The 55,950-nt window shown below is 69.4% G+C and carries 55 protein-coding genes, 4 tRNA genes and 1 riboswitch (2 of these 60 running past the window's edge); of the genes, 32 read left to right on the top strand and 27 right to left on the bottom strand.

The genetic code is table 11. The annotated features are described in order from the left end of the window. The 7 genes from LSF15_RS04785 to LSF15_RS04755 form a co-directional block, all read left to right on the top strand. Window positions 1–1,077 carry the 3' portion of a DNA polymerase IV gene (locus LSF15_RS04785; RefSeq protein WP_232497371.1) on the top strand. 213 nt of this gene lie to the left of the window's left edge, so the window shows 1,077 of its 1,290 coding nt (coding positions 214–1,290); the start codon falls outside the window, past its left edge; it ends in the stop codon at window positions 1,075–1,077. Window positions 1,078–1,107: 30 nt separating this feature from the next. Continuing rightward, complete coding sequence (locus LSF15_RS04780; protein WP_232497370.1) at window positions 1,108–1,464, top strand: hypothetical protein; 357 nt, start codon at window positions 1,108–1,110, stop codon at window positions 1,462–1,464. A 54-nt stretch (window positions 1,465–1,518) separates the two neighbouring features. After that, window positions 1,519–1,628: riboswitch (TPP riboswitch) on the top strand. Between the two features lie 40 nt (window positions 1,629–1,668). Beyond that, window positions 1,669–2,298 (top strand): ECF transporter S component, encoded by a 630-nt coding sequence (locus tag LSF15_RS04775; protein WP_232497369.1) that lies wholly within the window; start codon window positions 1,669–1,671, stop codon window positions 2,296–2,298. Between the two features lies 1 nt (window position 2,299). Next, complete coding sequence (locus LSF15_RS04770) at window positions 2,300–3,826, top strand: ABC transporter ATP-binding protein (RefSeq protein ID WP_232497368.1); 1,527 nt, start codon at window positions 2,300–2,302, stop codon at window positions 3,824–3,826. After that, window positions 3,823–4,602: an energy-coupling factor transporter transmembrane component T family protein gene (locus LSF15_RS04765; RefSeq protein WP_232497367.1), complete on the top strand. Its 780-nt coding sequence runs from the start codon at window positions 3,823–3,825 to the stop codon at window positions 4,600–4,602. Before LSF15_RS04770 ends, LSF15_RS04765 begins: the two co-directional genes overlap by 4 nt. Further along, window positions 4,589–5,152: a nucleoside/nucleotide kinase family protein gene (locus LSF15_RS04760; RefSeq protein WP_232497366.1), complete on the top strand. Its 564-nt coding sequence runs from the start codon at window positions 4,589–4,591 to the stop codon at window positions 5,150–5,152. The genes LSF15_RS04765 and LSF15_RS04760 overlap by 14 nt, the downstream gene beginning before the upstream one ends. A 75-nt stretch (window positions 5,153–5,227) precedes the next feature. Then, window positions 5,228–5,488: a hypothetical protein gene (locus LSF15_RS04755; RefSeq protein WP_232497365.1), complete on the top strand. Its 261-nt coding sequence runs from the start codon at window positions 5,228–5,230 to the stop codon at window positions 5,486–5,488. Between the two features lie 60 nt (window positions 5,489–5,548). On the opposite strand, the gene LSF15_RS04750 is transcribed toward LSF15_RS04755, so the two are convergent. The 6 genes from LSF15_RS04750 to LSF15_RS04725 form a co-directional block, all read right to left on the bottom strand. Next, window positions 5,549–6,811, bottom strand: coding sequence for a serine hydrolase family protein (locus LSF15_RS04750; protein ID WP_232497364.1), 1,263 nt, complete (start codon window positions 6,809–6,811; stop codon window positions 5,549–5,551). A gap of 24 nt (window positions 6,812–6,835) precedes the next feature. After that, a complete protein-coding gene (locus LSF15_RS04745) occupies window positions 6,836–7,183 on the bottom strand; it encodes a metallopeptidase family protein (protein ID WP_232497363.1) in 348 nt (115 codons plus the stop codon). An 87-nt stretch (window positions 7,184–7,270) separates the two neighbouring features. Beyond that, window positions 7,271–7,346, bottom strand: a tRNA-His gene (locus tag LSF15_RS04740). A 43-nt stretch (window positions 7,347–7,389) separates the two neighbouring features. Next, complete coding sequence (gene orn / locus LSF15_RS04735) at window positions 7,390–8,010, bottom strand: oligoribonuclease (protein ID WP_232497362.1); 621 nt, start codon at window positions 8,008–8,010, stop codon at window positions 7,390–7,392. Between the two features lie 57 nt (window positions 8,011–8,067). After that, window positions 8,068–8,140, bottom strand: a tRNA-Arg gene (locus LSF15_RS04730). A gap of 71 nt (window positions 8,141–8,211) precedes the next feature. Continuing rightward, entirely contained in the window at window positions 8,212–9,432 is a 1,221-nt protein-coding gene (locus LSF15_RS04725; RefSeq protein ID WP_232497361.1) for a cation:proton antiporter, read from the bottom strand. A gap of 132 nt (window positions 9,433–9,564) precedes the next feature. Here LSF15_RS04725 and nadE point away from each other — a divergent pair, with 132 nt between their 5' ends. After that, the gene (gene nadE / locus LSF15_RS04720; protein ID WP_232497360.1) at window positions 9,565–10,386 is read left to right on the top strand and encodes an NAD(+) synthase; all 822 of its coding nucleotides are present in this window, start codon (window positions 9,565–9,567) and stop codon (window positions 10,384–10,386) included. 6 nt (window positions 10,387–10,392) lie between these two features. On the opposite strand, the gene LSF15_RS04715 is transcribed toward nadE, so the two are convergent. The 3 genes from LSF15_RS04715 to LSF15_RS04705 form a co-directional block, all read right to left on the bottom strand. After that, window positions 10,393–11,037, bottom strand: a complete 645-nt coding sequence (locus LSF15_RS04715; protein ID WP_232497359.1) for a hypothetical protein — start codon at window positions 11,035–11,037, stop codon at window positions 10,393–10,395. Between the two features lie 85 nt (window positions 11,038–11,122). Beyond that, entirely contained in the window at window positions 11,123–11,374 is a 252-nt protein-coding gene (locus tag LSF15_RS04710; RefSeq protein ID WP_232497358.1) for a hypothetical protein, read from the bottom strand. 129 nt (window positions 11,375–11,503) lie between these two features. Next, window positions 11,504–12,511 (bottom strand): aldo/keto reductase, encoded by a 1,008-nt coding sequence (locus tag LSF15_RS04705; protein ID WP_232497357.1) that lies wholly within the window; start codon window positions 12,509–12,511, stop codon window positions 11,504–11,506. A gap of 235 nt (window positions 12,512–12,746) precedes the next feature. On the opposite strand from LSF15_RS04705, the gene LSF15_RS04700 reads away from it, so the two are divergent. The 3 genes from LSF15_RS04700 to LSF15_RS04690 all read left to right on the top strand — a co-directional run bounded on the left by LSF15_RS04700 (window position 12,747) and on the right by LSF15_RS04690 (window position 15,714). Beyond that, the gene (locus LSF15_RS04700) at window positions 12,747–13,322 is read left to right on the top strand and encodes a single-stranded DNA-binding protein (RefSeq protein ID WP_232497356.1); all 576 of its coding nucleotides are present in this window, start codon (window positions 12,747–12,749) and stop codon (window positions 13,320–13,322) included. Window positions 13,323–13,553: 231 nt separating this feature from the next. Beyond that, window positions 13,554–15,236 carry an energy-dependent translational throttle protein EttA gene (ettA, locus tag LSF15_RS04695; protein WP_232497355.1) on the top strand — a complete coding sequence of 561 codons (1,683 nt, stop codon included), beginning with the start codon at window positions 13,554–13,556 and terminating at the stop codon, window positions 15,234–15,236. Between the two features lies 1 nt (window position 15,237). Continuing rightward, complete coding sequence (locus tag LSF15_RS04690; protein WP_232497354.1) at window positions 15,238–15,714, top strand: acyl-CoA thioesterase; 477 nt, start codon at window positions 15,238–15,240, stop codon at window positions 15,712–15,714. Window positions 15,715–15,717: 3 nt separating this feature from the next. Here LSF15_RS04690 and LSF15_RS04685 read toward each other — a convergent pair whose 3' ends face one another. The 3 genes from LSF15_RS04685 to LSF15_RS04675 form a co-directional block, all read right to left on the bottom strand. Next, window positions 15,718–16,239 carry a hypothetical protein gene (locus LSF15_RS04685; RefSeq protein ID WP_232497353.1) on the bottom strand — a complete coding sequence of 174 codons (522 nt, stop codon included), beginning with the start codon at window positions 16,237–16,239 and terminating at the stop codon, window positions 15,718–15,720. Beyond that, on the bottom strand, window positions 16,239–16,733 hold the full coding sequence (locus LSF15_RS04680; protein WP_232497352.1) for a Rieske (2Fe-2S) protein: 495 nt from the start codon (window positions 16,731–16,733) through the stop codon (window positions 16,239–16,241). The genes LSF15_RS04685 and LSF15_RS04680 overlap by 1 nt, the downstream gene beginning before the upstream one ends. Window positions 16,734–16,834: 101 nt before the next feature. Beyond that, complete coding sequence (locus LSF15_RS04675) at window positions 16,835–17,716, bottom strand: acyl-CoA thioesterase (RefSeq protein WP_232497351.1); 882 nt, start codon at window positions 17,714–17,716, stop codon at window positions 16,835–16,837. 91 nt (window positions 17,717–17,807) lie between these two features. Between LSF15_RS04675 and LSF15_RS04670 the strand changes: the two genes are divergently transcribed. Continuing rightward, window positions 17,808–18,485: a DUF8185 domain-containing protein gene (locus tag LSF15_RS04670; protein ID WP_232497350.1), complete on the top strand. Its 678-nt coding sequence runs from the start codon at window positions 17,808–17,810 to the stop codon at window positions 18,483–18,485. A gap of 112 nt (window positions 18,486–18,597) precedes the next feature. Here LSF15_RS04670 and LSF15_RS04665 read toward each other — a convergent pair whose 3' ends face one another. The 9 genes from LSF15_RS04665 to pepN (LSF15_RS04625) form a co-directional block, all read right to left on the bottom strand. Next, on the bottom strand, window positions 18,598–20,292 hold the full coding sequence (locus LSF15_RS04665) for an FAD-binding dehydrogenase (protein ID WP_232497349.1): 1,695 nt from the start codon (window positions 20,290–20,292) through the stop codon (window positions 18,598–18,600). A 57-nt stretch (window positions 20,293–20,349) separates the two neighbouring features. Further along, window positions 20,350–20,829, bottom strand: a complete 480-nt coding sequence (locus tag LSF15_RS04660) for a globin (RefSeq protein WP_269756157.1) — start codon at window positions 20,827–20,829, stop codon at window positions 20,350–20,352. After that, on the bottom strand, window positions 20,826–21,935 hold the full coding sequence (locus LSF15_RS04655) for a mechanosensitive ion channel family protein (protein WP_232497348.1): 1,110 nt from the start codon (window positions 21,933–21,935) through the stop codon (window positions 20,826–20,828). The genes LSF15_RS04660 and LSF15_RS04655 overlap by 4 nt, the downstream gene beginning before the upstream one ends. 11 nt (window positions 21,936–21,946) lie before the next feature. After that, window positions 21,947–24,505, bottom strand: a complete 2,559-nt coding sequence (gene pepN, locus LSF15_RS04650; protein ID WP_232497347.1) for an aminopeptidase N — start codon at window positions 24,503–24,505, stop codon at window positions 21,947–21,949. Window positions 24,506–24,541: 36 nt separating this feature from the next. Beyond that, window positions 24,542–25,246, bottom strand: a complete 705-nt coding sequence (locus LSF15_RS04645) for a response regulator (protein WP_232497346.1) — start codon at window positions 25,244–25,246, stop codon at window positions 24,542–24,544. Beyond that, window positions 25,243–26,526, bottom strand: coding sequence for a sensor histidine kinase (locus LSF15_RS04640; RefSeq protein WP_232497345.1), 1,284 nt, complete (start codon window positions 26,524–26,526; stop codon window positions 25,243–25,245). The genes LSF15_RS04645 and LSF15_RS04640 overlap by 4 nt, the downstream gene beginning before the upstream one ends. A gap of 10 nt (window positions 26,527–26,536) precedes the next feature. Then, the gene (locus tag LSF15_RS04635) at window positions 26,537–27,388 is read right to left on the bottom strand and encodes an ABC transporter permease (RefSeq protein WP_232497344.1); all 852 of its coding nucleotides are present in this window, start codon (window positions 27,386–27,388) and stop codon (window positions 26,537–26,539) included. After that, the gene (locus LSF15_RS04630; RefSeq protein ID WP_232497343.1) at window positions 27,385–28,296 is read right to left on the bottom strand and encodes an ABC transporter ATP-binding protein; all 912 of its coding nucleotides are present in this window, start codon (window positions 28,294–28,296) and stop codon (window positions 27,385–27,387) included. Before LSF15_RS04630 ends, LSF15_RS04635 begins: the two co-directional genes overlap by 4 nt. Before the next feature lie 187 nt (window positions 28,297–28,483). Beyond that, entirely contained in the window at window positions 28,484–31,048 is a 2,565-nt protein-coding gene (gene pepN / locus LSF15_RS04625) for an aminopeptidase N (protein WP_232497342.1), read from the bottom strand. A gap of 107 nt (window positions 31,049–31,155) precedes the next feature. Between pepN (LSF15_RS04625) and LSF15_RS04620 the strand changes: the two genes are divergently transcribed. From LSF15_RS04620 to LSF15_RS04585, 8 genes are all read left to right on the top strand, one after another. After that, window positions 31,156–32,142 carry a DUF2332 domain-containing protein gene (locus LSF15_RS04620; protein ID WP_232497341.1) on the top strand — a complete coding sequence of 329 codons (987 nt, stop codon included), beginning with the start codon at window positions 31,156–31,158 and terminating at the stop codon, window positions 32,140–32,142. Window positions 32,143–32,151: 9 nt separating this feature from the next. Further along, entirely contained in the window at window positions 32,152–32,649 is a 498-nt protein-coding gene (locus LSF15_RS04615) for a ribose-5-phosphate isomerase (RefSeq protein ID WP_232497340.1), read from the top strand. 8 nt (window positions 32,650–32,657) lie between these two features. Next, complete coding sequence (locus LSF15_RS04610; protein ID WP_232497339.1) at window positions 32,658–33,662, top strand: Fpg/Nei family DNA glycosylase; 1,005 nt, start codon at window positions 32,658–32,660, stop codon at window positions 33,660–33,662. Between the two features lie 58 nt (window positions 33,663–33,720). Next, window positions 33,721–34,365 (top strand): FMN-binding negative transcriptional regulator, encoded by a 645-nt coding sequence (locus LSF15_RS04605; protein WP_232497338.1) that lies wholly within the window; start codon window positions 33,721–33,723, stop codon window positions 34,363–34,365. Further along, complete coding sequence (locus LSF15_RS04600; protein WP_232497337.1) at window positions 34,362–35,912, top strand: amidohydrolase; 1,551 nt, start codon at window positions 34,362–34,364, stop codon at window positions 35,910–35,912. The genes LSF15_RS04605 and LSF15_RS04600 overlap by 4 nt, the downstream gene beginning before the upstream one ends. A 166-nt stretch (window positions 35,913–36,078) precedes the next feature. Further along, window positions 36,079–37,611 (top strand): multicopper oxidase family protein, encoded by a 1,533-nt coding sequence (locus LSF15_RS04595; RefSeq protein WP_232497336.1) that lies wholly within the window; start codon window positions 36,079–36,081, stop codon window positions 37,609–37,611. Continuing rightward, window positions 37,601–39,013 carry a sensor histidine kinase gene (locus tag LSF15_RS04590; RefSeq protein WP_232497335.1) on the top strand — a complete coding sequence of 471 codons (1,413 nt, stop codon included), beginning with the start codon at window positions 37,601–37,603 and terminating at the stop codon, window positions 39,011–39,013. The genes LSF15_RS04595 and LSF15_RS04590 overlap by 11 nt, the downstream gene beginning before the upstream one ends. A gap of 96 nt (window positions 39,014–39,109) precedes the next feature. Continuing rightward, the gene (locus tag LSF15_RS04585; RefSeq protein ID WP_232497334.1) at window positions 39,110–39,772 is read left to right on the top strand and encodes a response regulator transcription factor; all 663 of its coding nucleotides are present in this window, start codon (window positions 39,110–39,112) and stop codon (window positions 39,770–39,772) included. A 72-nt stretch (window positions 39,773–39,844) separates the two neighbouring features. Here LSF15_RS04585 and LSF15_RS04580 read toward each other — a convergent pair whose 3' ends face one another. Both LSF15_RS04580 and LSF15_RS04575 read right to left on the bottom strand, forming a co-directional pair. Next, window positions 39,845–40,333 carry a Dps family protein gene (locus LSF15_RS04580; protein WP_232497333.1) on the bottom strand — a complete coding sequence of 163 codons (489 nt, stop codon included), beginning with the start codon at window positions 40,331–40,333 and terminating at the stop codon, window positions 39,845–39,847. 270 nt (window positions 40,334–40,603) lie between these two features. After that, entirely contained in the window at window positions 40,604–41,479 is an 876-nt protein-coding gene (locus tag LSF15_RS04575; RefSeq protein ID WP_232497332.1) for an SDR family oxidoreductase, read from the bottom strand. Between LSF15_RS04575 and LSF15_RS04570 the strand changes: the two genes are divergently transcribed. Further along, window positions 41,478–41,897 (top strand): hypothetical protein, encoded by a 420-nt coding sequence (locus LSF15_RS04570; protein ID WP_232497331.1) that lies wholly within the window; start codon window positions 41,478–41,480, stop codon window positions 41,895–41,897. The genes LSF15_RS04575 and LSF15_RS04570 overlap by 2 nt on opposite strands. A gap of 197 nt (window positions 41,898–42,094) precedes the next feature. Here the strand turns inward: LSF15_RS04570 and LSF15_RS04565 are convergent. Both LSF15_RS04565 and LSF15_RS04560 read right to left on the bottom strand, forming a co-directional pair. Continuing rightward, a tRNA-Gly gene (locus LSF15_RS04565) sits at window positions 42,095–42,168 on the bottom strand. A gap of 93 nt (window positions 42,169–42,261) precedes the next feature. Next, window positions 42,262–45,987, bottom strand: a complete 3,726-nt coding sequence (locus LSF15_RS04560; RefSeq protein WP_232497330.1) for an SCO7613 C-terminal domain-containing membrane protein — start codon at window positions 45,985–45,987, stop codon at window positions 42,262–42,264. 171 nt (window positions 45,988–46,158) lie between these two features. On the opposite strand from LSF15_RS04560, the gene LSF15_RS04555 reads away from it, so the two are divergent. The 6 genes from LSF15_RS04555 to clpX all read left to right on the top strand — a co-directional run bounded on the left by LSF15_RS04555 (window position 46,159) and on the right by clpX (window position 51,174). Beyond that, window positions 46,159–46,232: transfer RNA gene (locus LSF15_RS04555), tRNA-Pro, on the top strand. 50 nt (window positions 46,233–46,282) lie between these two features. Continuing rightward, window positions 46,283–47,740, top strand: coding sequence for a trigger factor (gene tig, locus LSF15_RS04550; RefSeq protein WP_232497329.1), 1,458 nt, complete (start codon window positions 46,283–46,285; stop codon window positions 47,738–47,740). Window positions 47,741–47,835: 95 nt separating this feature from the next. Beyond that, window positions 47,836–48,318 (top strand): tetratricopeptide repeat protein, encoded by a 483-nt coding sequence (locus LSF15_RS04545; RefSeq protein WP_232497328.1) that lies wholly within the window; start codon window positions 47,836–47,838, stop codon window positions 48,316–48,318. Window positions 48,319–48,351: 33 nt separating this feature from the next. Next, window positions 48,352–48,978: an ATP-dependent Clp protease proteolytic subunit gene (locus tag LSF15_RS04540; RefSeq protein WP_308188428.1), complete on the top strand. Its 627-nt coding sequence runs from the start codon at window positions 48,352–48,354 to the stop codon at window positions 48,976–48,978. Window positions 48,979–49,005: 27 nt separating this feature from the next. After that, window positions 49,006–49,674 (top strand): ATP-dependent Clp protease proteolytic subunit, encoded by a 669-nt coding sequence (locus tag LSF15_RS04535; protein ID WP_232497326.1) that lies wholly within the window; start codon window positions 49,006–49,008, stop codon window positions 49,672–49,674. A 222-nt stretch (window positions 49,675–49,896) separates the two neighbouring features. Continuing rightward, a complete protein-coding gene (gene clpX / locus LSF15_RS04530) occupies window positions 49,897–51,174 on the top strand; it encodes an ATP-dependent Clp protease ATP-binding subunit ClpX (protein ID WP_232497325.1) in 1,278 nt (425 codons plus the stop codon). A gap of 90 nt (window positions 51,175–51,264) precedes the next feature. Here the strand turns inward: clpX and sepH are convergent, their stop codons facing one another. Continuing rightward, window positions 51,265–52,368, bottom strand: coding sequence for a septation protein SepH (gene sepH / locus LSF15_RS04525; protein WP_232497324.1), 1,104 nt, complete (start codon window positions 52,366–52,368; stop codon window positions 51,265–51,267). A gap of 193 nt (window positions 52,369–52,561) precedes the next feature. Here sepH and LSF15_RS04520 point away from each other — a divergent pair, with 193 nt between their 5' ends. After that, window positions 52,562–52,855, top strand: a complete 294-nt coding sequence (locus LSF15_RS04520; RefSeq protein WP_231046818.1) for a DUF4193 domain-containing protein — start codon at window positions 52,562–52,564, stop codon at window positions 52,853–52,855. Here the strand turns inward: LSF15_RS04520 and LSF15_RS04515 are convergent. Beyond that, the gene (locus LSF15_RS04515; RefSeq protein ID WP_232497323.1) at window positions 52,852–53,316 is read right to left on the bottom strand and encodes a DUF3093 domain-containing protein; all 465 of its coding nucleotides are present in this window, start codon (window positions 53,314–53,316) and stop codon (window positions 52,852–52,854) included. The genes LSF15_RS04520 and LSF15_RS04515 overlap by 4 nt on opposite strands. A gap of 38 nt (window positions 53,317–53,354) precedes the next feature. On the opposite strand from LSF15_RS04515, the gene dut reads away from it, so the two are divergent. The 4 genes from dut to acnA form a co-directional block, all read left to right on the top strand. Next, window positions 53,355–53,813, top strand: coding sequence for a dUTP diphosphatase (dut, locus tag LSF15_RS04510; protein WP_232497322.1), 459 nt, complete (start codon window positions 53,355–53,357; stop codon window positions 53,811–53,813). Beyond that, window positions 53,810–54,433, top strand: coding sequence for a DUF3710 domain-containing protein (locus tag LSF15_RS04505; RefSeq protein WP_232497321.1), 624 nt, complete (start codon window positions 53,810–53,812; stop codon window positions 54,431–54,433). The genes dut and LSF15_RS04505 overlap by 4 nt, the downstream gene beginning before the upstream one ends. Before the next feature lie 2 nt (window positions 54,434–54,435). Then, window positions 54,436–55,224: a DUF3159 domain-containing protein gene (locus LSF15_RS04500; RefSeq protein ID WP_232497320.1), complete on the top strand. Its 789-nt coding sequence runs from the start codon at window positions 54,436–54,438 to the stop codon at window positions 55,222–55,224. A 156-nt stretch (window positions 55,225–55,380) separates the two neighbouring features. Then, on the top strand, window positions 55,381–55,950 hold the beginning of the coding sequence (acnA, locus tag LSF15_RS04495; protein ID WP_308188420.1) for an aconitate hydratase AcnA. The gene runs 2,241 nt beyond the window's last position; only the first 570 of its 2,811 coding nucleotides appear in the window; it begins with the start codon at window positions 55,381–55,383; the stop codon falls past the right edge of the window.

Here is a 55,950-nt window from a genome sequence, read left to right as displayed (position 1 = left end):
AACTCCGCGATGCCGATGTCGGTCGCATTGCAGCGATGCCCGAACGCGGTCGTGCTGAGCGGTGACTACGCGAGCTACTCGGTGTACTCGAAGCGCGTCATGGCGATCTTCGAGGAGATCACGCCGCTCGTCGAGCCGCTCTCGATCGACGAGGCCTTCCTCGACGTGTCGGGGGCGCGTCGGCTGCACGGCAGCCCGGCCGAGATCGCCTGGTCGATCCGCAGGCGCGTCTTCGACGAGACCGGCCTCACGTGCTCGATCGGCGTCGCGGCGACCAAGTACGTCGCCAAGGTGGCATCGAGTCGCGCGAAGCCCGACGGCATGCTGGTCGTGCCTGCCGCCGACACCATCGCCTTCCTGCACCCGCTGCCGGTGTCGGCGCTCTGGGGCGTGGGTCGAGTCACCGAAGAATCGCTCGCGCGGTTCGGGCTGCGCACTGTGGGCGACGTCGCGGGCATGCCGCCCGCTGCGCTCGAACGCGCGGTCGGCCCGGCGCTCGCGGCGAAGCTCGGCAGTCTCGCGAATGGCATCGACCCGCGCCACGTGCACACGACGCGCACCGAGAAGAGCATCGGCCATGAGACGACGTTCAGCCACGACCTCACCGACCAGGCCGACCTGCGCCGTGAACTGCTGCGGCTCTCCGACAACGTCGCGGTGCGGCTGCGCAAGGCGGGCATGGTCGGTCGCACCGTCGTGCTGAAGCTGCGCTACGGCGACTTCCGCACCGTCACCCGCTCGCGCACACTCGCCGAACCGACCGACGTCGCCCGACGCATCTACGACGAGGTATCAGATGCACTCCGCGAGCTGATCGGCGATGGCGAGCGCGTGAGGCTCCTCGGCGTGCGTGCCGAGCACCTGCGCGTGTCGACGACCGGGGCGATGCTCTGGGATCCCGATGAAGACTGGCGCGACGCCGAGCGCACCATCGACGAGGTCACGGCGAAGTTCGGCAAGGGCGCCGTCACGCCGGCGACGCTCGTCCGCCCGGTCGGCGACCGACGTGCCGATACGCCGCGTCCGAGCACCCGCGACGACGACGCAGCCGAGGCCGCCGCCGGGTGGGGGTGGTAACCCGACCCCACGGCGGGTAGCGTTGCGCGCATGGCTGATCTCGTTCTCGAACTCGCTCAGACGGTCGCCGGCGTCGGCGTCAAGACCTCCTATGGGGAGCCGGTCGACATCGACGGCACCAAGGTCGTGCCCGTCGCACTCGGCTACTACGGGTTCGGGGGTGGCAGCGGCACCGGAGACGGCGTCGGCAGCAAGGAGATCCATGGGCAGGGCAGCGGCAGCGGGGGTGGCGGTGGCGGTGTTTCCATTCCGCTCGGCGCATATGTCGGGCGCGGTGGCGATGTACGGTTCGAGCCGAACATCATCGGCATGATTCTCGTGGCCACGCCGCTCGTGTGGGTCACGGGCAAGGCGTTGCGCTGGGTCATCCGCGCGCTCAAGCACTGACGACGGCCGTTTCGTCGCAACGGGCGGCGACCACCTCAGCGTCGGCGTATACTCGACGCTGAACACGGGAGTCCGGTGAGCCGGGCTGAGAGGAAGGTTCTCAACCTTCGACCGTCGAACCTGATCTGGGTCATGCCAGCGCAGGGAGGCCAATCACATCTCATATTCCCGTGCCTCTTTCCACGAGTAGAAAGGGCACGACACGTGCACGCAACCATCTCCGCATCCGGTTCCGCCACGACGAACGGAGCGCCGCGCTTGCGCTGGCGCGTCGTCGACATCGTCGTCGCGAGTGTCATCGGCGTCGCCGTCGGCGTCGTCTTCTGGGCGTGGGGCGTCGCCTGGGCGCCGATCTCGGCGCCGATCGAGGCGCTCCTCCCCGGACTGCAGGCCGCGCCGGCCGCGGTCTGGCTCATCGCCGGCGTCCTCGGCGGGCTCATCATCCGCAAACCCGGCGCCGCGCTGTACACCGAACTCGTCGCGGCGGTCGTCTCGGCGCTCATCGGCAGCCAATGGGGTGGACTGCTGACCATCGAGGCCGGTCTGGTGCAGGGCCTCGGAGCCGAACTCGTCTTCGCGCTCTTCCTGTACCGGTACTGGCGGTTCCCGGTCGCGTTGCTCGCGGGCGCCGTGGCAGGCCTCGGCATGGCCATCAACGACCTGATCCTCTGGTACGCCGGCGCGGCACCGGCTTTCGCGACGATCTACACCGTGTCGGCGGTCGTCGGCGGTGCGCTCATCGCGGGGGGTCTGTCCTGGCTCGCGGTGCGCGGACTCGCGCGTGCGGGCGCCCTCGGCCGATTCGCCGCCGGGCGCGAGCTGCAGGCGGTCTGACATGACGGGCGGCGCGATCGCCGCCTCCGTGCCCGCATCGATCGAGGCGCGGGGCTGGGGGTGGCGGCACGGCGGCAGGAGCGTGCCCGCCGTCTCCGGCCTCGACCTGCGCGTCGATCCGGGCGAACGCGTGCTCCTGCTCGGCGCGTCGGGCGCGGGCAAGTCGACACTGCTGCACGGGCTCGCGGGCGTCCTGGGTGGCGACGACGAGGGTGAGTCGCTCGGCGAGCTCACCGTCGACGGACGCCCGGCGTCGGCTGCGCGGGGCCGTTCGGGCCTCGTGCTGCAGGACCCCGATTCGCAGATCGTGATGGCCAGGCTCGGCGACGATGTCGCGTTCGGCCTCGAGAATCTCGGCGTTCCGACCGACGAGATCTGGGGCCGTGTCGGGGCTGCGCTCGAAGCGGTGGGGTTGCGCCTGCCACTCGACCATTCGACGTCGGCGCTCTCGGGCGGTCAGCGGCAGCGTCTCGCGCTCGCGGGTGTGCTCGCGATGCGCCCCGGTCTGATTCTGCTCGACGAGCCGACGGCGAACCTCGACCCCGAAGGGGTGCACGAGGTGCGCGACGCGGTAGCGCGAGTCGCCGATGACACCGGCGCGACGCTCGTCGTCATCGAGCACCGGGTTTCGGTGTGGATGCCGGTCGTCGACCGGGTCGTCGTGCTCGGTCACGGCGGCGTGCTCGCCGACGGCAGCCCCGACGCGGTGCTGGTCGGGCAGGCGGCGCCGCTCCGGGCGGCCGGCGTGTGGTTGCCATCGGATGTCCCGTGGCGTGCCCGTCGCTCGACGGCGCGCGATGTCGAGCCGCTCATGGCCGCGCATCGGCTCGATGTCGCCCGCGTGCCCCGAGTGCCAGTGCAGCGCGGCCTCGACCTGCGCATCGATACGGGCCGCATCACCGCCATCACCGGACCGAACGGCGCCGGAAAGTCGACCCTCGCGCTCACGATGGCGGGGCTGCTGCGACCCGACGGCGGTCGACTGGAGCCCGGGGCGCCGATGGCCGGCGCGCGTGGAGACGAGCCCTGGCGATGGCGCTCCAGAGACCTGCTCACTCGCATCGGCACCGTGTTCCAGCATCCCGAGCATCAGTTCCTCACGGGCTCGGTGCTCGCAGAGCTCGAAGTCGGGCCGCGCGCGCTCAAGATGTCAGCGGGCGAGCGGCGCGAGCGCATCGCACCGTTGCTCGCCGCTCTGCGACTCGAAGCGCTCACCTCGGCGAATCCGTTCACGCTCTCGGGGGGCGAGAAACGCCGACTCTCGGTGGCCACGGTGCTCGCCACGCGCCCTCGCATGCTCGTCCTCGATGAACCCACGTTCGGGCAGGACGCCAACACGTGGCGCGAACTCGCTCGACTCATCGCCGACCTGCGCGACGACGGTGTCGGCATCATCGCCGTGACGCACGATGAGACCTTCGTCGACGCGGTCGCCGACAACCGATTCGCGCTGGGGGTCGTCGGCGACGCGGCGATGACGGATGCCGCAGCGCGAGGCCGCTCGCAGGCCGGGGGAGCGTCGGCATGAGCATCGCCACCGTGCGCCCCGACCTGCCCCTCGCGACGATCAACCCCGTCGCGAAGGTCGCCGCGACGATACCGCTCTCGATCGGGCTGGTGCTGACCCTCGACCCCGTCTCGGCGGGCGTCGCGATCCTCTGCGAGCTCATCGTGTTCACCGCGGTCGGACTCGGGCCACTGCTGTGGTCGCCGCGAACCCTGCCCGTCTGGATCGCCGCGCCGCTCACCGGCATCAGCATGGTGCTCTACGGCGCACCGTCGGGCACGACCTACTGGCAGTTCGGCCTCATCGAGGTGAGCGATGGCTCGATCGCGATCGGGCTGGCCACGATGACGCGCGTAATCGCGATCGCCCTGCCCGCGGTCGTGCTCTTCCTCACCATCGATCCCACCGACTTCGCCGACGGCCTCGCGCAGACGCTCAGGCTCCCCGCGCGATTCGTACTCGGCGCCCTCGCGGCGCTGCGGCTCGTCGGGTCGTCGATCGACGACTGGCGCACGCTCGCGCTGGCCCGCCGGGCACGCGGGGTCGCCGACCGTGGCGTCATCCGCCGGAGCCTCGGCCAGGCCTTCGCCCTGCTCGTGCTGGCCATCCGCCGTGGTGGCATCCTGGCCACGGCGATGGAGTCCCGCGGATTCGGAGCGCCCGGAGCGCGCACCTGGGCTCGGAGGGCGACCTTCGGTGCACCCGAGTGGCGGGTCATCGCGGTCGGGTGCCTCGTCGCGGTCGTATCCGTGTCGGCGGCGATCCTCGCCGGAAGCTGGAACCTTGTCTGGTCGTGACGGTGTCGTGACGCCGGTCGTCGCGGCGATCGTCGCCGCCGTTCGAGGACGCCGAACACCGATCGTGCTCATCGACGGGCCGAGCGGATCAGGCAAGTCGACCCTCGCCGACTCGGTCGTCGAGGCCTGGCCCGGCAACGCGCCGACCGTCGTGCGCCTCGATGACGTATACCCGGGCTGGTCGGGGCTCGACGTTGCGGGCGAGCAGCTCGCTCGCACACTCGTGCCACCGCTCCTGCGCGGCGGGGTCGGCCGTTGGCGGCGTTGGGACTGGGCGGCAGATCGCCCCGGCGCACTCGAGGTGAGCCGGCCCGGCCACGCGCTCGTGATCGAGGGCTGCGGCGCCTTCACCGCGGGGCGCGCGGCATCGCAGGCCGTGCGGGTGTGGGTCGAGGCATCCGATCGTGTTCGCAAGCAGCGCGCGCTCGACCGCGACGGGGGGCGGTTCGACCCGTACTGGGAGATGTGGGACGCGCAGTGGCGTCGGCATCTCCGCCGCACGGCGCCCGCACCGCAGGTCGCCATCCGGGTGCGCACCGTCGCCACCTGACCCGAGCGTGGCACCGACCGTCGCGTCGCTCGCGTGTCCCTGCCGACGGCGTGCTGCGAGGACTACGGTAGTGACATGAGTGGAGATACGGCAGGCGCCCAATACGTCGCAGAGTTCATCGACGGCCCGCTCGAGGGGGAGTTCGAGCACCGCATCCTCATCTCCGGCAAGCCGGAGTCCCGGGTCGGCATGGTCGCCGCGGTCGACGGGCTGGAGTCGCTCTTCTGGTACGACGCGATCGACGAGCATCACGTCAATGGGCAGCTCCGCGTGCGGTTCCGATTCGACGCGGGCGATTCCGACCCGGTCGAGTTCGACGAGGACAACAACGACTGAAGCTCCCGACTCGCGTGCCCGGCGAGCCGCGCGCATCGTGTTGTGCCGCGACGCCGGGCGTCAGCTCGACTGGTCGGCGACGAAGGCGCTGATGAGTGCGACCGGGTTCGCGAGGCGCCACAGCGGGCCAGGGTCGCCGATTCCGCTCGAGAGTTCGAGTTCCGAGGCGAGGTCGCCGTCGGCGGTCGAAACCACCACGCTGCCGACCACCCGTCCGGCGGGCGCCGTCGTGAACCGCTCGACGGTGACCGATGCCTCGCCCGGATCGCTGCCCCACGCGGCATCCGTTCGATCGGCCGTCGCGATCAACTCCGCCGAGTCGCCCCATGCCGACTCGACCAGGCCGTAACTCGTGCCGGCGGTGATGACGCTGATCGGCTGAGCTGCAGCCGACACCGACTCCTTCGTCTGCACGACGGCGGCGTCGAGCGTGTCGTAGTCGGGAATGAGCGTCATCGCGCCGATCACGCGGCGGGGCTCTTCACCCTCGACGCCGGTCACCGTCGTCGAGTAGATGAAGCTGACGCCGGCTTGGTCGGTGTAGCTGCGCGCGATCGCTCGGACGCCCTCGTCGCCGAGCCGGTCGACGACGTCGGGCACGTCGCGGGCGCCGAGCGTGGCGGAATCGGGTGCTTCGTAGATCTCGGCGAGTTCGGGATCGTCCAGCACGAGCGCCGCGAGGCGGGTGAGCTCTTCGGCGGTGCCGACGTTGTCACCCGAGAGGCCCGTCGCGTCGGCGACGCGCGTCGCGGTGAACCCCTGTTCGGCGAGCCAGTCGTTCGCGGCCGTCACGTAGGCGTCGATGCTGCCGAATGCCCAGCGGACGAGCGTGTCGGCGTGATTGTTGCTCGACGCCAGCAGCACGGCCCGCACCACATCGCGCTCGGACCAGGTGTCTCCGGGAGAGACCTGCAGCGTACGCGAACCCTCAGCTTGATAGCGCAGGTAGTCGGTGTAGTCGGCCGGGCCGATTCGCAGCCCCGGGCCGTCGCCGTCGGCGGGAAGTGGCAGCGACTCGAGCGTCGCAAGCACGGTGACGAGCTTCACCGCACCGCCGATCGGCAGGGGCTCGGTGTCGCCCGCGACCGCGAGCACCTCTGCGTCGCCCTCATCGGAGACGAGCGCGAGCGCGCTTGCCCCGGTCTCGGGCAGCGCGATCGGCGCTGCGGCGCCTGCATCGGATGACCCACCCTCGGATGTCGCGAGGCGCACCGACGGCTCGGGGAGCGGACCGAGGAGCATCGCCGGCCCGTACACCCCGACCGCGAGGATCGCGACTGCCCCGAGGGTGATGCCGACGAAGCGGCCGGGGCGGAAATTCATGGATTCAGGGTAACCCGGCCTGGCTCAGGCCCAGCCCAACTCGTGCAGACGGTCGTCGTCGATGCCGTAGAAGTGCGCGATCTCGTGCACCAGAGTCACATGGATCTCGTCGCGGAGTTCGTCCTCGTCGTCGCAGATGGCGAGTAGCGGCTCGCGGTACAGGATGATGCGATCCGGCATCTCGCCGAAGCCGTACCGGTCGCGTTCGGTGAGCGCCCACCCCTCATAGAGGCCGAGCGTGTCGAGCGAGCCGTCTTCGGGTCGATCCTCGACGACGAACACGAGGTTCTCGAGACCGTCGACCATGTCGTCGGGCAACCGGTCGAGTTCATCGACGACGAGGGCTTCGAAGGCTTCGGCATCGAGTTCCACGAGTTGCTCCCACGGGTCGGGGCTTGAACCCGCGAGCTTCCCTGGATGCGGTACCACAACCAGGCTGTACCACAACCAGGCGCTCCTTGGGGTGAGTAACGGGGCTTGAACCCGCGACCTCCTGGACCACAACCAGGCGCTCTACCGACTGAGCTATACCCACCATGTGCTGACCGCTGACGCGATATGGCAACTAGAAGAGACTACTACACCTTGGTGGCGAACTCGTCCACGACCGACGCCGCGAGGGTCTGCAGCTCTTGGCTCGACGGCCCGGGATCGGCGACGAACACCGCGCGCCGGTAGTAGTGCAGTTCCCTGATCGATTCGAGGATGTCGGCGAGCGCGCGGTGCCCGCCGTTCTTCGCGGGCGCGTTGAAGTATGCGCGGGGATACCAGCGTTTCGCGAGCTCTTTGATCGACGAGACGTCGACGTTGCGGTAGTGCAGGTGCGCGTCGAGGCGTGGCATGTACTTGGTGAGGAATGCGCGGTCGGTGCCGATGGAGTTGCCCGCGAGCGGCGCCTTCTGCTCTGCGGGCACGTGCTTCAGCACATATTCGAGCACCTGGTACTCGGCATCGGCGACGCTGACGCCGTTGGGGATCTCTTCGATGAGGCCGGACTCGGTGTGCATCGCGCGCACGAACTCGCCCATCGACTGGAGCGCGCTCGCGTCGGGCTTGATGACGATGTTGAGCCCCGCGTCGACGGGGGTCAGGTCGTAGTCGGTGATGACGACCGCGATCTCGACGAGTTCGTCGACCTCGAGGTCGAGCCCGGTCATCTCGCAGTCGATCCAGACCAGTCGGTCACTCGAGGAAGCCATGCGGCGAGTCTAGCGGGGCGCGCCGACACGGGACGCGGTGCGCATGAGGGCCGAAGGTCCCCCCGGAGAGATTCGAACTCCCGACCAAGTGGGTAGAAACCACCTGCTCTGTCCACTGAGCTACGGGGGGTGACATCGGATCGTGCTTCAGCCAGCATAGCCACCGAGCGGTGATCGACCGCGTTCGCTCGGGGGTTGTGCTCAGCCTTCGGTGGGCATGCCCACGTCATCCGTGCGCGTGCGGCGACGCGATCTTCTGCGGCCGCCCCTGATGGCGAGGGCGATGAGCGGGAACAGCAGCACCGAGAGCATTCCCGCACCGACGAGTGCAGCGGCCGTTCCGGTGTCGAGCTCGTCGCGCTCGACGCCGATGGCCGTCACCGCGACGATGATCGGCAGGCCGGTCGCCCCGAAGAGCGCGGTCGCGACGCGGTCAGGACGGCTCGCCCCGTTCGGCACGACGAGCAGCGACGGCAGTCCGCGAACGACAAGGAGCAACACGAGGAACACGGGCAGCATCGCGATCGTGCGGCCGTCGGCGAACAGTGCCTCGAGGTCGAACTCGACACCGGTGTTGATGAAGAACACGGGCACCAGGAATCCGTATCCGACTGCTTCGAGCTTCGATTCGACGGCTTCGGCGTCGGCCTTCGGTGCGCCCGACATCAGCAGGCGGTAGATCACCCCCGCGGTGAATGCGCCGAGGAGCATGTCGAGATCGAGCAGCATGCTGAGGGCGACCAGAGCGAGCAGCACGAACAAGACCAGTCGCACCGCGAACTGACCGCTGGTGTGGAGCGTGGTCGTGATGACGTGATGCAAGCGCTCGCCGAGACCTCTCGCTGCGAACCAGATCGCCACGCCCGCGAGCAGTGCGAAGAGCAGCAGCACGAGCGCGGCGACGAGCGGTGAACGGCCGCTCAGGAAGAGCGAGATCGCCAGGAGCGGCCCGAATTCCCCGACCGCGCCGAGCGCGATCACCGAGATGCCGAACGGTGTCTTCAGGTCGCCCGAGTCGCGCAGCACCGGAAGGATCGTGCCGAGCGCCGTGGAGGTGAGCGCGATGCCGATGAACGCTGCCGACGGCAGGTCGACGGCGATGAGTGCGGCGATGCCGAAGCCCGCGGCGAGCGAGATGATCCAGCCGATCGCGGCCCGGCTGATCGGTCGACCGCGAATCGTACGGAAGTCGATCTCGTTGCCCGCGAGGAAGAACAGCATCGCCAGCCCGAACTCCGACAGGAGGTCGAGGAATGCGTCGGGCGTGACCCACCCGAGCACCGCCGGACCGAGCAGCAGTCCGAGCACGATCTCGAACACGACGAGCGGAATCGCCAGCCAACGCCCGATGCCGCGAACGAGCAGCGGTGCGACTGCGGCGATCGCCGGCACGAGCACCATCGTGCTGAGCGAGACTTCCATGCGTCCCTCCCCGACGGGTGCGACCGCACCCCAGTCGCGATGCTAGTGCGAGTCGGGCCGCGCCGCTCGGGTCGCCGCGGATGCGGCTGGGCGCGTTTCCTCCGTGAAACACGCCGACGGTATCGTCGGGGCATGCGAGACGTGCAGGCGCGAATCATCGCCGAACTCAATGTCACCCCAGCCATCGACCCGGCCGAGCAGGTGCGCTCACGGATCGACTTCCTCAAGGACTACCTTCGCGCGTCCGGCGCGAACGGGCTCGTGCTGGGCATCAGCGGCGGGCAGGACTCCTCGCTCGCCGGGCGTCTCTGCCGGCTCGCGGTCGAAGAGTTCATCGCCGAGGGAGGCGCTGCGACATTCGTCGCGGTGCGGCTTCCCTACGGGGTTCAGCGCGACGAGGACGATGCGCAGATCGCCCTCGACTTCATCGACCCTCAGGAGACGGTCGTCTTCAACATCAGAGGCGGTGTCGACGGGCTCTCGTCGGACTTCGCCGAAGCGACGGATGTCTCGATCAGCGACTTCGGCAAGGGGAACGTGAAGGCGCGCATGCGGATGGTCGCCCAATACGCGCTCGCGGGCGAAAGGGGGCTCCTCGTGGTCGGCACCGACCACGCCGCCGAGGCGGTGACGGGATTCTTCACGAAGTTCGGCGACGGGGGAACCGACCTCCTGCCCTTGACCGGCCTCACGAAACGGCAGGGCCGCGCGTTGCTCGAACACCTCGGAGCGCCCGACCGGCTCTCCCTCAAGGTGCCGACCGCGGATCTGCTCGACACAGACCCGGGCCAGTCCGACGAGGCCAATCTCGGGCTGCGTTATCGCGACATCGACGCGTTCCTCGAGGGCGAGGACATCGATCCGGCGATCGCCGAGAAGATCGAGGCGCGGTTCCTGCAGACGCGCCACAAGCGCACGGTACCCGTCTCGATGTTCGACGACTGGTGGCGCTGATCGGCCTCAGCGGTCGGTGGGCACCGTCTGGGTCGGCCCGGTCGTGGCGTCGGCCGTGCGATCACTGAGCGGCACCGTCTCGCTGTAGCGCTCATGATGCTGTGCCGCGACCCACGCGTCCTGCTGGTCGACGGTCTCGAGTTCGGGCTGCTCGACGCGCTGCGTGCGCCAGCGATCCAGGTCGTTCTGGAACTGCTTGCGGGTGCGCCCCGGGTGGCGCTGCCATTCGAGCAGACGGTCGCGGAACTCGACCACGGCGGGATCGAGTTGGTAGCCGAACGTCGCGGAGGCCCGCTTGAGTTCGTGCAGTTGGTGAGCCGCCCAGTTCGCCGCGACGTCGGAGCCGCGGATCGGCAGCAGTCGCACTTGGATGTCGGCCTGTCCGACGACCCGGTCGGCGAGCACCTGTTCCTGCGGAGTGAGCGAATTCCACACCGACGCCTCGGTCGCGGCGTCGACGAGGGCGGCGATCGCCGCAGTCTTCGCCTCGCGGTCGCGTTGGGCGACGACCCGTTTGATCGAGCCACTCGAGATCCAGGCCGCGAGCAGGCCGGCGGCGAGCACCGCGAGGAACAGGAGGGCGGCCGTGAAGACCGCCGGCTGGGCATCGCTCGACGTGATCCAGGAGACGAGGTCGTTCCACCACTGCATGGCCGCAGGCTATCGCGCGGTCGGGACCGCCCTGCGCCTCGGCCACGGCGCGCCAAGAATTCACGGGTCGCCGAACGGCTGCCTCTCAGCGGAAGAGCTCAGCGGCCTCGCGCGGCGACCAGAACTCGCCGAGTTCGATCGAACGGATGCCGCCCGGCAGGACTCGGCGAGCTCGATACCGCACGCGGTCGTCGCCCCCGTGCCGCTCGATGTGACCGACGACCGCGCCACTCGCTCGCGAGACTCGCCACAGATCGGGCGCCGCGGGCGAGATCGTGAGGCCGGGTACGACGGCGGGGAAGGGTACGCGGGTTCGTGCGAGAACTGCCGTGCTCATGTCGTGCCTCTCATCGTGCAGCCGGCCCTGCGGTGTGTCTGCGACGATACGCAGACCCACCGTCATCCAGACCGCTCGATCAGCGGCGCTCAGCCCGGCGCCCCCCCTGCGCACCGGGTTCTCGGGAACTCAGCCGAGCGCGGTGCCGTTCGCGGCGAACGGCTCGATGCGCTCGATCTCGGCCTCGGTGAGCGGAGCCGCGTCGAGTGCGGCGACGTTCTGCTCGAGCTGGGTCACGCTCGACGCGCCGATGAGGGCGCTCGTGACGAGCGGCTGCCTGAGCACCCAGGAGAGCGCGAGCTGGGCGAGCGACTGCCCGCGCTCCTTCGCGATGGCATCGAGCGCGCGGGCGCGCTCGAGGTACTCGGCGCTGATGCGGTCGGGGGAGAGGAACCGGCTCGTCGCCGCGCGGGACCCGGACGGGACATCCCCCGTGAGGTATCGATCGGTCAGCAGGCCCTGCGCGAGCGGTGAGAACACGATGCTGGCCGCACCGACCTCCTCGAGCGCCGGGAAGAAGCCGTCCTCGATGTGGCGGTCGAACATCGAGTACCGCGGCTGGTGGATGAGCAACGGCACGCCTTCGGCCTCGAGGGCCGCCGCAGCGGCGCGGGTCTCGTCGGGCCCGTAGTTCGAGATGCCGACGTAGAGCGCCTTGCCCTGGCGAACGGCGGTGGCGAGCGCGCCCATGGTCTCCTCGATCGGCGTCTCGGGGTCGGGGCGGTGCGAATAGAAGATGTCGACGTAGTCGAGCCCGAGCCGACGCAGGCTCTGGTCGAGCGATGCGAGCAGGTACTTGCGCGACCCGAACTCGCCGTACGGGCCCGGCCACATGTCGTACCCGGCCTTCGACGAGACGATGAGCTCGTCACGGTATCGAGCGAGGTCGGTCGCGAGCATCCGGCCGAAGTTCTCCTCAGCGCTGCCTGCCGGCGGGCCGTAGTTGTTCGCGAGGTCGAAGTGCGTGATGCCGAGGTCGAACGCGCGGCGCACGATCGCGCGCTGCGTGTCGTAGGCGCGGTCGTGACCGAAGTTGTGCCACAGGCCGAGCGAGAGCGAGGGGAGCTTCAGTCCACTGCGGCCGACCCGGTTGTACTGCATGCGGTCGTATCGTTCGGGGTGCGCGACGAAGGTCATCGGGCCACTCTACGGTGACCGAAGCGAACGTTCCGCCGGCCGCGTGCGACGCGGCCACTCGTCCTCGACAGGGTCGCCACCCACCCGGTTCTCCACGGGTGCGCGAATGCACCGACGGATGTCACGCCACGGGCACGAGGCTCGAGACACGCGGTTCCGGGGCGTCGTCCGGCACGAGGTCGCCCCGGAACCGCGAGCCGTCGATTCGCGGCGGCGCCCGACCGAGGAGTGCACAATGACCGACACCATCACCCTGACCGGCGTCGTGGGCAGCGACCCGCGACACCACGTCACCAACCAGGGGCTCGCGATCACCTCGTTCCGGTTCGCGTCGCGGCACCGGTACTTCGATCGCACGAAGGGCTCCTGGGAGGACGGCGAGACCAACTGGTACACCGTCTCGGCGTTCCGGCAGCTCGCCGTCAACACCAGTCTCTCGGTGCGCAAGGGGGAGCGGCTCGTCGTTCGCGGTCGACTTCGCCAGCGCGAGTGGGACAACGGCACCAAGTCCGGCACCACCGTCGAGATCGAGGCCGACTCGATCGGACACGACCTCTCGTGGTGCGTCACGACGTACGGCCGGCTCGAGAAGGCACGCGCCGCAGGCACCGCTCCCGAGGGCGGGGAACTCGATGACGCCGCCGCCGTCGAGTCGTCGATCGGGTTCGGCGCCGGCGACGACTCCAGCGACGCCGGCGGCTGGCCCGCGACCGCCCTCAGCGCCACCGATGACGACGACGACCTCGGTGCGTTCGGCGACACCGATGAGCGCACGGGAGAGGTGTTCGCCACCGCAGGAGCGGTCGACTGAGCCGCCTGCGCGGTCACCCGGGCCGTCGACGGCACGCAGAGAGTCGGCTCGGGTGGCCGCGGCGGCAGCTGAGGAGAACGATGGCGCGACCGATCGGCGCGACGGCCGCGCTCGTCGGAGACGTCCTCGCCCTCGTCCTGTCAGGTTGCTCGATGCCGTCTCAGTCGGCCGGCCCCTCGGCGCCGGTGGCTGTCTCGTGGGTCGGACGCGACCCATAGACTGGTAGGCGATATGGCTGACTACATTTACTCGATGGTTCGCGCCCGCAAAGCGGTCGGCGACAAGGTCATTCTCGACGACGTGACGATGGCGTTCCTGCCCGGGGCGAAGATCGGCGTGCTCGGCCCCAACGGCGCCGGCAAGTCGACGATCCTGAAGATCATGGCCGGGCTCGACCAGCCGTCGAATGGCGAGGCGAAGCTCACGCCCGGCTACTCGGTGGGCATCCTGATGCAGGAACCCGTGCTCGACGAGACCAAGTCGGTGCTCGAGAACGTGCAAGAGGGCGTCGGCCCGATCAAGGCGAAGCTCGACCGCTTCAACGAGATCTCTCACGCGATGGCCGAGCCCGACGCCGACTTCGATGCACTGCTCGCCGAGATGGGCGTGCTGCAGGAGGCGATCGACGCCGCGGATGCCTGGGACCTCGACTCGCAGCTCGAGCAGGCGATGGACGCACTGCGCTGCCCGCCCGGCGACGAGCGGGTCTCCGTGCTCTCCGGCGGTGAGAAGCGCCGCGTCGCGCTCTGCAAGCTCCTCCTGCAGAAGCCCGACCTGCTGCTGCTCGACGAGCCCACCAACCACCTCGACGCCGAGAGTGTGCTCTGGCTCGAACAGCACCTCGCCAAGTACCCCGGTGCCGTGCTCGCCGTCACCCACGACCGGTACTTCCTCGACCACGTCGCCGAGTGGATCTGCGAGGTCGACCGCGGCCGCCTCTACCCCTACGAGGGCAACTACTCGACCTACCTCGAGAAGAAGCAGGAGCGACTGACCGTCCAGGGCAAGAAGGACGCGAAGCTCGCCAAGCGCCTCGCGAGCGAACTCGACTGGGTGCGCTCGAACGCCAAGGGCCGGCAGGCGAAGTCGAAGGCGCGCCTCGCCCGCTACGAAGAGATGGCAGCCGAGGCCGATCGCACGAGAAAGCTCGACTTCGAGGAGATCCAGATCCCGCCGGGCCCGCGCCTGGGCGACATCGTGCTCGAAGTCAAGAACCTGCAGAAGGGCTTCGGCGACCGCACGCTCATCGAGGGCCTCAGCTTCACGCTCCCTCGCAACGGCATCGTCGGCATCATCGGACCCAACGGCGTCGGCAAGACGACGCTCTTCAAGACGATCGTCGGTCTCGAACCCATCGATGGCGGCCAGGTCAAGGTCGGCGATACCGTCGAGATCTCCTACGTCGACCAGTCGCGCGGCGGAATCGACCCGAAGAAGACGCTGTGGGAGGTGGTCTCCGACGGACTCGACTACATCCAGGTCGGCAAGACCGAGGTACCCAGCCGCGCGTACGTCTCGACCTTCGGCTTCAAGGGCCCCGACCAGCAGAAGCCCGCAGGCGTGCTCTCGGGCGGTGAGCGCAACCGCCTGAACCTCGCGCTCACGCTCAAGCAGGGCGGCAACCTGCTGCTCCTCGACGAGCCGACCAACGACCTCGACGTCGAGACGCTGTCGAGCCTCGAGAATGCGCTGCTCGAGTTCCCCGGCTGTGCCGTGGTCATCACCCACGACCGGTGGTTCCTCGACCGCATCGCCACGCACATCCTCGCCTATGAGGGCACCGACGAGAACCCGTCGTACTGGCACTGGTTCGAGGGCAACTTCGAGTCGTACGAGGCGAACAAGATCGAGCGCCTCGGGCCCGAGGCGGCGAAGCCGCACCGTTCCGCCTACCGCAAGCTGACGCGAGACTGAGATGCGACTTCACGTGCCCACCCCGTTGCGGTGGAGCGACCTCGACGCCTACGGGCACGTGAACAACGCCCGCATGCTCAGCCTTCTCGAGGAGGCGCGCATCCAGGCGTTCTGGGTGAGCGACGACACGTCCGAGCACGCCGTCGGCGCGTCGACGGCGGTGCTCGACGCGAGCCCCGGTGCGAACACGATCACGCTCATCGCGCGTCAAGAGGTCGAGTATCTCGCGCCGATCCCGTACCAGCGTCAGCCGCTCGACATCGAACTGTGGATCGGGCACATCGGCGGCGCGAGTCTCGACGTCTGCTACGAGGTCTTCTCGCCGACCGACGTCGAAGCCCGCGTGCTGTACACGCGCGCGGTCACGACGATCGTCATCGTCGACGCCGCGACCGAACGTCCGCGACGTATCAGCGAGGCCGAGCGCGCCGCGTGGGAGCCCTACCTCGAAGACCCGCTCACGTTCCGCCGCCGCTGAAGCTCAATCCTCGAGCGGAACGTCGCTGAACGATCCTTCCCAGACCGCACGGCTCCCGGCTTCGGCGATCTGCACGAGCGTCCACGTCGATCCCGCGAGCACGCCGAGTGCGGCGAGCGTGAGCACGACACCGACGACGATGCGGATACCCCGGCCCGGGCGTGCGGGCTCGTGCTCGCCCGAGCGACGCGCCGAGATCAGTTCGACGACCGCCCACGCGGCGATGACCGCGGCGAGCACGAGCAGCGCGACCAGCCACGGCACGATGTCCTCGCCGATGTCGGTGTGCTCCTCGATGAGCGGGGTCTTCGGAACCCGGTCCTCGAGCCACTTGCCGGCCTCGATCGTGACGAGGCCGAGGGGCAGCAGCACCGCGGCGCCGATGAGCGCGGGCAGCCAGAGCACGCGACGCGCTGCGGGCCATGCGGCGATGACGACGAGCAGGAGCGCAAGCAGGGGCACGAGCACGATCACGGCGTGCACGAGCAGGACGTGCAGGGGAAGTCCCGCGAATTCGTAGTCCATCAGGAGGCCGCGATGATGCGGTCACCCGACACGGCGACCGCGATCTCGGGGAGCGGGTTGATCGCGGGCCCGGTGATCACCTCTCCGGTGGCGGCGTCGTAGATCGATCCGTGGCAGGGGCAGTGGAACTCGTCGCCGGCCGCGGCGACCATGCACCCCTGATGAGTGCAGACGGCACTGAATGCGACGACTTGGCCGGCCGTCGGCTGGGAGACGAGCGCGGCCTCGCCGTTGATCGTGGCATCGATGCTGCCCCCGACCGGGACGTCGGCAAGGGCGGCGACGTCGTCTCCGGCCGCCGGCGCGTCGGGTGCGGCACTCGGATCGGTCGGAGCTTCGTCGGTCACCTCGGGAGACGGGGTCGACGGACTCGACGGGCTCGCCCCGTCAGAGCCGTCGGCCGCGCACCCGGCGAGTACCAGTGCGCCGCCGAACGCGCCGAGGGACCCGACGGTCAGTACTGCGCGTCTCGTGAGATCGGTGGGATCGGTCATCGCCTGAGCTCCTTCACCTCGCGTCGCCCGCGCACGATGCGCGTCTGATCCACCATCATGGGCCAAGCGGGCGCGTTGTGACGGGATTGCACAGCAAGAATTCAGCCGACTGCGTCAGTGAGGGGAACGCGAACCATGCCCTCCTGGGCGACGCTGGCGACCAGCACCCCACCCTGCGTGTAGATGCGGCCCAGCGTGAGACCTCGCCCACCACTCGCCGACGGCGATTCCTGGACGAAGAGCAACCACTCGTCGACCCGCGCGTCGCGGTGCCACCACATCGCGTGATCGAGGCTCGCCACTTTCAGTCCGGGCGACGACCACGCGATGCCGTGGGCGCGCAGCACGGGCTCGAGAATCGAGTAGTCGCTCGCGTAGGCGAGCGCCGCACGGTGCTGGTTGGGGTCGTCGGGGAGACGGCCGAACGCCCGCATCCACACGGCCTGGCGCGGTGCACGCTCGCCGTCGACCGTGAGGTAGATGGGCGAGGGGATGTGCCGCACGTCGAACGCCCGCTGGCTGGACCAGTACCGCGCGACATCGTGATCGAACTCGCCGAGCACATCGGCGGTCGAGGGCAGGCTCTCAGGGTCGGGCAGGTCGTCGGGCATGTCGACCTGGTGTTCGAGGCCCTCGTCATGAGTCTGGAACGACGCGATGAGCGAGAGGATCGGCTCGCCGTTCTGGTAGGCCTGTGTACGGCGGGTGGTGAATGAGCGGCCGTCATGCAGGCGATCGACCGAGAAGGTGATCGGGTGCTGCACATCGCCGGGTCTCAGGAAGTAGCCGTGCATCGAGTGGATGGTGCGATCGGTCGGCACGGTGTGCATGGCCGCTACGAGCGACTGCGCGAGCACCTGCCCGCCGAACACCCGCCCGAGCGGCATCCATTGCGAGGGCCCGGTGAAGATGTCCTCACGGGTGCGGGCGCCGGTATCGGTGAGATTCAACGTGCTCAGCAGGCCGTCGATGGGACCGTTCATCGTTCCTCCGTGTCGGTGAGCGACTGCGCCCGTCGCGTCTCGGCGCGACGCGCCCGGGGCGACGGCGCGCCCTTGGTAGTTTAGACAGCAGATGGCTCAACAACTCACGCTCGCCGACAGCCTTTCGCTCGGCGACCTGCACACCTACTTGCAACGCGCCGGCCGCGTCGAAGACGGCTCGGTGCGCCTCGTCGCCGGTTCGGGCATCCTCGCCGTCTACACGGCGATCCTCTATCCTCGCGGCATCCTCGACGAGAGCCCGACCGTGCTCGGGCTGCGCACCTTCGCCCTCGCCGATGACGCCGAGTTCGACTCGGTCGTTCCGATGCGCTCGCTCGTCGAACGCATCGTGCGCGCCCGCTCCGAGGTCGGCGACGACGAGTCGCGTGCGGTGAGCATGTCGCGCCCGCCCGAGGTGAACACGGTGACGTGGGCGGGAATCTCGCCGCCCAGGGGCGGTTGGCGAGCGCTCGGCGAGACGGATGCCGCGAGACTCGAGGCCGCCGCTCGTGCAGGCATCGACGAGGTGGCCACCGCGATCCCCGATGGCACGGGTGAGCAACTCGTGCAGCGCGTGCGCTCCGAGGTGTGGGGTCGCGGCGTCGAAGGGCTCGAGTACGTGCCCGCCGGTGCCGCGTTCGCGACCTTCAGCCTCGGCTTCCTCGGCGACGATCCGGTGGGGCTGTTCGAGACCGGGCCGTGGACGAGGCTCACGACCCGTCGCGGTCACGTGCTCGTGCGACGCAAGCCCTGGACGCTGAAGGCGTGATCGGGGCCCGCTGATCGAGGAGGCACCAGCGCCGTATCGAGTTCCGTCCGATGTCTCGATACGCTCTGCTCCTCGACCGACGGGCTTTCGAGGCGCTCGCTCTTCAGCCGCCTCAGCCCCGGGCGATCGCCCGGCCGGCGGCGCGACCGGTGAAGAGGCATCCGCCGAGGAAGGTTCCCTCGAGCGCGCGGTAGCCGTGCACGCCGCCACCGCCGAAGCCGGCGGCCTCGCCGACGGCGAAGAGCCCCGGGAGGGGCTCGCCGCCGGCGCCGAGCGCGCGCGAGTCGAGGTCGGTCTGGATGCCGCCGAGGCTCTTGCGCGTGAGGATGTGCAGCTTCACGGCGATGAGCGGACCCGCCGCGGGGTCGAGGATCCTGTGCGGGGTCGCGACGCGGATGAGCTTGTCGCCGCGGTACTTGCGAGCCCCGCGCACCGCGGTCAGCTGCAGGTCCTTCGAGAACTCGTTGTCGACCTCGCGGTCGCGCGCGACGACCTCGCGCCGGATGTTGTCGGCGTCGATCCCGACCTCGGGCGAGAGCGCTCGCATGCCGTCGAGCAATTCGTCGAGCGTGTCGGCGACGACGAAGTCGACCCCGTGCTGCTTGAACGCCTCGACCGGTGCGGGCGCCCCCGAGCCGATGCGCTGCGCGAGCAGCCTCAGGTCCTTTCCCGTGAGGTCGGGGTTCTGCTCGCTGCCCGAGAGCGCGAACTCCTTCTCGATGATCTTCTGGGTGAGCACGAACCACGAGTGATCGTGGCCGGTCGACACGATGTGCTCGAGCGTGCCCAGGGTGTCGAACCCCGGGAAGAGCGGCACGGGGAGCCGCTTGCCCTCGGCGTCGAACCAGAGCGACGACGGGCCGGGCAGGATGCGGATGCCGTGCATCGGCCACACCGGATCCCAGTTGGTGATGCCCTCGGTGTAGTGCCACATGCGATCGCCGTTCACGACTCGTGCGCCCGCCTGCTCGGCGATGGGCAGCATGCGCCCGTCGACGTGCGCGGGGACTCCCGAGAGCATCGAGGCGGGGGCGGCGCCCATGCGATCGGGCCAGTATCGCCGCACGAGTTCGTGGTTGCCGCCGATGCCGCCCGAGGCCACGACCACCGCGCCGGCGCGCAGCTCGAAGTCGCCGACGACCTCGCGATTCGACGGCTCACCGCGCTCTGCGGCATCCGCCGCGAGCATTGCGCCGCGCACGCCGACGACGGCGCCCGACTCGACGATCAATTCGTCGACGCGGTGCCGGTGCCGGAACTCGACGAGCCCGGCCGCCTCACCGGCCCGGACGCGCGCGATGAACGGGGCGAGCACGCCCGGACCCGTGCCCCACGTGATGTGGAAGCGGGGCACGGAGTTGCCGTGGCCGATCGCGTTGTAGCCGCCGCGCTCGGCCCAGCCGACGATGGGGAAGAAGCGCACGCCCTTCTCGTGCAGCCAGGCGCGCTTCTCGCCGGCCGCGAACTCGAGGTACGCGTCGGCCCAGCGGCGTCCCCATTCGTCGTCGTCGCGGTCGAACGCCGCGGTGCCGTCCCAGTCCTGCTTCGCGAGGTCGAGGGAGTCCTTGACGCCCATGCGCCGCTGCTCGGGGGAGTCGATGAGGAACAGGCCGCCGAATGACCAGTGGGCCTGGCCGCCGAGGCTCGCCGCCGGCTCCTGTTCGACGATGACGACTCGCTTGCCGGCGTCGACGAGTTCGGCGGCCGCCACGAGGCCCGAGAGTCCGGCGCCGACGATGATCGCGTCGAGCTCGGGCTCGGGCGTCGGGGCAGGGGTGCGGTCGGCAGGGGCAGGGGTTGCGGCCACGTGGACTCCTTCGTCTCGGGTGGTGCGGCGCGTCGTGGGCCGGGCAGCCCGGGGGGATCAGTCGTCGAAGGTGTTGACCATCGCGAGTGCGGCCCGTTGCAGATAATCCCACAGTGTCGCATCGGCGAGCGGCGGCAGTTCGAGCGAGTCGACGGCGGTGCGCATGTGCGCGAGCCAGCGGTCGCGGGCCTCGGGGTTGACCTTGAACGGCTGGTGCCGCAGACGCAGCCGCGGGTGCCCGCGCTGCTCGCTGTAGGTGCCGGGCCCGCCCCAGTACTGCACGAGGAACATCGTGAGCCGTTCAGCGGCGGGCCCCAGGTCTTCCTCGGGATACATCGGCCGCAGCACCGGATCGTCGGCGACCCCGCGATAGAACTCGGCGACGAGCCGCTCGAACGTCGGCCGACCGCCGACCGTCTCGTAGAACGAGACGCCGAGTGCCTCGCCGTGCTCGCTTCCGCGCACCGGCACGTCGGCGGGCGGCACCCGAGCAGGCGACTGCGCCGCGGATGTCTCGGGCTGGCGGTGTTCGGTCATGACGGGTCTCCGGTGGGCGATGTCGGCGGTTTCGGCGCACGGGGCGCTCGCGGTGCGCGCCCCGGGCGCGACTTGGCAGGGGGAGCGCCCGTGATGACGGCGCTCGGCGCGGTTCGCGGTGGTTTCGCGCCCTTGACACGGGTGGCGCCCTCGAAGCCGGTCGGCACGACGCTCGAGAGGCTCGGCAGCTTGACGTCCATGGCGTCGAGGGAGTTCTTCAACCGCATGCGCAGTTCACGCGCGACGTCGTCTTTGGCCGACGAGCGCACCTTCATGACGACGCGGATGATGAGCGCCTCTTCGCTGATCGACTCGAGACCCCAGACTTCGGGCTTCTCGAGGATGCGGGAGCGCCACTTGCCGGTCTGCGACATCTCGGTGGCGGTGCGCAGCAGCTGGGCTTCGACGGCGTCGACGTCGGTGTCGTACGGCACGGCAAGATCGAGGATGACCCGAGCCCAGCCCTGCGACATGTTGCCGACCCGCAGGATCTCGCCGTTTCGCACGAACCAGAGCGTGCCGTTCACGTCGCGCACCTTTGTGATGCGGATCTGCACGGCCTCGACGATGCCCGTCGCCGGCCCGAGGTCGACGATGTCGCCGACACCGAGCTGGTCTTCGACGACCATGAAGAGCCCGTTGAGGACGTCTTTCACGATGTTCTGCGCGCCGAAGCCGAGACCGGCGCCGATGGCGGCGGTGAGCAGGGCGAACGATCCGAGGATCGCCTCGTTGATCGTGTTGACGATCAGCAGCGTCACGATGATGAACAGGGTGACGTTGACGACGTTCGTGAGCACCGAACCGAGGGTTCGGGTGCGCTGCACGAGCCGCACCGCGGCGAGCGGTGAGGGTGAGGCCTGCAGCGCCTGCGTGTCGGTGACGTCCTGCTTCTTCTTGACGCCCGTGACGATCTGCTGCACGACGCGGTCGATGACGAAGTGCAGCGCCCACCGGATCAGCAGGGCGATCGCGATGATGACGACGATCGAGATCAGGGTGCCGAGGACGTTGTCCCAGTTCGTGACCCAGTAGTCGACGATGCCCGCCCAGAAGTCGCCGCTCACCGGGGTGGGCTCAGGCGGTGGGGACTCAGAAGCGAACATGCTGCGAAAGTCTACTGAGCCGCGACCGAGAGCTCGCTGGCATCGCGCGCCTGCGCGGCGAGGCCGCGCTCGAGCTCGGCGAGTTGCTCGCCGATGAGCCGGTGCAGCGGGGCGGGCTCGGCAACGGCCGCGAGCCAGGAGCGGGTGACGTCGGCGAGCTCATTCGTCACGAGCGGCGACGGGAAGAGCCGCGTCGCGATGATGCGGCCCATCGTGAAGCCGCGCTCGGCCCACGCCGCGTGCAGACGGTCGAAGTACTCCACAACGGTCGACCCGAGCAACTCGGGCGAGGTCGTGCGTCGCCAGCCGTCGGCGATCGCCCGAGCCAGGTCGTTCGACAGCGTGGCGTCGGTCATGACGCGCTGCCACGCGGCATCCTTCGACGCCTGATCGGGACGGGCGGCCCGGGCGGTCTCGGCGAGCTGGCGCCCCTTGGCGGTGTCGTCGCGCTGCAGGGCATCGGCGAGCTCTTCATCAGTGCCCGCGCCGAGCGCTGCACGGGCGATGACGAGCTCCCACCGCAGGTCGAGATCGACTTCGAGCCCCGGGAGCCTGATCGACCCGTCGAGCAGGCTGCCGAGCACGTCGGCGTGGGCCGCCGTCGACGCGATGCGGGTGAACGCCTTCACGAACTGCAGCTGCGTGTCGGAGCCGGCTGCCGCGAGCTCGGCGAGCGCCCAGACGGCGTCGCCGGCTTCGGCGGCGACCTGCTCGCAGTGCTCCTCGGCCAGGTATCGGCCGAGCACCGTCTCGAGGTGGTCGAGGGCGAGGCCGCGCGCCGCGGACTGCGTCTCACGGCCGATGTTCGCCACCACCAGTCGCACGAACGCGCGCGGCGCGAGTTCGGCGTCGCGGACTGCATCCCAGGCGGACCCGAGCACGACCGCACGCGCGACCGGGTCGGCGATCCCGGCGAGGTGCTCGGTGGCGACCGCGAAGGAGCGGTCGTCGAGACGCACCTTCGCGTACGTCAGGTCGTCGTCGTTCACGAGCAGCAGGTCGGGGCGCGCCAGCCCGACGAGCTCGGGCACGTCGGTGCTCGGGCCGTCGATGTCGAGTTCGACCCGATGCGTTCGGGTGAGGGCAGATCCGTCGAGCGTGTACGAGCCGATCGCGACCCGATGGGGACGCAGGGTCGGATGCTCCGTGGCCGCCGACTGCTCGACGCGTGCGGCGGTGATCGTGCCCGAGGCATCCGTTTCGACGATCGCGCGCAGCGTGTTCACCCCTGCGGTCTCGAGCCACAGCTGCGACCACCTGGTCAGTTCGCGCCCGCTCGCGCGCTCGAGTTCGTCGAGCAGGTCGCGCAGGGTCGCATTGCCGTTCGCGTGCGCGGCGAGGTAGGCGCCGACTCCGCGCTGGAACGCGTCGAGGCCGACGAACGCGACGAGCTGCTTGAGCACCGAGGCGCCCTTGTCGTAGGTGATCGCGTCGAAGTTGACCTCGACGTCGGCGAGATCGTCGATGACGGCGACGATCGGATGCGTCGACGGCAGCTGGTCCTGTTCGGCGGCGTGGGTCTTCTCGTCGCTCGCGAACGTCGCCCAGACCCCGGTGAACTCGGTGATCTGCGACGTCGCGAGCGTCGACGCCCACGTCGCGAACGACTCGTTGAGCCACAGGTCGTTCCACCACTTCATGGTGACCGAGTTGCCGAACCACATGTGGCTGAGCTCGTGCAGCACGACGATGGCCCGCTGCTCGCGCCGGGCATCGGAGACACGCGCGCGGAACAGGTACGACTCGTTGAACGTGACGGCCCCGACGTTCTCCATGGCGCCCCAGTTGTACTCGGGCACGAAGATCTGGTCGTACTTGCCGAACGGGTAGGCCACGCCGAACGCCTGCTCATAGAACGCGAGGCCGGCCTTCACCGTCTCGAACATGACGTCGGGATGGGCGTACTGGGCGAGCGAGGCGCGCGTGAAGAGCCCGAGGGGGATCTCGCGACCGTCGACACTGGTCGCCTGATCGCGCCACGACGCGTACGGGCCGGCGACGAGCGCGACGATGTAGCTCGACATGACCGGGCCGGCTTCGAACGCCCAGGTGGCGTGCTCGCCGTCGACGGCAGGCTCGGGCGTCGGCGCGTTGCTCAGGAACTCCCAGTGCGCGGGCGCCGTGACGGTGAAGCGGAATGAGGCCTTGAGGTCGGGCTGGTCGAACACCGCGAACACCCGGTTGGCCTCGGCGACCGCGAACTCGGTGTACAGGTAGGTCTCGCCGTCGACCGGGTCGACGAAGCGGTGCAGGCCCTCGCCGGTGTTCGTGTAGGCGAAGGTGCCGACCACTCTGAGCTCGTTCTCTGCAGCGAGCCCCTCGAGTCGGATGCGTGAACCGTCGCTCACCGAGAGGTCGAGCGGATGCCCGTTCAGCACGATCTCGCGCACCTCGCGCGTCGTCGCCTCGATGAAGGTCGACGTGCCCGGGGTGGCCGCGAACCGCACGATCGTCTCGCTCGAGAAGGTCTCGGCTGCGCGCGTCAGGTCGAGCGTGACGGCATAGTCGCGCACGTCGATGGTGGCGGCGCGAGCTTCGGCCTCGCTTCGGGTGAGATTGGCAGCCGGCATGGATGAGACCCCTTCGCGTCGATGTGCCCCGCCAGCCTACCGACGCTCTCCGACCGTTCCCGGTGGGATCAGCCGGTGCTCGTACGCGATGATCACCAGATGCACGCGATCGCGTGCGTCGAGCTTCTGCAGGATGCGCCCGACGTGGGTCTTCACGGTCGATTCCGAGACGTGGAAGCGCGCGGCCAGATCGGTGTTGTTGAGGCCCTCGGCGATGGCGACGAGGATCTCGCGTTCGCGCGGCGTCAGCGTGTCGAGCAGCGATGGCGTCGGCGGCGCGGCCCCGTCGGCGATCGGCAGCTCGTCGGCGAACATCTCGATCATCCTCCGGGTGACGCGCGGGGCGAGGGCGGCGTCCCCGGCGTGCACGGTGCGGATGGCGCTGACGAGCTCCTGCGGGCGCACGTCCTTCAGGAGGAAGCCGCTCGCGCCCGAGCGGATCGCCGCGAAGGCGTACTCGTCGAGGTCGAAGGTCGTGAGCACGATGACGTGCGGCGGGTGTTCACCCGCCGTCACGGCGGCGGTCGCGGCGATGCCGTCGATCCCGGGCATCCGCACGTCCATCAGCATGACGTCGATGGCCGTGGATCGTGCCAGGTCGATCGCGGCGGCGCCGTCTCCGCCCTCACCGACGACCTCGAAGTCGACCTCGGCCTCGAGCACCATGCGGAAGCCGGTGCGGACGAGCGCCTGGTCGTCGACGATCGCAATCCGGATCGGGCGCGGCTGGTCGAGGGTCATGCATCCCCTCCGGGTCGGTCGGATGTCGCGTCGAGCGTGGCACGGAGCAGCCAGCCACCGCCGGGCCGTGATCCCGCCTCGACGGTGCCGCCGTAGAGCGCGACCCGCTCACGAAGCCCGGCGAGGCCGCGGCCTGCGCCCGTCATCCGGATGGAGCGGTGCACGGCGTCATCCTCGACCGTGACCTCGATGTCGTCGTCGCGTCGCTCGATGCGGACGTCGACGTGCTGCGCTCCCGACGCGTGGCGCAGCGCGTTGGTCAGCCCCTCCTGCACGATGCGATACACGGCGAGCTGCAGTGTGGGCTCGGTGATCGCGGGCCCTGACGTCGTGAGCCGCACCGGTAACCCGGCCTCGCGGAACCCGTCGACGAGCGCGGGGATGGCGGCGACATCCGGCTGCGGCGAACGGTCGGCGGCGGCGTCGGCCGGCCCGGTCAGCACGCCCAGCATGCGGCGCATCTCGCCGAGGGCGTCGCGCCCGGCGTCGGCGACGTGTCGCATCGCGTCGGCCGCGCGCTCGGGGTCGCGCCCGGCGGTCACCGCAGATCCCTCGGCGAGGGTGATCATGACGGTCAGCCCGTGCGAGACGATGTCGTGCATCTCGCGGGCGATGCGCGAGCGCTCCTGTGCCGCGGCGAGTTCCGCCTGCTGGTCGCGTTCTCTCGCGAGGTCGTGGGCGCGGGCGATGAGCGCATCGAGGTACCGACGGCGATTGCCCACCGTCACGCCGATGAGCGTCGCGATGAGCATGAACAGCGCCAACGCGATCGACGAGCCCAGGGGTTCGAAGTCGAAGGGCTCGACGATGCGGGTGTCCCGGAGCCGAGCGGCGAGGAACGACGTCAGCGCGGCGACCCCCACCGATAGGCCGAGACCGATCCAGGCCGACCTCGACGAGTCGTAGACGGCGACCGCGTAGAGCGCGATCAGGATCGCGATGATCTCGATGGATCCCGCCGGCGCCGAGACGAGGCACACGAGCATGCCGATCCCCAGCACGATCCGGGGGCGCGTGCGTCGGAGCAGGAAGACGGCGACGGTCGCCGCGAGGATCGACGCGACCTCCACGATGGCGAACCAGACCGGGAGCCCGTCGATGACGGCCATGACGATCGCGGTGCTGATCGTCGGCACGCCGTAGATGCCGGCGATCAGTCCGTCGGTGAGCCGCGGATGCCGCGCCCAGAACTGCCGGAACACCCCGGGCGGTTTCGGCAGGCGCGGTTCGCCCCCGACCACCGCATTCGGGTGGTCGGGGGCGAGCCACGACTGGGTCATGGACAGGACTCTACGCGTCGCGCTTCACGAGCAGCGTGGCCGCGCCCGCCACTGAGGCGCCGACCCAGCCGAGGACGACGAGCAGGTCCTGCCACGCCGTCAGCGTCTCGGTGCCGGTGACCTCGGTGGGCGCGAACATGTTCGTGCCTGCCGTCGACAGCAGGTACGGGTGGATGTCCTGGGCCCACTCCGCCGGGATCAGCTGCAGCACGGTCGGCACCACCAGGATGAGCGCGAGGACGATGCCGATGCCGCCGGCGCTCGAGCGCACCATGGTGCCGACGCCGAGCGCGAAGACGGCGAGCAGCGCGAGGTACAGCGAGGCGCCGAGGATCGGCATGAAGACGTCGGGGTCGGTGAGGCTCGCCGAGACGTCGTGGCCGGCGTAGACGGCGGCCGAGACGAAGTAGGCGCCGATGCCGGCGACCAGGCTGATCAGGTAGGTCACGACGAAGAGCACGGCGGCCTTCGCGGCGAGTGCCGGCAGGCGCTTGGGCACCGCGGTGAAGGTCGAGCGGGCCATGCCGGTGCTGTACTCGCCGGTGATGACGAGCACGCCGAGCACCGCGACGACCAGCTGCGCGAGGAACACGCCGAATGTCGAGGACTGCACGAAGAGGCCGGCCTGGTCGGCAGCCGACCCGCCGGGGGCGTCGGGTGCGTTGAAGCCGCCGTTCGCGATGGTGAGCGACAGCATGAGCGCGAGTCCGAGCATGATGACGACGACGAACAGGTACGACCACACGGTCGAACGCAGGGTGCGCAGCTTGATCCACTCGGAGCGGAGGATGCCGCCGAAGCTGAGCGAGGAGGCGGGGGAGCCCGACGCGGTGCGCGGTTCTGTGGGGGTGATGGTGGTCATCGGAGTGCCTCCGTGCGGTATTCGACGGCGTCGGCGGTCAGGGCCATGTAGGCCTCCTCGAGCGACGCGTTCTTGGGAGTGAGTTCATGGATGGCGAGGGAATGCTGCGCGGCGAGGTCGCCGATGCCGGGTGCGTCGAGGCCGGTGACCTCGAGCACACCCGCCTCGGCACGCATGACGGTGATGTCGGGCCCGGCGAGCAGGTCGGCGAGCTGCGATGCGTGCGGCGAGCGCACGTGCACCCGCAAGCCGGTGCCGCCCGCGATGACGTCGGCGACGGGGGCATCGGTGATGATGCGACCCTTGCCGAGCACGATGAGGTGGTCGGCCGTGAGGGCCATCTCGCTCATGAGGTGCGACGAGAGGAAGACCGTGCGCCCTTCGGCGGCGAGGTGCCGCACGAATTGGCGCACCCACAGCACGCCCTCGGGGTCGAGACCGTTGACGGGTTCATCGAGGATGAGCGTGGCGGGATCACCGAGCATCGCAGCTGCGATGCCGAGGCGCTGGCCCATGCCGAGCGAGAACCCGCCGACGCGCTTGCGAGCGACCGACTCGAGCCCCGTGAGTTCGATGACCTCGCGCACGCGCTGTCGGCTGATTCCGTGCGTGGCGGCCATCGCCAGGAGGTGGTTCTCTGCGGTACGTCCGGTGTGCACGGCCTTCGCGTCGAGCAGCGCGCCGACCTCGCGGAGGGGGGCGCGGTGCTGCGCGTAGTGCTTGCCGTTGACCTTCACGCCGCCGTCGCTCGGACGGTCGTGGCCGACGATCATGCGCATCGTGGTCGACTTGCCGGCGCCGTTCGGGCCGAGGAAGCCGGTGACCTGGCCGGGCCGCACGGTGAACGAGATGTCGTCGACGGCGGTCTTCGCGCCGAAGCGCTTGGTGAGTCCTTCTGCAGTGATCATGACATCGAAACTACGGATGCCACGACCCGGGCACATCGGCCTCGGGAATGGTTTCGGGCGGCGGGCGATCGTACCGAGGTACGACGCCCACCGCCCCGATCACCGGTCGAGTAGCCGCGCCGGTGCCGTATCGAGACCTCGTGACGGGGTCTCGATACGCTTCGCCACCCGACCGGCGGGATGCTGCCTACTGCGCGTCGCGCGCCTGTACCGCGAGGGCGCGGTCGACGCCCGCGAGCCGCTCGATGACGAGTCGGCGCAGTGCGGGCACCTCCGGGTGCGCGTCGAGCCATGCGCGGCTCGCGTCGGCGAGCGCGCGGTTCGCGAGCGGCGACGGGTAGAGCCCATCGACCAGCTTCTCGGCGATCGCGTAGCTGCGCTCCTCCCAGATGCGCTCGAGCATCTCGAAGTAGCGCGCGACGAACGGCTCGAGCAGCGCGGGATCGGCGCGCAGGAAGCCTTCGGCGGTCTCGCGCACGACGGTGTTCGTCGCCGTGTCGACGTCGATCAGCGACGCCCAGGCGCGCTCCTTGCCCTCGGCCGTCTGGATGGCGGCGCGAGCGTGCGCGGCGGACTGCTGCCCCGTCGCCGTGTTGTCGGTCGCCAGGCGGGCATCGATCTCGGCGTCGCCGGCACGGCCTGCTGCGACGAGCGCGATCAGCAGCTCCCAGCCGAGATCGGTGTCGATCTCGAGCCCCTCGAGCGTGAGCGAACCGTTGTAGAGGGCCTCGAGGTCGTCGACGTGCGAGCCCGCCTCGGCGATCGCGGCGAAGTTCATCACGAACTGGAACTGCGCGTCGCTGCCCGGAGCCGCCTCCTGTGACAGCTTCCAGAAGCTGTCGGCGAGGGCGGCGCGCGCCTCGGCGCGACGCTCGGGCGCGGTGTACGCGCTCGCCGCGAGGTTCGCGTTGGCGAGCACGATGCGCAGGGTCGTGGACTCGGTCTCGCTTGCGATGTTGCCGAGCACGAGTGCGAGGTAGTCGCTCGCGCGGGTCTCGGCGTCGCGGGTGGCGTCCCAGACCGAGCTCCACACGAGTGCTCGCGCGAGCGGGTCTTCGATCGCAGACAGGTTCGCGAGGGCCACGCCGTGCGAGGGCTCGTCGAGGCGGATCTTCGCGTAGGCGAGGTCGTCGTCGTTCAGCAGCACGAGGTCGGGGCGTACGCGGCCGACGAGCTCGGCGACCTCGGTGCGCTCGCCGTCGACGTCGAGTTCGACGCGGTGGTCGCGCACGAGCTTGCCGCCCGAGAGGCCGTAGAACCCGATCGCGAGGCGATGCGGGCGGATGGTGGGGTGTTCCGCCGTGGCCGACTGCAGCACGGCGAAGGAGGTGATCGTGCCCGAGCCATCCGTCTCGATCTCAGGGCGCAGGGTGTTGACGCCCGCGGTCTCGAGCCAGAGCCCCGACCACGCCGAGAGATCGCGGCCGCTGGCCGTCTCGAGCTCGGCGAGCAGATCGGCGAGCGTCGTGTTGCCCCAGCTGTGCTTCTTGAAGTACGCCGAGACGCCCTCGAAGAACGCGTCGACGCCCACCCACGCGACGAGCTGCTTGAGCACCGACCCGCCCTTGGCGTACGTGATGCCGTCGAAGTTCACCTGCACGTCTTCGAGGTCGTTGATGGTCGCGACGACCGGGTGCGTCGAGGGCAGCTGGTCCTGGCGGTAGGCCCAGCTCTTCTCCATCGAGTTGAAGGTCGTCCACGCCTCGGTCCACTCGGTGGCCTCGGCGGTCGCGATCGTCGATGCCCACTCGGCGAACGACTCGTTGAGCCACAGGTCGTTCCACCACTTCATGGTGACGAGGTCGCCGAACCACATGTGCGCGAGCTCGTGCAGGATCGTGACGACGCGGCGCTCGCGCACGGCATCGGTCACCTTCGAACGGAACACGTAGAACTCGGTGAAGGTGACCGCGCCGGCGTTCTCCATGGCGCCCGCGTTGTACTCGGGCACGAACATCTGGTCGTACTTCTCGAACGGGTACGGCACGTCGAACTTCGCCTCGAAGTACTCGAAGCCCTGCTTCGTCTTCTCGAAGATGTAGTCGGCGTCGAGGTGCTCGGCGAGGCTCTTGCGGCTGAACACACCGAGAGGGATCGTGCGACCGTCGGCGCTCGTGAGCTCGTCGCGCACCACGTGGTACGGGCCGGCCACGAGCGCGGTGATGTAGCTCGAGATACGCGGCGTCGGCGAGAACGCCCAGGTGGCGGTCGACACGTCGTCGGCGCGGCGCGTCGACCTGTGCAGCTCGGGCTCGGGAGTCGGCTGATTCGACACGACTTCCCAATGCGACGGCGCCGTGAGCGTGAAGCGGAACGACGCCTTCAGGTCGGGCTGCTCGAACACCGCGAACATTCGCCGCGAATCGGGCACCTCGAACTGGGTGTAGAGGTAGACCTCGTCGTCGACGGGGTCGACGAAGCGATGCAGGCCCTCACCCGTGTTCATGTAGTTGCCGTCGGCGATGACGACGAGCTCGTTCTCGGCGGCGAGGTTCGGCAGCTGGATGCGCACGCCGTCGCTCACGTCGGCCGGGTCGAGTTCGACGCCGTTCAGCGTGACCGAGTGCACGGCCGCGGTGATCGCGTCGATGAACGTCGAGGCACCCGGTGTGGTCGCCGCGAACCGCACCGTGGTGGTGGTCTTGAACACCTCGGGACCGGTGGTGACGTCGAGCACGACATCGTAGTCGTGCACCGTCACGAGCGCCGCGCGCTCCTCGGCTTCGATTCGGGTGAGATTCTCTCCGGGCACGTGCGCTCCTTCGCATATCGACGCGGCTCGTGGCCGCAGGCAACGTGACTCAGCCTAGACCCGGCCGCGCCGTGCGCCGCAGCCGGCGTCGAGAGTAGCGTGACACCATGCGCACCAGCGTCGATTCCAACGCGCCCACTGCCGAGCGGTACCGCTCGTTCGCCGAGGTCGAGGCGCGCGGCATGTCCGCCACGTACGAGGCATGGGCGCTCGGTCTGGCAGATGACCCGGGCACGATCGCGCTCGTCGACGAACTGCCGTCGGCGAAGCGGCAGCCGAATCTCGTCTTCTCGGCCGCTCGCTTCCAGGGGGCGCCGCTCGGTCCCTACGCGGTGTTCCGCGACTGGTTGCACGCCCATTGGGTCGAGGTCCGCGCCACCGCCGAGACGCACGCCACCCAGACCAACGAGGCCGCCCGGTGCGCGCTGCACGTGCCCGCGCTCGCCGAGATCGAGGGGCCGCTCGCGCTGCTCGAGGTCGGGACATCCGCCGGTCTCTGCCTCTACCCCGACCGGTACAGCTACCGCTACCCGGGACATCCCCGGCTCGATCCGGCCGACGGGCCGAGTGAGGTGGTGCTCGACTGCGCCATCGCGGGACCGGTGCCCGTGCCCCATCGCATGCCCGACGTCGTGTGGCGCGCCGGCATCGACCTCAACCCGCTCGATGTGACCCGCCCCGACGACCTGGCCTGGCTCGACGCGCTCGTGTGGCCCGAACACGACGACCGCCGCGAGCGCCTGCGCGCGGCCGCGGGCATCGCCGCCGCCCAGCCGCCGCGCATCGTCGCTGGCGACCTCAACGCACGACTCGCCGCGCTCGCGGCCGAGGCGCCGGTCGACGCGACGCTCGTCGTCTTCCACACGGTCGTGCTGATGTATCTCGGCGAGGAAGGGCGCCGGCGTTTCGTCGAGTCGGTCGGGGCGCTGCCGGGTCACTGGCTCTCGGTGGAGCCGCGCACGGTGCTTCCGAGCGTCCGCGTGCGTGACGACGTCGCCAACGACGGCACAGACCTCGTGCTCGCGATCGACGGCGTGCAACACGCATGGGCGCAGCCCCACGGGCGCGCGCTCACCTGGGTGCCGAATCCCTAGACTTGGCCCATGCGCATCCACATCGCGACCGACCACGCCGGCCTCGAGTTCAGCCGCACGCTCGTCGACCACCTGACCAACGGCGGCCACGAGGTCGTCGACCACGGGCCGACCGGGTACGACGCGCTCGACGACTACCCGGCGTTCTGCATCAACGCGGCGCAGGCTGTCGCACGCGACCAGGCTGCGGGCGTGCGCACGCTCGGCGTGGTGTTCGGCGGGTCGGGCAACGGCGAGCAGATCGCCGCGAACAAGGTGACGGGCATCCGCGCCGCGCTCGTGTGGAGCATGGACACGGCGATCCTCGCGCGCGAGCACAACGACGCCAACGTCATCTCGATCGGTGCGCGCCAGCACACGGTCGAAGAGGCAATCCGCTACATCGACGCGTTCATCGCCGAGCCGTTCTCGGGCGACGAGCGCCACGTGCGGCGCATCGCGCAGCTCCTCGAGTACGAGACCACCGGCGATATCGCCGGCAAGGGCGTCGACCGCCTCGACGCGTAGGAGGCGCCATGCCCGAGGGCCACTCCGTCCACCGCATCACCCGCCAGTTCGAGCGCAACTTCGTCGGCCACGTCGTCAAGGCGTCGAGCCCGCAGGGTCGGTTCACCGTCGGTGCTGCCGAGATCGACGGGCGACGGATGACCGATGCCCGCGCCGTGGGAAAGCAGATGTTCCTCGGGTTCGAGGGCGGCGTGTGGCTGCGCGTGCACCTCGGCATGTACGGCGCGTGGGACTTCGCGGGCGACATCCTGATGGACGCCACGATCGCTTCGGCGAACGGCCGCATGGGGCAGACGAACCAGCAGGGCACGTTCCTCGAGGGGCCGAACCCCGACGCGGTGGTGTTCGACGCCGCGGGCGAGAACTCGCTCACCTCGATCGGGGCGCCCCGGCGCACCCGGCTGCGCATGTCGGAGTCCGAGAAGGAGGGCAACGCGCTCGACACGTTCCCGCCCGAGCCGATCGGCCAGGTGCGGGTGCGGCTGCTCACCGACACGATCGTCGCCGACCTGCGCGGCCCGACCGCGTGCGAGGTGCTCGACCCGGCACAGGTCGAGGCGGTCGTCGGCAAACTCGGTCCCGACCCGCTCATCGATGCGGGGCCCGCCGCTGAAGATCGGTTCACGCAGGTGATCCGCAAGAAGCCCACGGCGATCGCGTTGCTGCTCATGGACCAGAGCGTCGTCGCCGGCATCGGCAACGTCTACCGCGCCGAGTTGCTCTTCAGGGCGAGGCAGAACCCGCACACGCCGGGCCGACAGGTGCCCGAGGAGCATGTGCGCCACCTCTGGCACGACTGGGCGAGGCTGCTCTCGATCGGCGTCGAGACCGGTCAGATGATGACGATGGACGACCTCGAACCCGAGGCGTACCGGGCCGCCATGGCCAATCGCGACGACCGCCACTGGGTGTACAAGCGCGAGGGCCTGCCCTGCCGCGTGTGCGGAACGAACATCGTGCTCGAGGAACTCGGCGGCCGCAAGCTCTACTGGTGCCCCTACTGCCAGGCCTGACCACCGCCGGTCGAGTAGCGAAGCGTATCAAGACCCGTATCGAGACCGAAGGAACCGTATGCGACAGAACCCCAGCTTCACCCTCGCGAGTGACGAGGGTGTGAAGCGCCTCGTCCGCGAGCATCCGTGGGCGACGATCGTGAGTATGACCGATGCCTCGGGGCTGGTCGCCTCGCACTACCCCGTGCTGCTCGACGAAGACGCCGACGGCATCGTGCTGCTCACGCACGTCGGCAAGCCCGACGACCTCGTGCACGAACTCGGTCGACACGAGGTGCTCGTCATCGTGCAGGGGCCGCACGGGTACGTCTCGCCCGGCTGGTACGACGCGAACCCCGCCGTTCCGACGTGGAACTTCGTCACGGCACACCTGCACGGCACCCCCGAACTGCTCGACGCCGACGAGAACCTTCGCGTGCTCGAAGCGCTCGTCGACCACTTCGAAGACGCGATGCCAGAGCCGCGCCGCATGCGCGGCACCCTCGCGAACTCCGAGTACGCCGACCGCATCGCCACAGGCACAGTCGGGCTGCGCATCCCGATCACCCGATTCGTCGCGAAGAACAAGATGAGCCAGAACCGGCCCGACGAGACCGTCGACCGCATCATCGCCGAGCTCGAGGGCGCGGGGCCGTACGCCAGCCCCCCGCTCGCCGCCGAGATGCGTCGCACGCACGAGGCGCTGCGGGCGGCGCGCCGATGACGGCGGCCGGTTCGCGGCCCAGTGCGGATGCCGCGGAGCCGATGCTGCTCGTCGGTGCCCGCCTCGCCGGCGAGCAGGGGCTCTTCGACCTGCATCTCGACGGGGGCGTGGTCGCAATGATCGCGCCCTCGGGCACCGCTGCGGCGCCGTCCGTCGTCCGTCGCGTCGAGCTCGATGGCCGCTGGGTCCTTCCGGGGCTCCACGATCGCCATGTGCACTTCTCGCAGTGGGCGATGGCGTCGCGACGCCTCGATCTCGCCGGTGCCGCATCCGCGGCCGATGCCGCGGCGCTGGTCGCGGCATCCGTCGCCGCCGGTGCGACCGAGGTGATCGGGTTCGGCTATCGCGACAGTCTCTGGCCCGAGCCGGCGAGTCGTGCGGTGCTCGATGCAGTGTCGGGTGCGGTGCCGGTCGTGCTCGTCTCGGCCGACCTGCACGCGTGCTGGCTGAACTCGGCTGCGCTGCGCCGCCATGGTGTCGAGCAGGCAACCGACGCGAGCGGAGTGTTGCGCGAAGACGACTGCTTCCGACTCGTCCGAGAGATCGACGACGTCGCCGACGACGTGCTCGACGACTGGGTCGCCGAAGCCGCCGCGCGTGCAGCGGCGCGCGGGGTCGTCGGAATCACCGACTACGAGATGCGCTGGAACCGCGACGACTGGGCGCGTCGCGCGGCATCGGGCTTCAACGCACTTCGTGTGTCGTTCGGCATCTACACCCAGCACCTCGAGCGGGCGATCGCCGAAGGGCTACACACCGGCGACGAGGTGCCGTCGACCGGCGGGCTCGTCACCGTCGGCGGGTACAAGGTCATCACCGACGGCTCCCTGAACACCCGCACCGCGTGGTGCTTCGACCCGTACCCGGGGCTCGAGGGCGATGATCACCCTTACGGCCTCGCGACCGTGCCGTACGACGAGCTCCTGCCGCTCATGATCCGCGCGGCCGACGCCGGCATCACCCCGGCCGTGCACGCCATCGGCGACCAGGCGAACGCGCGAGTGCTCGACGCGTTCGAGCAGCTCGCCGCACGCCGACAGCGGGGGCGCGCCGCGAGCGTGCGCGGGTCGATCGAGCACGCCCAGCTGCTGCGGCGAACGGATGTCGCCCGCTTCGCGGACCTCGGCATCGTCGCGAGCGTGCAGCCCGAGCACGCGATGGACGATCGCGACGTCGCCGAACGCTATTGGGCCGGACGCACTGACCGCGCGTTCATGCTCGCCGAACTCACCGCGGCAGGGGTCGAGCTCGCGCTCGGCTCCGATGCACCCGTCGCCCCGCTCGACCCGTGGATCGCGATCTCGGCGGCGGTCGGGCGCTCGCGCGACGGCCGTGAGCCGTGGCACCCCGAACAGGCGATCGAGGCGCGTGCCGCGGTCGCCGCGTCGACCGGCCGTCGGGGCATCCTGCCGGTCGTCGGGGGCACGGCCGACCTGGCGGTCGTCGAACTCGACCCGCTCGCGACATCGGCCGCCGCGCTTCGCACCATGCCGGTCGCGGCGACGCTGCTCGCCGGCCGGTTCACCCACTCCTCGTCGGTCGGGTAGCGACGAAGGAGCATATCGAGACCTGGTGACGCGAGCTCGAGGGTCGGTCACCAGGTTTCGATACGGCGCTGGCGCACCCATCCGACCGGCGGCGGGGGATAACCCCCGGTGGCTTTCGGGCGCTCGCATGCTGGGGCGGGTGCGCACGAATCGTGAGGCTGGAGTCATGCTTCAGACCTCCCTACGCAGACCACGCGCGACGGTCGCCACGACGCTCGCGGCCATCGCCGCCGGCGGGCTCGTCGCCGTCGCATTCGCCGGGTGCGGCATCGTCACCCCGGGACCCGTCTCGACGATCGGCGACGTCGAGTTCGACACACCGCTCGCGATCCCGCCGCTCGCCGAATCGACGGTCGACGCCGACGGCACCCGAGTGTTCGCGCTCGACGCGCAGGCGGGAACCACCGAGTTCGAGCCGGGCGTCGCGAGCGACACCTGGGGATTCAACGGCGGCCACCTCGGCCCGACGCTCGTCGCCGATCGTGGCGAGCGGGTGCGCGTCGACGTGACGAACTCGCTCGACGAGCCGACGACCGTGCACTGGCACGGCATGCACCTGCCCGCCGAGATGGACGGCGGCCCGCACCAGATGGTCGACTCGGGCGCCGCATGGTCGCCCGAATGGGACATCGACCAGCAGGCGGCGACCCTGTGGTACCATCCGCACCCGCATGGCGAGACCGAAGACCACGTCGCCCGCGGCCTCGCCGGCATGTTCATCCTGCACGACGAGCACGAGCGCTCGCTCGGGTTGCCGGGGGAGTACGGCGTCGATGACATCCCGGTCATCGTGCAGGACTCCGGGTTCTCGGCCGACGGCGAGCAGGAGAGCAAGCAGCGCGGCTACGCCGGCGGCCTCGGCGACGAACTCATCGTCAACGGAACCCGCGGGCCGTACGTCGAGGTTTCCGACGAGCTCGTGCGGCTGCGTGTGCTCAACGCATCGACGGCGCGAACGTACGCGTTCACCTGGAGCGACGGTCGACCGGTCGAGCTGATCGCGACCGACGGTGGACTGCTCGAGGCCCCGGTTTCGCTCGACCATGTGCGGCTGTCGCCCGGCGAGCGCGCCGAGGTCCTCGTGCGGGTCACGCCCGGTGAACGCCTCGTGTTGCAGTCGACGATGACGCCCGAGATCGCCGGCCTCGTCGGCCCGGTCGCCGCGACGAACGGAGGCAGCGACGCGTTCGACGTGCTCGAAGTGCGTGCCGCCGACACGCTCGACCCGGCTGCGGTCGTGCCCGCGCAGCTCACCACGATCGCCGACTTCGACGAATCCGCGGTCGCGACGACCCGCCGGTTCGAGCTGAGCGACAGCTTCGAGATCAACGGAGCGGCGATGGACATGGGCCGCATCGATGAGACGGTCACGGTCGACACGCTCGAGCGGTGGGTCGTCGCGAACACGACGCAGGTGCCGCACAGCTTCCACGTGCACGACGTCCAGTTCCGCATCGCCACGATCGACGGGCAGGCGCCCCCACCCGAACTGGCGGGGTGGAAGGACACGATCTTCACCGAGCCCGAGACCGAATACGAACTGCTGATGCGCTTCGAGGACTACGCCGACACCGACACCCCGTACATGTACCACTGCCACCTGCTGTGGCACGAAGATCAGGGCATGATGGGCCAGTTCGCCGTCGTCGATCCCGGGCAGTCTGCCACGATGACTGGAGGAACCCACGATGAGCACTGACACGACCCTCACGCAGCCGCGCACCGACGGCCGCCCGGCGAAGCGCCGCGGCTACTGGTCGCTGTGGGCGACCGTGCCGCGCGAGTTCGCCTTCCTCATTCTCACCATGCCGATCGCGATCCTCGCCCTCGTGGTGCTGGCGTCGGCGTTCTTCACGGGTCTCGGCCTCATCGCGATCGTCGTCGGCATCTTCATCGTCGTCGCATCGCTCTACGTGGCGCGCGGCTTCGGCTCGCTCGAACTGGTTCGGCTGGAGTGGGCGGGCCGACCGGGGATCGCCAGACCCGTGTGGGAGCGCAGCGACCGCAACCAGGGCTTCTGGCGCACGATGTGGGCGCCCTTCATCGACGGCCATTACTGGCTCTACCTGCTGCACGGCATGATCATCAACCCGATCGTCAGCGTGATCTCGTGGAGCATCACGGTCGCGTGGACGTCGGTGGCGCTCGGCGGCACGACCGCTTGGATCTGGTATCGCACGATTCCCGACGGGCGCAACGACACCGACTTCTGGCTGCACGACGTCGTGATCGACTTCCTGTTCCCCGGCAACACCTGGAACATCGACCCGCTGCTCGGCGAGACGATCTTCGAGTTCGTCGTCGGCATCATCTTCCTCGCGACGCTTCCGTTCGTCTTCCGCGGGCTCACGCTGCTGCACGACGTGATCGCGCGCGGAACGCTCAGCGCGTGGCGCTCAGAGGCGCTCGAGCGCGAGGTCGCGCAACTCTCGGCATCGCGCGGTGCCGCCGTGCAGGCTGAGGACGCGTCGTTGCGCCGCCTCGAACGCGACATCCACGACGGTCCGCAGCAGCGCCTCGTGCGCCTGCAGATGGACCTCGCGACGATCGAGCGCAAGCTCGAACGCGATCCCGAGCATGCTCGCGAACTGCTCGGAGAGGCCCGAGATCAGGCACGCGAGACGCTCGACGAGTTGCGCGCGCTGTCGCGCGGGTTCGCCCCGCCGATCCTGCAGGACCGCGGCCTCGCGGTCGGCCTGCAGTCGCTCGCCACGCGAAGCCCGGTGCCGGTCACCGTAGAGGTGGATCTGCCGTCGGATGCCTCGGTGCCGGCCTCGATCGAACGCAATGCCTACTTCGTGGTCGCCGAACTGCTCACGAACGCCGCGAAGCACGCCGAGGCGCGGGGCATCCGACTCGTGGCCTCGACCCGCGACGCGGGGGCCGCCGGGCACTGGCTCGACGTCTGGGTGACCGACAACGGTCGTGGCGGCGCGACCGCGGAGCCGGGGCATGGGCTCGCCGGGCTCGCCGATCGAGTGCAGGGCCTTCGCGGCATGTTCGTGGTCGACAGCCCCGTCGGGGGGCCGACCACGATCGGCGCGCACATTCCCTACACCCCCGTCGCGGCATCCGCGCCGCCGCCGCCGTCGATCGAGTAGTGCCGACGCAGTCGACGCGTATCGAGATCCCGGGGTGGGTCTCGATGCGCTCGCTACTCGACCGGCGGGCGGCACCGCCGCCGATAGTGTGGGGGCATGACGGACGCCCCCCGCAGCCCCTTGCGCATCGTGCTCGCCGAGGATTCGATGCTGTTGCGCGAAGGGCTCGTGAGGCTCTTCGACGAGGCCGGGTTCGAGACCGTCGCCGCCTACGGTGAAGCCGATTCGCTGCTCGCGGCGCTCGACGAGACTCGGCCCGATCTCGCCGTGCTCGACGTCCGAATGCCGCCCACGTTCCGCGACGAGGGCGTGCGTGCGGCGATCGAGCTTCGTCGGCGCATGCCTTCGGTCGGAGTGCTGCTGCTCAGCCAGTATGTCGAGGGCACCTACGCCCACGAGTTGCTCTCGTCGGGCGAGGGCGGCATGGGGTACCTGCTGAAAGACCGGGTCGCATCGCTCGACGAGCTCGAGGACGCGGTCGAGCGCGTGAGCGAAGGCGGCACGGTGCTCGACCCGCAGGTCGTGCGCGAGCTGCTCTCGCGGCGCAGCGACCCCCTCACCTCGCTGACGCCGCGCGAGCGCGAGGTCATGGAGCTCATGGCCGAGGGCCGCACCAACGCCGGCATCGCGAAGCAGCTCTTCATCGGCGTCGGCGCCGTCGAGAAGAACGTCACCTCCATCTTCCAGAAGCTCGGCCTCGAAGACTCGGGCACCGATCACCGACGCGTGCTCGCCGTGCTCACCTGGCTGCAGCGCTAGCTGACGACTCGGGCCCAGGTGCATCCGCCGTCACATCGGCATCCTGCACCCGGGCCCGTGAGCCCGCCATCGCTACTTGACGGCGATGTGCGAGAAGAGGAACCAGCGATCCTTGTCGAGGCCGCGCCGGATCTCGATCGCGACGTCCTGACTCGTGGGGTCGAGTTCGGCGAGCCCGTCGATCGCGGCGTTGACCTTCTCGGTCGCGACATCGATCTGCGCGACGACCCCGGCGATCGCCTCGTCGTAGGGCAGGAACCCGAGCTTGGGGTTCTCGGCGCCGGTCTTCGACGCGACGGTCGCGAGGCGCCCGTCGATGGGAAGGCCAAGGGCCACGACGCGCTCGGCGGCGAGGTCTGACCAGCCCTGCGCATGCGCCACGACCTCGTCGAGCAATTCGTGCACGGCGATGAAGTTCGCGCCGCGAACATGCCAGTGCGCCTGCTTGCCGTTGACGGCGAGGGCGATCAGTTCGTGCACGACGGGGGTGAGGTACTGGGCGACGCCTGCGGCGACGTCGGCATTCGATCCGGTCTTCGGTGCGGTCTGGATGTCGGTCATCGTGTCAACCTTCCCTGTCTCGTTGTCGTCTTCAACGCTACGCGGATGCCCGGGTATTTCAAGGAAGGGAAGGCTCGGCTGATCCGGGGTTGACATTCGACCGCACGGATGTCCCGGCAGCGGTACATAACTGCCCCGGACTGACCCCGGTCTGATCGGTGCGGCTCAGTGCCGGCATCCGCTCTCACATGAACCCTGTGTCGCACGAACCGAGCATCCGGCGCTGCCGGACGTCGATTCGTGCGACAGGGCGCGGGTTCGCCGAAGGGGTCAGGCGGCGGCGCGCCGCGCGCCGACGAGGTCTGCGAGGGCGTCGGCCAGGGGCGTGGTCGGCCGGCCGATGAGGCGCGACAGGGTGCCGTCCGAGGCGGCAAGGTCGCCGCGCGCGATGCCCTCGTCGATGGCCGCGACGAAGCCCGCCGCGCCCTCGTCGAGGCCTGCCGCGACAAGGGACGCGACGCGCTCCTCCGGAGTCTGGTCGACGAACGCGACGTTGCGATCGAGGGCGACGGATGCCGCGTCCGCGAGCTCCGCGAACGACCACGGTGCGTCCCCACCGAGCTCGTACACCTCGCCGAGGTGACCGTCCTCGAGCAGCACGACCGCGGCGGCCTCGGCGTAGTCGCTGCGCGGGGCGGATGCGACCCGACCCGCACCGGTGGCGGCGGCGATCACGCCGCTGGACGCGGCGCCCGCGACATCCTGTGCGTAGTTCTCGGTGTACCCGCTGTTGCGGAGGATCACGGCCGGGACCGCGACTTCGGCGATGACCTCCTCGGTGGCGCGGTAGTCGGGGATCAGCACGAGCTCGCTCGTGTCGGCCTTCGGCGCGCTCGTGAAGACGAGCTTGCCGACGCCGGCCGCCTTCGCCGCCTCGATCACGTTGCGGTGCTGGGCGACGCGCTCGCCGTATTCGGTGCCCGAGACGAGCAGCATCGCGTCGACGTCCTCGAGTGCCGGCGCGATGGTCTCCGGGCGGGCGTAGTCGAGTTCGACCGTGCGGATGCCGCGGGCGGCGAGGTCCGCGATCTTGGCGGTGTCGCGCGCGGCGGCGACCACGTCGGCGGGGGCGGCGCCGCGCGCGAGCAGCGCCTCGACGACGAGGCGGCCGAGGTGTCCGGAGGCGGCGGTGACGAGGATGGTCATGGGAGTCCCTTCGATCAGTTCCGACGGCGGTCGGCTCATCGAGAGCAACAGGATGGATCACCCATACCTTCCCTCTGGGCGATACCCACGTTCGGGTAAGGCCCTCATGATGGCCTCGTCCGGCCGGGACGCCGTGGCTCGTGCGATCGCGCTGAAGGCGGCCGGGACAGAGATCGCGATCGCGACATTGGCGGGCGTATCGCGGCAGCGCCTTCTGGGAGAGGCGGAAGCGTTCACCGGTCTTGTAGTCACCGACCTGCACAAGAGCCATGCCAACAGCGAAGAAGGTGGGTCGCTGGAACTTGTGCTTCTCCAGCTTCCCATGACCGTGAAGAGCCGCGCGAAGGGCAGGCCAGGATTCGCCTTCATCTGCTCGTCCCGGCGGCTCTTGGCCTGCCCGAAGAGTGGGACCGTCTAGTGTTGGCCGGTCATTGTCTTGGCGACCTCGCGAGTCACCGATGAGACCTGACGTTCAACCCGGCGGATGCCCGTCGCCGGGTCGTGGTCCCGATACTGCAAACCGCACAGCCCCCCAAGCCCCAGGGAGCCGTTGAACAGCACGTAGAGGGAGTGTGCAGTGACGTAGCGCTGGCCCGGTCATGTGGCTTTTCAATATGGAGGGGATGACGGGAATCGAACCCGCGTAATCAGTTTGGAAGACTGAGGCTCTACCATTGAGCTACATCCCCGTGACCCGCCAGCGGGCACTGCATCATCGTAGTACACCGAAGCGACCGGGTCGTGCAGGGTGCAGGGTGCAGGGTGCAGGGTGCGGCGTGCAGCTAGCGCAACGCCACGATCGCTCCGATCGCCCCGCGAGCGAGACGCATCTGGCGCTCATAGGTCGCGGCGAGCACCACGAAGATCACTCCGGCGATGCCGAGCCAGAGCCACCACCACACGGCCTCGTAGAGCCAGGTGATCACGGGCCAGAGTTGCGCGATCGCGTGCACGAGCAGCACCCCGCCCCCGAGCAGCAGCGGCGCCTGCAGTCGCAGAACGGCGCCGACCAGCACCGCCACTGCCGACACGATTCCGAGCGCGACGATGCGCCAGAGTTCGGGGTCGGTGAAGTCGGCGATGAGCGGTGGCACGAGCAGCACCGCGAGTCCGACGCCGAGCGCCGGCCAGCTGCCGAGCTCGGGGGAGCGGCGCATGCTGATCGCGCCCCAGCCGATGAGGGCGGCCCCGGCTGATGCGGTGACGACATCGAACGGGTCGACGTTGCCGTTCGAGAGTGCGATGGCACCGCCGATCACGAGCGCACCACGCGTCGTCCATGCGAAAATCGGACCGGCGATCGGCCGAGCGGTCGTGGCGCCACCTGCGATGTGCACCGCGGCGAGCGCCGGGAACAGCACGACGGCACGCAGGTCGCTCTGCATGCCGAAGACGATGGCGATGAGTGTCGGCACTGCGGCGAGGGCGACGGAGGCCGCAACCACCACCTCGGCGACCACATCGGGCCGGGCATCGTCGCGAGCCCATGCGACGGCGACGACAACCCCCGTCGCGAGTGCGATCAGCGGCCAGAACTCGACCGGCAGCACGCTGCCCTCGACGCCCGCCGCGACGGCGCCGCCGCGCACGAGAGCCGCACCGGCCACGGCGGTCATTCCGGTGACGGTGCCGAGCAGTCGAATGGGCACGCCGCGGGCGGCGTCGGGCAGGAACATCGAGGCGAGCGCGACGACGGTGCCTGCAGCGCACAGCACGAGCGCGCGCAACTCGGAGTCCCCACTCGAAGCGACGCTCGGCAGCACGGCCACCGCGGCTGCGGAACCGAAGAGCGCGGTTCGACCGCCCGCCATCGAACCGGCAGGCGTGCGGCGCCCGGTGATGAGCCCCGCCGTCGCGGCGAGCGCGGCGGCGAGTGGCAGGGAATACGCCTCGAGGTCGTCGATGCCGTCACCGGCGAGCCACGCCCAGACCACGGCGACAACCAGCGCGAGGCTGACCCACGCGAGATGGCGCATCGGATCCGTCGATGTGAACGGGTCGCCCCGCAGGGCGGCGAGCACGATCGGCACTGGAGCGAGGATGAGGAGCACGAGCCACGGCTCGGGAGCAGCCGAGGCGGCGTATGCGAGCGCGATCACCCCGACGATGGCGACCGCGACGACCCACATGATCGACGGCGCCCGCCGAGCGCCGGGTGCCACGAAGTGGGCGAGCGCCGCCGCGAGCAGGGATGCCGAAGCGAGCCCGACGCCCACGAAATCGTCGCCGAACAGCTGCGCCCCGAGCGTGCCTGATCCGTATGCGATCGCGAGGGGCGTCGATGCAGCGAAGACGACCCGCATCACGAGCGGGTTGGAGGCGCGCATCCACCCGAATCCTGCGACGACGAGCACGACGGCCGGCACCCATCGCCACCCGGTCTCGGGTGCCGTGAGCAGCGCGGTGACGAGCGATGTCACGGTGGCGAGCAGCGCCGGCACGACGGTCGCGATGCGGTCGGTCTGGGTGCCGAGGCGCACGAACGACGCGCACGCGACGAGCAGGGCGCCTCCGGTCGCGACCCACATCCAGGTCGCGTCCCACGGCGCCGCGAGATGCACATCGGATGTCGCGAGCCATGGTACGAGCGTGGCCAGCGCGACGATCGCGAGTGCCGATGCGAGTGCGAGATGCGCCGCACCGACGCCGGCCGCGATCGCCGGAGGCCAGATGCGCCGGGCGAGGACGCGCCCCGCGACAGCGAGCGCGAGCACCGCCGCGGTCGCCCACGGCCAGACCGCAGCATCCGCGTATCCGAGGGCGAATCCCATGGCCGCGCCGACCATGCCGCCTGCCGCGAGCACCGCGACGAGGCCGGCAACCCTCGCGACGCGTGGGATCGTCGCGATGACGAGGGCCACGAGGGCGACCGCGATGACGACCAGTGCAGCTGTCCACGCGTCATCGGCGATCGCGCCGCCGATGAGTGCGCCCGCCAGCAGGAGGCCGGCCGGGAGCCCGGCGAGTCGCGGGAGGAGCCGGAGCAGTGCGAGCACGCCGGTGAGCCCGGCGGCCACGACGAAGGGTGCCGCGAGTACGGCGGGCCTGGAGTCTGCGAATTCGAGGAATTCAGGGAGCACCTCGTGTTGCCACGGAGGAACGCTCGCGGTGATCGGACGCATGAGGGCCAGGGCGCCGATGAGGAGCGCCGGAAGGGCGGCGGCGACCGCCACCGCGCCGGCGCCCGCGAGCGCGCGGACTCCATCGATGCCGACCGGTGCTGGTCGCCGGGTCGCGGCCGCAGCGACGCAGACGACCACGCCCGAGGTCAGCGGCGCGAGCCAGAGGGCGACGCCGGGTTCGAGCTCGGTGAACACGGCGACGGTCGCGGTGAGACCGGCGCTCACTCCGAGCGCCGGGGCGGCGATGGCAGCCCAGGTCGAGGCGACCGACGCGGACCGCAGCCGCGCGACGACGAGCGCCGCCGCCCACGCGACCGTGGCGCCGAGGAACGCCCACACCTGGTGCCACACGAGATCAGGCGTCGCGAAGCCGGCGGCGAAGAGCGCGATCACGCCGCCTCCGTACCCTGCGGCAGCGACGATCGCCCGTTCGGGCAGACGAGGTGCGAGGAATGCGGCGGTACCGACGAGCGAGATCGCGAGCGCGCCCGCCCAAGCGCCGGTGGCGAACTCGTTCGCCGGTGCAGCGCTGAAGACGAGGAGGAAGACCGCTGGAGGGATCAGCGCGGCCGCTGCGAACCCGGTCACCCGGATGCCGCTCACGGCGCGGGTGCCGGCAAGGAGCGCGGCGACCACGAGCAGGGCACCTCCCGCGTATGCCGCGGCATCGAGATCGTGGCTGCCGAAGAGCTCGTTCACGCGGACGATCCACACATCGAGCAGCAGCAGCACGATCGCGACCGCGGCCACGCCTTCGGCGGTGCCGGGAAGGCGCCGCGCCCTCAGCAGCCACGCGACCGCGAGCACGAGCACGCTCGCAGCTGCGATGATCACCGAGCGCACCTCGAGGCTCGCGACGAGGTAGGCGACGAAGAGGAACACGATGGCGGTGATCGAGATGAGCACGACGCCGAGCGTGAGCAGCAGTACCTGCACGCCCGATTGCCGGCTGCGGACCGGCGGGGGCGGCACATCGCCGACGTTCGACGGGGGCGATGGGACATCCGCAATCGTGTTCCGATCAGCGTGCGCGGCTCGAGGGTCCGGCGTGATCGGCGGCTCAGGTGCGGCCGGCGGAACGGTGACCTCGATCGACGCAGCAGCCGAGATGACAGGCGCGGCCGCGAGCGGCTGCGACCGCGCAGCCTGCGCCACGCGCATCTGCGTGATCACCTGCTGCCGATTCAGCTCCTCGTCATGCAGCCGCCTGCCGATCGCGAGCAGGTCGGATGCCGCAGGAACCGCGAGATCGAGGTCGCATCGCGAGCAGCGGGTCGTGGTCAGCGGCGCGAAGCATGCCGGGCAGAGCGTCGTGTCGACGAGCTGGACGGGAGAGGCCGGCCAGCGGCGCAGATCCTGCGGTGCAGTCGTGGGACTGTCGGTCATGCGCACACTCTGCCACGCGTGCGATTCGAGAGGGCGTGCTCTCCACAGGGCGCGCCGTCGGGCGGCCGCGCAGCCACGCCGTCGCCGCGTGCAGTAGACTTTCGGGGGTCCACCCGTCTGACGTGTGCTTCGGCATGCCCGCGGGTGAATCGACGAGTTGAGTCGGCGACTCGGGGCGTAGCTCAGCTTGGTAGAGCGCCCGCTTTGGGAGCGGGAGGTCGCAGGTTCGAATCCTGTCGCCCCGACGAGTTGCACGACTCGACACGAACTTCCACACAATCAGGAGATCTTCCACATGCCGACCACTTCGGTTGAGAAGCTGAGCCCGACGCGCGCCAAGCTCACCATCTCGGTGACGCCCGAGGAGCTGAAGCCCAGCATCACCCACGCCTACAGCCACATCGCCGAGCAGGTCAACGTGCCCGGCTTCCGCAAGGGCAAGGTGCCGCCGCCCATCATCGACCAGCGTGTCGGCAAGGCCGCAGTGCTCGAGCACGCCGTCAACGAGGGCCTCGACGGGTTCTTCCGCGCCGCGGTCGCCGAGCACGAGCTCCGCCCGCTCGGCAAGCCCGAGGCCGACATCGTCGAGTGGCCCAGTGAGAAGGACTTCTCGGGCGACCTGCTGCTGGCCATCGAGGTCGACGTGCGCCCCGACATCGAGCTGCCCGACTACGACGGCCTCGAGCTGACCGTCGACTCGGTCGAGATCGGCGACGACGAGGTCGGCGAAGAGCTCGATCGCCTGCGCAGCCGGTTCGGCACGCTCATCACGGTCGACCGCCCGGCGAAGACCGGAGACTTCGTGACCCTCGACCTCGTCGCCGTCATCGACGGCACCGAAGTCGACACCGCGAGCGGAATCTCCTACGAGCTCGGCTCGGGCGAGCTGCTCGAGGGCATCGACGAGGCGCTCGACACGCTCTCGGCCGACGAGACCACGACCTTCGCCTCCAAGCTGCTCGGCGGCGATCACGAGGGCGAGACCGCCGAGATCACCGTCACCGTGACCGCGGTCAAGGAGCGCGAACTCCCCGAGGCCGACGACGACTTCGCACAGATCGCGAGCGAGTTCGACACGCTCGCCGAGCTGACCGACAGCCTCAAGCAGCAGGTCGCCCGCAACAAGTCGTTCGGACAGGGCAGCCAGGCCCGCGACCTCCTCGTCGACAAGCTCCTCGAACTCGCCGACGTACCCGTCGCGCAGAGCGTCATCGACGACGAGGTGCACCGTCACCTCGAGAGCGAAGGCCGACTCGAGGACGACGAGCACCGCGCCGAGGTCACCGAGGCGAGCGAGAAGGCGTTCAAGACGCAGATCGTGCTCGACTCCATCGCCGAGGCCGAGAAGGTGCAGGTCAGTCAAGACGAGCTGACCCAGTACCTCGTGCAGGGTGCGGCTCAGTACGGCATGGACCCCAACGAGTTCGTGCAGATCCTCAGCCAGCAGGGCCAGATCCCCGCCATGGTCGGCGAGGTCGCGCGCAACAAGGCGCTTGCGATCGCGCTCGGCAAGGCGAAGGTCACCGACGCCGAGGGCAATTCGATCGACCTCAGCGAGTTCACCGCCGTCGCCGAGGCCGAGGCCGAAGCCGAGGCAGAGGTCGTCGACGAGGCCGAAGAAATCGTCGAAGACGCCGAGGCCGCTGAGAAGCCGGCGCCGAAGAAGCGCGCGCCGAAGAAGGCTGCCGATGCGGCCGCCGCCGAGAAGCCTGCGCCGAAGAAGCGCGCAACCAAGAAGGCTGACGCCGAGTAGGGTCTCGATTCGCGTCGCGCAGCGCGCGCCGGAAGTCGACCGACGGAAGGACCGGACGATTCGTCCGGTCCTTCCGCGTCCGTGGAGGAGGTTCCATGTCCGAGTGGCAGACGCAGGTCGACGCGATCTGGGCGAGTGCCGACGAACTCGGCGACGCCGAGGTGATCCGACGCATCGACGCGCTCGCCGCCCAGCGGCCAGAGCACGATCCGGTCGCACTCTTCGAGCGGGCCGGCGCACGTGACTCGGCGGGCCTCGAGACCGAGGCAGAACCGCTCTACAGGGCGGCGATCGCGAACGGGCTCACCGGCGCCGAACGTGTGCAGGCGCACATCCAGCTCGCGTCGACGATCCGCAACCTGGGCCGGCCGCTCGAATCGATCGCGCTGCTCGACGCGATCGAACCCGAGGCCGAGGAGCTGCATGACGCTGTCGTGGCCTTCCGAGCGCTCGCGCTCGTCGATGCGGGCGATGCCCGGCGTGCGGCATCCGACGCCCTCACCGCCCTCGCCGCGCACCTGCCGCGGTATCGCAGATCGCTCGCCGCGTATGCCGAAGCGCTGACGGCATCCGCCTAGGGCGAACAGCCCCGTTCGCGTGCGTTGCAACGGATAGATTCGAGTGAACGCGACAACGAAACGGAGCGACACATGGCCGAAGCGACACCCAGCCCCGGTGTTTTCGATCGACTGCTGAAGGACCGCATCATCTGGCTGGGGTCCGAGGTGCGTGACGACAACGCCAACGAGATCGCGGCGAAGCTGTTGCTGCTCGCCGCTGAAGACGCGAAGAAGGACATCTTCCTCTACGTCAACTCTCCTGGCGGGTCGATCACCGCAGGCATGGCGATCTACGACACGATGCAGTTCGTGCCGAACGACATCGTCACCGTCGGCATCGGCATGGCCGCATCGATGGGACAACTTCTCCTCACCGCGGGCACCAAGGGCAAGCGCTACATCACCCCCAACGCACGCGTGCTGCTCCACCAGCCGCACGGCGGCTTCGGCGGCACCGCGAGCGACATCCAGACGCAGGCGCAGCTCATCCTCGACATGAAGAAGCGCCTCGCCGAGATCACCGCGGCGCAGACCGGCAAGTCGGTCGAGCAGATCAACCGCGACGGCGACCGCGACCGCTGGTTCAATGCGCAAGAGGCGCTCGAGTACGGGTTCGTCGACCACATCCGCGAATCGGCACTCGACGTGGCCGGCGGCGGCGGAACCGACCAGGCGTAGGCACCCGAGAGAAGAGAGAACGAGCGAATGAACATCCCTGCTTTCGGCGGCACCGCCTTCAACGGCGTCCAGGCCCCGGGCTCGCGCTACATCCTGCCGAGCTTCGAAGAGCGAACGGCCTACGGGTACAAGCGGCAAGACCCCTATGCGAAGCTCTTCGAAGACCGCATCATCTTCCTCGGCGTGCAGGTCGACGACGCGTCGGCCGACGACATCATGGCGCAGTTGCTCGTGCTCGAGTCGATGGACCCCGACCGCGACATCATCCTCTACATCAACTCGCCCGGTGGCTCGTTCACCGCGATGACCGCGATCTACGACACGATGCAGTACATCCGTCCCCAGATCCAGACGGTCGTGCTCGGACAGGCGGCCTCGGCCGCGGCGGTCATCGCCTCGGCAGGCACGCCCGGCAAGCGTCTGGCGTTGCCGAACGCCCGCGTGTTGATCCACCAGCCGGCGATGGGCGAGGCGGGCCACGGCCAGGCCAGCGACATCGAGATCCAGGCTGCAGAGATCCTGCGCATGCGCTCGTGGCTCGAAGAGACGCTCTCGCGTCACTCGAACCGCACGCAGGAGCAGGTCAACGCCGACATCGACCGCGACAAGATCCTCTCGGCCCAAGAGGCGCTCGAGTACGGCCTCATCGATCAGGTGCTCACGTCACGCAAGAGCCTCCCGGCGATCGCGCGCTAGCGTCGCGGCGTGCGAAATGCGGCGGATGTCGCGGCTGAACCCCAGCCTGCGACATCCGCCGCATTTCGTCTGCGTACGGATGTCCCGTGCGCGGCGTTGCGCGTCGTCAGCGCGCCGGTTCGCGACCGGCGAACTCGGCAGCGTGTCGATTCCACAGCCTTACCCGCCAACCGGCCGATCTCGGGCTAGGCTCGGAACAGGCTCGTCGAGATGGAGGCACTGATGGCACGCATCGGGGAAAGCGCCGATCTGCTCAAGTGCTCCTTCTGCGGAAAGAGCCAGAAGCAGGTTCAGCAGCTCATCGCCGGCCCTGGCGTCTACATCTGCGACGAGTGCGTCGAGCTCTGCAACGAGATCATCGAAGAGCGACTCGCCGAGGCGGGCGAGACCGAGTCGGGCGAGTTCGAACTGCCCAAGCCGAAAGAGATCTTCGCGTTCCTCGAGGAGTACGTCATCGGCCAGGAGGCCGCGAAGAAGGCGCTCGCCGTCGCGGTCTACAACCACTACAAGCGGGTTCGCGCCCGCACCACCCTCACGACCGCCGACCGCGCACATGACGACGTCGAGATCGCCAAGTCGAACATCCTGCTCATCGGGCCCACAGGCTGCGGCAAGACCTACCTCGCGCAAACGCTTGCGAAGCAGTTGAACGTGCCGTTCGCCGTCGCCGACGCGACCGCGCTCACCGAGGCCGGCTACGTCGGCGAAGACGTCGAGAACATCCTCCTGAAGCTCATCCAGGCAGCTGACTACGACGTGAAGCGTGCCGAGACCGGCATCATCTACATCGACGAGATCGACAAGATCGCGCGCAAGGCCGAGAATCCGTCGATCACGAGGGATGTCTCGGGCGAGGGCGTGCAACAGGCGCTCCTCAAGATCCTCGAGGGCACGGTCGCGTCGGTGCCCCCGCAGGGTGGGCGAAAGCACCCGCATCAGGAGTTCATCCAGATCGACACGACGAACGTGCTGTTCATCGTGGCCGGCGCATTCGCCGGGCTCGAAGACATCATCTCCTCGCGCGCGGGCAAGCGTGGCATCGGCTTCGGCGCTCCCCTGCACAACAAGGAGGACGAAGCCGAGATCTTCAGCGAGGTGCTTCCCGAAGACCTGCACAAGTTCGGGCTCATTCCCGAGTTCATCGGCCGCCTTCCCGTCGTGGCGACGGTAGCGCCGCTCGACCGCGACGCGCTCATGGAGATCCTGACGGTGCCGAAGAACGCGCTCGTCAGGCAGTACCAGCGCATGTTCGAGCTCGACGGCGTCGAACTCGACTTCGAAGAGCCGGCCCTCGAGGCCATCGCCGATCTTGCGGTTCTTCGGCAGACCGGTGCTCGCGGCCTCCGCGCCATCATGGAAGAGGTGCTGGGCCCGATCATGTTCGAGGTGCCGTCGACCACCGGTGTCGCGCGCGTCGTCGTCACCAGGGCCGCGGTGCTCGACAACGCCGCGCCGACCATCGTGCCGCACAAGCAGCGTCGGGCTGAGAAGTCGGCGTAGGGCGGCGGCGCTGTCGCAGCGGCCGGCGCGCGACCTCACGAGGCGCGTCAGGCTCCTCGCTTGGCCACCCCGGTCGGGGTGACGGGGCAGTCAGGCCAGGTCGTCGTCGGTGCGGGCACCGAACACGATCTCGTCCCAGCTAGGCATCGAGGCCCGGCCCTTCTTCGCGTTGCGGTTGCCGGTCGGCCCGCTGGATGTCTTGCCCCAGATGCTCCGTGCGCCGGTGCCCGGCTTCTCGTCGGCAGCCGCAGCTTCGATCGGCAGCTGCGGCTGGGGCGCCTCGGTGGCAGCCTGCGTCGCGGGCGGAGCCGGCTTGGCGGTCGGGTGCGGCTGCACCGGCGTCAACTCGGCATCGCCACCCGCGGCCTCGCGTTCGCCGCGTCGGCGACGCAGCGCCTCGAGCAGGTCGGCGGTCTCGCCGAGCGACTGCCTGGGCTCATCGGCCCGTTTGATCGCGGCGCGCGCTGCGGCAGGACTCGAGGTCTGCGGAGTTCGGGCATAGGGGAGGGGTTCGAGATGAGGTGCCGTGTCGGCGTCGCTCTGTTCGTGCTCATCGAAGGTGAACGCGCCACTGTCGAATCGCGACTCGTCGGAATCGGGGCTCACCGCCCGCAGGCGTGGGATGAGGCCACCCTTCAGTTCGCCCTGCTGTGAAAGCGTGATCGCCTCGGAGTTGAGCGGCTGCAACGACTGTTTGCGTGGTTCGAAGCTCCAGCGTGCGTCGTGGTCGATCGTGTCGGCGGTGAACTCGAGCTTGACGACCCAGCCGCGTTCCTCGTCCTTCCAACTCGCCCATCGTTCGCCCTCGGCGCCGAGCTTCGCGAGACGTTCCCGGAGGACTCCGCCGAACGATGCCGGTTCGTCGGCGGGTTCGCCCTCGAGCGTTGCGTTGACCGGCACGGCCAGGGCGCTGGTCACGACGTGTTCGCGTTCGGCGAGCACCGGCCCCTCGAACCGGCGAATGTACTCGACCGCGGCGCCGGTGATCTCGGCGACCTCTTCAGCCGACAGACCCGAGCGGATGTGCGCCTGGATCTCACGAGGCGACGGTTTCGGGCCGGTGTGCTGTTCGGGCTGAGCCTGCCGGATCCGCGACTGGAGCACTTCGTCGATCTCGATCCGGAAGCGTGCGCCATCGTCGGAGGCGGCGAGCAACGCGCCGTTCTCGACGCCGATTACCTTCAGTTCCTGCATGGGACAAGCCCTTCCGTGCCTTCGTCTCCGCCCAAGGATGCCACGAGGCGAGCAGAGCCGGCGGGAATAGCCCGGGCGCGGCGGAAGTTGAGGAGGTAGCAGCGGGAACACCCGCGTAAAACGGTTTGCTTCGGGAACCGATTTGATGCAGACTATGCCCGCCGAATCTCCGGCGCTGAAGAAATGGATGGGAATGGCAACGGATTACGACGCACCGCGGAAGACCGACGACGACTCGGAGTCGATCGAGGCCCTCAAGGAGCGCGTCCCCGACAAGATGTCGGGCGTGGTAGACGTCGAAGACGCCGACAACCCCGGAGGCTTCGACCTCTCGGGTGCCGACCTCTCCGACGTCGAGCTCGACGTCGTGGTGCTGCCCCCGCAGGCCGACGAGTTCACGTGTGTGAACTGCTTCCTGGTGAAGCACCGGTCGCAGATCGACCACGAGACGAAGCTCGGACCGATCTGCCTGGAGTGTGCGGCTTAGGCGCCCGACTCCTGCACGTCAGGCCGTCGCGATCTGTTGATCGCGGCGGCCAGTTCTTTCGGTCGACGCGTCGAGACCAGCCAGTACGGGGTGGGATCGGCGGCGTCGACGACCGGAATCCGCACGACCGGCTTGATCCAGCCGCGGATGACGAGGAACGCGCGAGCGTCGAGACCCGTTCCCCGTTCGACGCGGGCCTGCTCCTCATCGGCCGGCACCGCCTCGCCGACGACGGTGAGTGCGATCTCCGCGCGGCCGGCCCGCAGCCGTCCGCCCTGCACCTCGATCAACGGCGCGGTCATCGCCAGTGAACCGACGAGCGCGAGGTAGAGCACGACTCCGGTCACGATTCCGGCGGGCATCGAGACGGGGGCGAGCACGAGGATGCTCGCGGGGATCAGCAGCAGGGTGGCGACGTAGATCCTCGGTGTCGGCCAGAGTCGCTCGCGGTAGTCGGGCATGGCTCTATCCCACCAGACTTCTGCACTACCCTCGAACAGTGACCGATTCCGTCGACGTGCTGATCACCGCCGAGCGCGTTCCGTCGTATGCCCACGCGGGCGACGCGGGCGCCGATCTCCATGCTTCCGAGTCCGTCGTGCTCGCCCCAGGCGAGCGCGCCGCGGTCGGCACCGGGGTCGCGATCGCCCTGCCCGACGGTTATGTCGCATTCGTCGTGCCGCGGTCGGGTCTCGCCTTCAGGCACGGCATCACGATCGTGAACGCGCCGGGCACCGTCGACGCGGGCTACCGCGGCGAGATCAAGGTCTCGCTGCTCAACACCGACGCGAGCGAGCCGTACACGATCGAGGCGGGCGATCGCATCGCGCAGCTCGTCGTGATGCCGGTGACGCGGGCACGATTCATCGAGGTCGAGCAACTGCCCGGCAGCATGCGTGGCGACGGTGGGTTCGGCTCCACGGGATTCGGGGAGCACAAGTCAGGAGTGAACGCGTGAGCGACATCGAGAACACCGGCGGAACGCCCGCCGAGCAGCCCAAGTCCGCCCCAGACGACCGAGCGTCGGCGGGGCCGTTCGACGAATCCGAGGCCAACCCGGTCCGTCCCTACGTCGACCTCGGCGGCGTGAAGGTCCTTCCGCGCGAGGGTCTGCACCTTCGCCTCGAGGTCGAAGAGGGCACGAAGCGCGTGGTCGCGATCGGCCTCGACTACGCGAACTCGACGCTGCAGGTGCAGCCGTTCGCCGCGCCGCGCTCGAGCGGGCTCTGGCACGAGATCCGCGCCCAGATCGCCGACCAGATCGCGCGTCAGGGCGGCACCACCACCGTGCGCGAGGGCGCGTTCGGCCCCGAGCTGCTCGCCCAGATCCCGGTCGCCGCCGCCGAGGGCCAGGCCGGTCAGATGCGGCTCGCCCGCTTCATCGGCGTCGACGGTCCTCGCTGGTTCCTTCGCGGTGTCATCGCGGGCGAGGCTGCGGTCGACCCGGCATCCGCGGCGCTCGTCGAAGACCTGTTCCGTTCGATCGTCGTGGTGCGCGGCTCGACGCCGATGCCGCCGCGCGACCTGATCCCGCTTCGCATGCCCGCGTCGTCCACCGGCGCGCCGACCGTTCCGTGACGATGAGCGATTCCGCGAGCACACCCGGCTCCGAGCACGACGACGAGCGAGCGGATGCCTCGGCGCCGAGCTCGCCCGAGACGTCGGAGTTCGGCCGCCAGTTCGCCGCTGCCGCAGAGAAGAGCGGTCTCGGCGCGCTCGCGCGCGACGAGAAGCTGAGCGGCCGCGATCTGCTCGTGGCCGTCGGGGGAGTGCGCGGCATCCTCGAGGCGCTGCTGCCCGGCCTCGTGTTCCTCGTCGTGTACAGCTCACTCACGAGCTTCGGAGGTCAAGACCCGCAGGCGGCGCTGTTCCCCGCCCTCGGGGCATCCGTCGGCCTCGCAGTGCTGTTCACGGCCGTTCGAATCGCGACCAAGGGGCAACCCACGCAGGCGATCGCCGGCCTGATCGGGGTCATCGCCTCGGCAGCGCTCGCACTGTGGACCGGTGACGCCCGCGACAACTACGTCCTCGGGTTCTTCACGAACGCGGCATACGCGCTCGCCCTCATCATCTCGCTGCTCGTGCGCTGGCCGGCGATCGGGCTCATCGTCGGGTTCCTCATGGGCGACGGCGTGGCGTGGAAGCAGGATCGCCGCAAGTACCGTGCCGCGCAGTTCCTCACGCTCGTGTGGATCGGGCTCTTCGCGGGCCGCCTGCTGGTGCAGGTTCCGCTCTACCTCGTCGACAACGTCGAGGCGCTCGGCGCCACCAGGCTGCTCATGGGCGTGCCGCTCTACGCGCTCGTGCTCGTGTTCTCGTGGCTCGTCGTGCGTGCCGTCTACCCGTCGGCGACCCGTTCCGCGGAGTGATACAGTTATCTCGACGTCAAGATAAATTCGCACGCCGTGCGAATCCTGTCGGCGGGCGAACGGCTTAGGTTACCCTTGCTGGATCAGCCCCACGGCCGACAGGGAAGATGGAGTGTCGACCGCGTGTTCGGCGGCATCCGCGAAGGAGAGGGCATCGTGTCAGCAGTGAACAGTTTCGGGGCGAAAGACACGCTCCAGGTCGGTGACCAGGCCTACGAGATCTTCCGTCTCGACACCGTGCCGGGCTACGAGAAGCTTCCGTTCAGCCTGAAGGTGCTGCTCGAGAACCTGCTCCGTACCGAAGACGGCAAGAACGTCACCAAGCAGCAGATCGAGGCGCTCGGTTCGTGGGTGCCGACCGCTGAGCCCGACACCGAGATCCAGTTCACCCCGGCTCGCGTGGTCATGCAGGACTTCACGGGCGTGCCCTGCATCGTCGACCTCGCAACGATGCGCGAGGCCGTGCTCGCGCTCGGCGGCGACCCGAACAAGATCAACCCGCTCGCCCCCGCCGAGATGGTCATCGACCACTCCGTCATCGCCGACCTCTTCGGCACCGAGAACGCCCTCGAGCGCAACGTCGAGATCGAGTACGAGCGCAACGGCGAGCGCTACCAGTTCCTGCGCTGGGGACAGACGGCGTTCGACGACTTCAAGGTCGTTCCCCCGGGCACCGGCATCGTGCACCAGGTCAACATCGAGCACCTCGCGAAGGTCACCTTCACC

This window comes from Agromyces humatus, from assembly GCF_021228295.1.
Taxonomy (GTDB): domain Bacteria; phylum Actinomycetota; class Actinomycetes; order Actinomycetales; family Microbacteriaceae; genus Agromyces; species Agromyces humatus.
This window is presented reverse-complemented; position numbering and strand designations above follow the sequence as displayed.

Coding starts and splice junctions, on each gene's coding strand:
- sepH (WP_232497324.1), bottom strand. CDS start 52,368: ATGCAGGAACTGAAGGTAATCGGCGTCGAGAACGGCGCGTTGCTCGCC.
- nadE (WP_232497360.1), top strand. CDS start 9,565: ATGCGAGACGTGCAGGCGCGAATCATCGCCGAACTCAATGTCACCCCA.
- LSF15_RS04620 (WP_232497341.1), top strand. CDS start 31,156: ATGCGCACCAGCGTCGATTCCAACGCGCCCACTGCCGAGCGGTACCGC.
- LSF15_RS04545 (WP_232497328.1), top strand. CDS start 47,836: ATGTCCGAGTGGCAGACGCAGGTCGACGCGATCTGGGCGAGTGCCGAC.
- orn (WP_232497362.1), bottom strand. CDS start 8,010: ATGGCTTCCTCGAGTGACCGACTGGTCTGGATCGACTGCGAGATGACC.
- clpX (WP_232497325.1), top strand. CDS start 49,897: ATGGCACGCATCGGGGAAAGCGCCGATCTGCTCAAGTGCTCCTTCTGC.
- LSF15_RS04710 (WP_232497358.1), bottom strand. CDS start 11,374: ATGAGCACGGCAGTTCTCGCACGAACCCGCGTACCCTTCCCCGCCGTC.
- LSF15_RS04780 (WP_232497370.1), top strand. CDS start 1,108: ATGGCTGATCTCGTTCTCGAACTCGCTCAGACGGTCGCCGGCGTCGGC.
- LSF15_RS04700 (WP_232497356.1), top strand. CDS start 12,747: ATGACCGACACCATCACCCTGACCGGCGTCGTGGGCAGCGACCCGCGA.
- pepN (WP_232497347.1), bottom strand. CDS start 24,505: ATGCCGGCTGCCAATCTCACCCGAAGCGAGGCCGAAGCTCGCGCCGCC.
- LSF15_RS04605 (WP_232497338.1), top strand. CDS start 33,721: ATGCGACAGAACCCCAGCTTCACCCTCGCGAGTGACGAGGGTGTGAAG.
- LSF15_RS04535 (WP_232497326.1), top strand. CDS start 49,006: ATGAACATCCCTGCTTTCGGCGGCACCGCCTTCAACGGCGTCCAGGCC.
- LSF15_RS04725 (WP_232497361.1), bottom strand. CDS start 9,432: ATGGAAGTCTCGCTCAGCACGATGGTGCTCGTGCCGGCGATCGCCGCA.
- LSF15_RS04520 (WP_231046818.1), top strand. CDS start 52,562: ATGGCAACGGATTACGACGCACCGCGGAAGACCGACGACGACTCGGAG.
- LSF15_RS04655 (WP_232497348.1), bottom strand. CDS start 21,935: ATGTTCGCTTCTGAGTCCCCACCGCCTGAGCCCACCCCGGTGAGCGGC.
- ettA (WP_232497355.1), top strand. CDS start 13,554: ATGGCTGACTACATTTACTCGATGGTTCGCGCCCGCAAAGCGGTCGGC.
- LSF15_RS04500 (WP_232497320.1), top strand. CDS start 54,436: ATGAGCGATTCCGCGAGCACACCCGGCTCCGAGCACGACGACGAGCGA.
- LSF15_RS04670 (WP_232497350.1), top strand. CDS start 17,808: ATGGCTCAACAACTCACGCTCGCCGACAGCCTTTCGCTCGGCGACCTG.
- LSF15_RS04750 (WP_232497364.1), bottom strand. CDS start 6,811: ATGAATTTCCGCCCCGGCCGCTTCGTCGGCATCACCCTCGGGGCAGTC.
- LSF15_RS04685 (WP_232497353.1), bottom strand. CDS start 16,239: ATGGACTACGAATTCGCGGGACTTCCCCTGCACGTCCTGCTCGTGCAC.
- LSF15_RS04675 (WP_232497351.1), bottom strand. CDS start 17,716: ATGAACGGTCCCATCGACGGCCTGCTGAGCACGTTGAATCTCACCGAT.
- LSF15_RS04615 (WP_232497340.1), top strand. CDS start 32,152: ATGCGCATCCACATCGCGACCGACCACGCCGGCCTCGAGTTCAGCCGC.
- LSF15_RS04575 (WP_232497332.1), bottom strand. CDS start 41,479: ATGACCATCCTCGTCACCGCCGCCTCCGGACACCTCGGCCGCCTCGTC.
- LSF15_RS04570 (WP_232497331.1), top strand. CDS start 41,478: ATGGGAGTCCCTTCGATCAGTTCCGACGGCGGTCGGCTCATCGAGAGC.
- tig (WP_232497329.1), top strand. CDS start 46,283: ATGCCGACCACTTCGGTTGAGAAGCTGAGCCCGACGCGCGCCAAGCTC.
- LSF15_RS04585 (WP_232497334.1), top strand. CDS start 39,110: ATGACGGACGCCCCCCGCAGCCCCTTGCGCATCGTGCTCGCCGAGGAT.
- LSF15_RS04630 (WP_232497343.1), bottom strand. CDS start 28,296: ATGATCACTGCAGAAGGACTCACCAAGCGCTTCGGCGCGAAGACCGCC.
- LSF15_RS04590 (WP_232497335.1), top strand. CDS start 37,601: ATGAGCACTGACACGACCCTCACGCAGCCGCGCACCGACGGCCGCCCG.
- LSF15_RS04600 (WP_232497337.1), top strand. CDS start 34,362: ATGACGGCGGCCGGTTCGCGGCCCAGTGCGGATGCCGCGGAGCCGATG.
- LSF15_RS04560 (WP_232497330.1), bottom strand. CDS start 45,987: ATGACCGACAGTCCCACGACTGCACCGCAGGATCTGCGCCGCTGGCCG.
- LSF15_RS04580 (WP_232497333.1), bottom strand. CDS start 40,333: ATGACCGACATCCAGACCGCACCGAAGACCGGATCGAATGCCGACGTC.
- LSF15_RS04635 (WP_232497344.1), bottom strand. CDS start 27,388: ATGACCACCATCACCCCCACAGAACCGCGCACCGCGTCGGGCTCCCCC.
- LSF15_RS04515 (WP_232497323.1), bottom strand. CDS start 53,316: ATGCCCGACTACCGCGAGCGACTCTGGCCGACACCGAGGATCTACGTC.
- LSF15_RS04765 (WP_232497367.1), top strand. CDS start 3,823: ATGAGCATCGCCACCGTGCGCCCCGACCTGCCCCTCGCGACGATCAAC.
- LSF15_RS04660 (WP_269756157.1), bottom strand. CDS start 20,829: ATGACCGAACACCGCCAGCCCGAGACATCCGCGGCGCAGTCGCCTGCT.
- LSF15_RS04705 (WP_232497357.1), bottom strand. CDS start 12,511: ATGACCTTCGTCGCGCACCCCGAACGATACGACCGCATGCAGTACAAC.
- LSF15_RS04755 (WP_232497365.1), top strand. CDS start 5,228: ATGAGTGGAGATACGGCAGGCGCCCAATACGTCGCAGAGTTCATCGAC.
- LSF15_RS04770 (WP_232497368.1), top strand. CDS start 2,300: ATGACGGGCGGCGCGATCGCCGCCTCCGTGCCCGCATCGATCGAGGCG.
- LSF15_RS04680 (WP_232497352.1), bottom strand. CDS start 16,733: ATGACCGATCCCACCGATCTCACGAGACGCGCAGTACTGACCGTCGGG.
- LSF15_RS04715 (WP_232497359.1), bottom strand. CDS start 11,037: ATGCAGTGGTGGAACGACCTCGTCTCCTGGATCACGTCGAGCGATGCC.
- LSF15_RS04645 (WP_232497346.1), bottom strand. CDS start 25,246: ATGACCCTCGACCAGCCGCGCCCGATCCGGATTGCGATCGTCGACGAC.
- LSF15_RS04595 (WP_232497336.1), top strand. CDS start 36,079: ATGCTTCAGACCTCCCTACGCAGACCACGCGCGACGGTCGCCACGACG.
- LSF15_RS04610 (WP_232497339.1), top strand. CDS start 32,658: ATGCCCGAGGGCCACTCCGTCCACCGCATCACCCGCCAGTTCGAGCGC.
- LSF15_RS04640 (WP_232497345.1), bottom strand. CDS start 26,526: ATGACCCAGTCGTGGCTCGCCCCCGACCACCCGAATGCGGTGGTCGGG.
- LSF15_RS04690 (WP_232497354.1), top strand. CDS start 15,238: ATGCGACTTCACGTGCCCACCCCGTTGCGGTGGAGCGACCTCGACGCC.